Annotated in this window: 31 protein-coding genes and 3 pseudogenes; 18 read left to right on the forward strand and 16 right to left on the reverse strand. The window is 37.1% G+C overall.

Going from position 1 to position 43,855, the window contains the following annotated elements:
- Positions 1-1,121: 1,121 nt before the first annotated feature.
- The 5 genes and pseudogenes from ACFIMM_RS02940 to rpmH form a co-directional block, all read right to left on the reverse strand.
- Positions 1,122-1,814 (reverse strand): glutathione S-transferase family protein, encoded by a 693-nt coding sequence (locus ACFIMM_RS02940; RefSeq protein ID WP_375612254.1) that lies wholly within the window; start codon positions 1,812-1,814, stop codon positions 1,122-1,124.
- Positions 1,815-1,953: 139 nt separating this feature from the next.
- Positions 1,954-2,596: pseudogene (gene yihA, locus ACFIMM_RS02945) on the reverse strand (ribosome biogenesis GTP-binding protein YihA/YsxC).
- The gene (gene yidC / locus ACFIMM_RS02950; RefSeq protein WP_375613495.1) at positions 2,593-4,431 is read right to left on the reverse strand and encodes a membrane protein insertase YidC; all 1,839 of its coding nucleotides are present in this window, start codon (positions 4,429-4,431) and stop codon (positions 2,593-2,595) included. Before yidC ends, yihA begins: the two are co-directional and overlap by 4 nt.
- On the reverse strand, positions 4,421-4,813 hold the full coding sequence (rnpA, locus tag ACFIMM_RS02955; protein WP_375612257.1) for a ribonuclease P protein component: 393 nt from the start codon (positions 4,811-4,813) through the stop codon (positions 4,421-4,423). Before rnpA ends, yidC begins: the two co-directional genes overlap by 11 nt.
- A gap of 117 nt (positions 4,814-4,930) precedes the next feature.
- A complete protein-coding gene (rpmH, locus tag ACFIMM_RS02960) occupies positions 4,931-5,065 on the reverse strand; it encodes a 50S ribosomal protein L34 (protein ID WP_375612258.1) in 135 nt (44 codons plus the stop codon).
- A 584-nt stretch (positions 5,066-5,649) separates the two neighbouring features.
- Here rpmH and ACFIMM_RS02965 point away from each other — a divergent pair.
- The gene (locus ACFIMM_RS02965) at positions 5,650-6,711 is read left to right on the forward strand and encodes an Mrp/NBP35 family ATP-binding protein (RefSeq protein ID WP_375613496.1); all 1,062 of its coding nucleotides are present in this window, start codon (positions 5,650-5,652) and stop codon (positions 6,709-6,711) included.
- Between the two features lie 372 nt (positions 6,712-7,083).
- Here ACFIMM_RS02965 and ACFIMM_RS02970 read toward each other — a convergent pair whose 3' ends face one another.
- The 4 genes and pseudogenes from ACFIMM_RS02970 to rsmI form a co-directional block, all read right to left on the reverse strand.
- Positions 7,084-7,875: a pyrroline-5-carboxylate reductase gene (locus tag ACFIMM_RS02970; protein ID WP_375613497.1), complete on the reverse strand. Its 792-nt coding sequence runs from the start codon at positions 7,873-7,875 to the stop codon at positions 7,084-7,086.
- 56 nt (positions 7,876-7,931) lie between these two features.
- On the reverse strand, positions 7,932-8,177 hold the full coding sequence (locus tag ACFIMM_RS02975; protein WP_375612261.1) for a hypothetical protein: 246 nt from the start codon (positions 8,175-8,177) through the stop codon (positions 7,932-7,934).
- Between the two features lie 106 nt (positions 8,178-8,283).
- Positions 8,284-8,652: a YraN family protein gene (locus tag ACFIMM_RS02980; protein WP_375638555.1), complete on the reverse strand. Its 369-nt coding sequence runs from the start codon at positions 8,650-8,652 to the stop codon at positions 8,284-8,286.
- A 4-nt stretch (positions 8,653-8,656) separates the two neighbouring features.
- Positions 8,657-9,543 (reverse strand): annotated as a pseudogene (rsmI, locus tag ACFIMM_RS02985) (16S rRNA (cytidine(1402)-2'-O)-methyltransferase).
- Between the two features lie 1,312 nt (positions 9,544-10,855).
- Between rsmI and ACFIMM_RS02990 the strand changes: the two are divergent.
- Entirely contained in the window at positions 10,856-11,014 is a 159-nt protein-coding gene (locus ACFIMM_RS02990) for a hypothetical protein (RefSeq protein ID WP_375638534.1), read from the forward strand.
- A 580-nt stretch (positions 11,015-11,594) separates the two neighbouring features.
- Here the strand turns inward: ACFIMM_RS02990 and ACFIMM_RS02995 are convergent.
- The 3 genes from ACFIMM_RS02995 to ACFIMM_RS03005 are packed head-to-tail and all read right to left on the reverse strand — an operon-like array spanning position 11,595 to position 14,981.
- Positions 11,595-13,259: a 4Fe-4S dicluster domain-containing protein gene (locus tag ACFIMM_RS02995; protein WP_375682486.1), complete on the reverse strand. Its 1,665-nt coding sequence runs from the start codon at positions 13,257-13,259 to the stop codon at positions 11,595-11,597.
- Positions 13,260-13,262: 3 nt separating this feature from the next.
- Positions 13,263-14,183, reverse strand: coding sequence for an electron transfer flavoprotein subunit alpha/FixB family protein (locus tag ACFIMM_RS03000; protein ID WP_375608509.1), 921 nt, complete (start codon positions 14,181-14,183; stop codon positions 13,263-13,265).
- A 51-nt stretch (positions 14,184-14,234) separates the two neighbouring features.
- Positions 14,235-14,981, reverse strand: a complete 747-nt coding sequence (locus ACFIMM_RS03005; RefSeq protein ID WP_375682485.1) for an electron transfer flavoprotein subunit beta/FixA family protein — start codon at positions 14,979-14,981, stop codon at positions 14,235-14,237.
- A gap of 513 nt (positions 14,982-15,494) precedes the next feature.
- On the opposite strand from ACFIMM_RS03005, the gene ACFIMM_RS03010 reads away from it, so the two are divergent.
- The 3 genes from ACFIMM_RS03010 to ACFIMM_RS03020 all read left to right on the forward strand — a co-directional run bounded on the left by ACFIMM_RS03010 (position 15,495) and on the right by ACFIMM_RS03020 (position 18,224).
- Entirely contained in the window at positions 15,495-16,313 is an 819-nt protein-coding gene (locus ACFIMM_RS03010; RefSeq protein ID WP_375681473.1) for a hypothetical protein, read from the forward strand.
- Between the two features lie 178 nt (positions 16,314-16,491).
- Positions 16,492-17,412 carry a sulfite exporter TauE/SafE family protein gene (locus tag ACFIMM_RS03015; protein ID WP_375613503.1) on the forward strand — a complete coding sequence of 307 codons (921 nt, stop codon included), beginning with the start codon at positions 16,492-16,494 and terminating at the stop codon, positions 17,410-17,412.
- A 2-nt stretch (positions 17,413-17,414) separates the two neighbouring features.
- Complete coding sequence (locus ACFIMM_RS03020; protein WP_273790722.1) at positions 17,415-18,224, forward strand: TIGR02186 family protein; 810 nt, start codon at positions 17,415-17,417, stop codon at positions 18,222-18,224.
- 22 nt (positions 18,225-18,246) lie between these two features.
- On the opposite strand, the gene ACFIMM_RS03025 is transcribed toward ACFIMM_RS03020, so the two are convergent.
- The gene (locus ACFIMM_RS03025) at positions 18,247-18,528 is read right to left on the reverse strand and encodes a DUF6460 domain-containing protein (protein ID WP_375692604.1); all 282 of its coding nucleotides are present in this window, start codon (positions 18,526-18,528) and stop codon (positions 18,247-18,249) included.
- A 1,090-nt stretch (positions 18,529-19,618) separates the two neighbouring features.
- On the opposite strand from ACFIMM_RS03025, the gene ACFIMM_RS03030 reads away from it, so the two are divergent.
- The 12 genes from ACFIMM_RS03030 to ACFIMM_RS03085 all read left to right on the forward strand — a co-directional run bounded on the left by ACFIMM_RS03030 (position 19,619) and on the right by ACFIMM_RS03085 (position 37,759).
- A complete protein-coding gene (locus tag ACFIMM_RS03030) occupies positions 19,619-21,244 on the forward strand; it encodes an ABC transporter substrate-binding protein (protein ID WP_375682484.1) in 1,626 nt (541 codons plus the stop codon).
- A 372-nt stretch (positions 21,245-21,616) separates the two neighbouring features.
- Entirely contained in the window at positions 21,617-21,805 is a 189-nt protein-coding gene (locus ACFIMM_RS03035; RefSeq protein WP_375613875.1) for a hypothetical protein, read from the forward strand.
- A gap of 356 nt (positions 21,806-22,161) precedes the next feature.
- The gene (locus tag ACFIMM_RS03040) at positions 22,162-23,793 is read left to right on the forward strand and encodes an ABC transporter substrate-binding protein (RefSeq protein ID WP_375692605.1); all 1,632 of its coding nucleotides are present in this window, start codon (positions 22,162-22,164) and stop codon (positions 23,791-23,793) included.
- A 908-nt stretch (positions 23,794-24,701) separates the two neighbouring features.
- Positions 24,702-26,333, forward strand: a complete 1,632-nt coding sequence (locus tag ACFIMM_RS03045; protein ID WP_375638547.1) for an ABC transporter substrate-binding protein — start codon at positions 24,702-24,704, stop codon at positions 26,331-26,333.
- Positions 26,334-26,733: 400 nt separating this feature from the next.
- Positions 26,734-28,164: an exodeoxyribonuclease VII large subunit gene (gene xseA / locus ACFIMM_RS03050; protein WP_375638549.1), complete on the forward strand. Its 1,431-nt coding sequence runs from the start codon at positions 26,734-26,736 to the stop codon at positions 28,162-28,164.
- Positions 28,142-28,768, forward strand: coding sequence for a DNA-3-methyladenine glycosylase I (locus ACFIMM_RS03055; protein ID WP_375612273.1), 627 nt, complete (start codon positions 28,142-28,144; stop codon positions 28,766-28,768). The genes xseA and ACFIMM_RS03055 overlap by 23 nt, the downstream gene beginning before the upstream one ends.
- A 1,625-nt stretch (positions 28,769-30,393) precedes the next feature.
- A complete protein-coding gene (locus ACFIMM_RS03060) occupies positions 30,394-32,019 on the forward strand; it encodes an ABC transporter substrate-binding protein (protein WP_375682483.1) in 1,626 nt (541 codons plus the stop codon).
- Positions 32,020-32,380: 361 nt separating this feature from the next.
- A complete protein-coding gene (locus ACFIMM_RS03065) occupies positions 32,381-33,997 on the forward strand; it encodes an ABC transporter substrate-binding protein (protein ID WP_375692606.1) in 1,617 nt (538 codons plus the stop codon).
- A 110-nt stretch (positions 33,998-34,107) separates the two neighbouring features.
- Positions 34,108-35,181 (forward strand): ABC transporter permease, encoded by a 1,074-nt coding sequence (locus ACFIMM_RS03070; protein WP_375612276.1) that lies wholly within the window; start codon positions 34,108-34,110, stop codon positions 35,179-35,181.
- Positions 35,182-35,183: 2 nt separating this feature from the next.
- Positions 35,184-36,113: an ABC transporter permease gene (locus tag ACFIMM_RS03075; protein WP_273790732.1), complete on the forward strand. Its 930-nt coding sequence runs from the start codon at positions 35,184-35,186 to the stop codon at positions 36,111-36,113.
- Positions 36,106-36,990 carry an ABC transporter ATP-binding protein gene (locus tag ACFIMM_RS03080; RefSeq protein ID WP_273790733.1) on the forward strand — a complete coding sequence of 295 codons (885 nt, stop codon included), beginning with the start codon at positions 36,106-36,108 and terminating at the stop codon, positions 36,988-36,990. Before ACFIMM_RS03075 ends, ACFIMM_RS03080 begins: the two co-directional genes overlap by 8 nt.
- Positions 36,977-37,759 (forward strand): ABC transporter ATP-binding protein, encoded by a 783-nt coding sequence (locus ACFIMM_RS03085; RefSeq protein WP_273790734.1) that lies wholly within the window; start codon positions 36,977-36,979, stop codon positions 37,757-37,759. The genes ACFIMM_RS03080 and ACFIMM_RS03085 overlap by 14 nt, the downstream gene beginning before the upstream one ends.
- 591 nt (positions 37,760-38,350) lie before the next feature.
- Here the strand turns inward: ACFIMM_RS03085 and ACFIMM_RS03090 are convergent.
- The 3 genes from ACFIMM_RS03090 to ACFIMM_RS03100 form a co-directional block, all read right to left on the reverse strand.
- Positions 38,351-38,569, reverse strand: coding sequence for a hypothetical protein (locus tag ACFIMM_RS03090; RefSeq protein ID WP_375612277.1), 219 nt, complete (start codon positions 38,567-38,569; stop codon positions 38,351-38,353).
- Positions 38,547-39,134 (reverse strand): autotransporter outer membrane beta-barrel domain-containing protein, encoded by a 588-nt coding sequence (locus ACFIMM_RS03095; RefSeq protein WP_375628227.1) that lies wholly within the window; start codon positions 39,132-39,134, stop codon positions 38,547-38,549. The genes ACFIMM_RS03090 and ACFIMM_RS03095 overlap by 23 nt, the downstream gene beginning before the upstream one ends.
- Before the next feature lie 124 nt (positions 39,135-39,258).
- Positions 39,259-42,945 (reverse strand): right-handed parallel beta-helix repeat-containing protein, encoded by a 3,687-nt coding sequence (locus ACFIMM_RS03100; protein ID WP_375692607.1) that lies wholly within the window; start codon positions 42,943-42,945, stop codon positions 39,259-39,261.
- 701 nt (positions 42,946-43,646) lie between these two features.
- Between ACFIMM_RS03100 and ACFIMM_RS03105 the strand changes: the two are divergent.
- A pseudogene (locus tag ACFIMM_RS03105) lies at positions 43,647-43,855 on the forward strand (hypothetical protein); the annotation flags it as partial.

Raw genomic sequence — 43,855 nt, forward strand, 5'->3', positions numbered from 1 at the left:
AAGATGAGAGAATCTTACGTTATTCAGGGTTCTCATTCAATATGAATAACGCTAGATTATGATTATAAATCAATATCTTGTATCGTTAGAGTGTGTAATGAATATTCCTAAGTAAGGTTTGCTTATGACACCTAAAGGAGATTGTGTATTACTTTACGCTTTTGTTTCTTTCGTTCTTTAAGGGGAGAGCGTTCTTCATGCAAAACAAGATCTCCCAAACAAAATACACCTATGTTGTCAATTCATGCGCTTTTCTTAAAGAAATATTTATCAATTCTTCTAAACTTATTTTATGATAGTGCTCGTGAGTGGTATCACGAGAGAGTATCCATGAATAATATAACATCTATTCTGCACCACTATCTTTATGCTTCATAAATAGAGAAAATTAGCATTATCACGTTTTGTTAGCCTTTAATGTTTTAATAATTCTTGGCACTTAGGCATTTTCATTCTTTTCTTTAATATTCTTTCATTTACCAATTCTATTTGTGACGCATAAGAAAGCGATTTTGATTGTTTTAAATGTGATGAAGGTAATGAGAAAAAGGTATTTGGAATTGATGATTAAAGTAAAAAAACGATTATTTATCATTGTATATAAATATGTTATCCATAAATACAATCACGTAAAAAGGGGGTAAAACAAGGGGCTAACAAGAAGTTGGATTGTTTACACACGAGAGTTGGTCGGATTCTTCATCTTTTAGGAAAGTCAGTTAAAAAAATTGTTATGTTGTAAAAACGCATGATGAGGATTTTTTTATTATAGAGCAAATAGTATATATGTTATGCAATGCGTTTTTTCATATATTGGGGAGACTTGAGGATAACATGCGTTAAGTATTGTTATTTTATTTGCCTAGCTTCTAATGATGCTACAGCTCTTGTATTTAAAGAGAGTCGTTAAAATGCTTTCTTAAATATTTTTTATCCCTGTGCTAATCTTTTTTTGTGACACGATAAGAAAGTATTTTTTTTGATTCAATTATAATGGGTCTTATTCCCTGTTGAATACGATTATAAATCATTATATCGTTTATACGCATGCATAAAAATTCATAAACCTATAAATATCCTTTAGATAAAATATCACTTTTATTTTTGTTTGTGAGAGAAGGCTAGAAATCAAGATCTGCATAGTGAGCACTTGCAACAATTCCGCGGACGCGATCTGTTAAAAGAGAACGAAAAGAAGGGCGTGATTTAATTCTCATATACCAGTCTTTGGCAGCAGGAGATTGTTCCCAGTCAATTTCCCCTAGAAAGTCAAGTACAGAAATAGAAGCTGCTGCTGCTAGATCTGCATAGGATAAGGCAGAACCGACTAAGCTATCGCGAGAGGCACAGAGCCAATTGAGATAGTTCATATGTGGTAAAATATTGGCACGTGCATTGCGTAAAATTTGTGAATTAGGAGCACCACCGCCGATGGCAAGTGGCATTTCACGTTTATGGATTCGTTCTCGTACGATATGGCGCGTTGCTTCATTTTCGAATTTATTTAAGAACCAGTCATTGAGACGGCGTACTTCCGCACGATCTAAAGGATTTTCTGGAAAGAGCTTATTTTCTTGTCGTAAACTTCCATGTGTTTCGTCTAAATATTCGCAGATAACAAGAGGACCTGATAATGGAACCTCGTGTTCATCGAGAAAAACAGGAACATGACCAGCGGGATTGAGGGCTAGAAATTCGTGTCTTCTTGCCCATTCATATTCTTCAATCAGTTGAGTGGTTACACCATATTCCCCAAGAATGAGGCGTATGAAGCGCGAGGCAGAGGATAGGGGAGAGTGAAAAAGTGTCAGCATAATTTACACTATCAAATAGAGTTGAAGAGAATTCTTTCAAGTAATCATTTTTATAAAGATGCTTGACTAGAAGTACAAGATCATTAGTAGCTGCTAGTAATTATAATTAATAAATTGTTAATGACTAGGAATTGTTCTCTTATGCGATGGTTTGCAAAATGGCAGCACGTAATTCTTCTAAACCGATAGCTTTTTCTGAAGAGGTTACAAGAAGCTCAGGATAAGCTGCTGGGCGTTTAAGAAGCTTTGTTTGTGTGCTCATAATTAATTTTTCCAAGGCATTTGATTTGATTTTATCGCTTTTTGTCAAAACAATGTGATAAGAAACAGCTGCTTTATCAAGGAGAGCAAGAACATCTTCATCATTATTTTTGATTCCGTGCCGTGAATCAATTAAGATATATACACGTTTTAACGTTGTGCGCCCCCGTAAATAGCTAAAAATCAAATTTGTCCACGCATCAACAAGATTTTTAGGAGCAGCAGCAAAACCATAACCAGGCATATCTACTAATGCTAGAGGGGGAAGGTCTCCTAGTTGCCCACTGAATCCATCGGGGATAAAATAATTAAGCTCTTGAGTCCGTCCTGGTGTATTTGAGGTACGTGCTAAGCTTTTTTTGGACGAGTGCGTTGATTAAAGATGATTTTCCAACATTGGAACGTCCTGCAAATGCAATTTCTGGTGGTCCTTCGGGGGGGAGAAAGCGTATTGCTGGTACACCACGAATAAAAATCCAATTGCGAGAAAAAATTCCAGAAAGGGAAGAATCTCTTGTCATTCATGCACTTCTTTTTTGGGTGATCTTCTCCAGATGGCTTTCAGATTATCAAAAAGCTCAATTTTAACTCCTTGGCGCTTCATCATGATACCTTGCTGAATGATTGATAATATATTGTTCCATGCCCAATAGATGACGAGACCAACAGGGAAAGAGGCGAGCATAAAAGTAAAGACAACAGGCATCCATGTGAATATCATCGCTTGGGTTTGGTCTTGAGGAGCGGGATTCATACGCATTTGTAAAAACATCGTTATTCCCATAATCAAAGGCCATGCACCAATCATAAGAAATGTTGGCGTTGTATATGGCAAGAGACCAAACAAGTTAAAAAGAGAAGTTGGATCGGGTGCCGCTAAATCTTTAATCCAGCCAAAGAAAGGGGCATGGCGCATTTCAATGGTGATATAGAGAACTTTATAAAGAGCAAAGAATATTGGGAATTGAACCAACATCGGCCAACAGCCTGCAAGGGGATTTATTTTTTCGGTTTTATATAGTTCTATTATTGCCTTTTGTTGTTTGGTTTGGTCATCGGGATACTTTTCTTTTATTTCTAGCAACCGCGGTTGTAAAAGCTTCATACGTGCCATAGATTTATAAGATTTATTGGCTAGAGGGAAAAGAAGAGTTTTTAAGAGCACTGTGACAAGAAGGATGGCGATACCAAAATTCCCTGTTTGTTTATAAAGAATATCAATGAGGGAAAACATTGGTTTGGTGATGAAATCAAACCAGCCCCAATCAATTAAAAGAGCAAACTTTTTGATTTTTAGGTCATTTTGATAACTATTAATAATTTCAACTTGTTTTGCACCAGCAAAAAGACGATTTGTAACAGTTTTTGTTTCATTTGGGGCAATCGTTAAAAGCGACCCTAGCAAGTCAGACTGATAATGTGTTTGCAAACGATCAAAATAAATAAAACGGCTTGTATATTCTTTATTTTGCGGGGGAATAACTGCTACAGCCCAATATTTATCGGTAATACCAATCCAACCTCCTGTTACTTTGGAAAAAGTCACGCTCTTTTGCCCATTATCAGGATTTGGGTCAAGCTCTGCTAAGGTTTTATATTTTTCAGTTTTGAGCGAATCTCCAGCAATACCTATCATACCTTCATGAAGTAAATAGGTTGCATTTGTATGTTCTGGTGGTGCAGCACGTGCAACGCGGGCATAGGACGAGAGATGTATTGGTTGATCACTTTCATTGCTGATAGAATCCTCAATGGTAAACATGAAATGATCATCAACAGAAAGGGTCCGTCGGAAGATTTGTCCCTGTCCATTATTATAAATTAAAGTGATAGGTGTTGAAGGAGTCAGGATTGTATTGTTTCCCTCTACTTGCCATTTTGTATCCGATTGTGGCAAGGCTTTTGCTGGCAAAGACGCACTTGCAAAACCAAATTCAGCAAGGTAGGTCGTTTTGAAACCTTTAGGGTTTAGCAAATCGATTTCCGGTGATTTTTTATCGACTGTTAAACGATATTTTTTGAGGTGAAGATCATCAAATTGTGCACCAACAAGATTAATAGAGCCTTCCAGTTCATTGGTTTGGATCGCAATACGCTCTGTTTTGGCCAATACAGCTTTCCGGATTTCAGGTGTCATGGGCTGTTCGATGATAGATGTAGCTTGATACGTTGAGGTATCGTCAGAAAAATCTGTCGTGGTAGTAGAAAGGGCTGATTGTTGTTTTGACAATTGCTGTGCGATGACTTGTTGTTTTTGTAACTTTGCTTGTTTGGGAGCAACATGAAGAAATTGCCATGCGATGAGCACCACGAAAGATAAGCCAATAGCGATAAAGAAATTGCGATTATATTCCATCCGTACACCCTTGTTGTTGTTGCTGATGTTTTATTTTTGGTTTTATTCGCCGATTTAATTCACTAATCAAGGATGTAAAAGGTGCATGTAACACATCACGGTACGCTACAATGACATAGTCTGTTCCTGCTTCCATGTGGTTTGTTACACCAACTCTCACGGCCTCACGCAAGCGCCTTTTAATACGATTACGTTTCACAGCATTACCGTTTTTACGGGTAACAGTGAAGCCTACACGTGCAAAAAGAGAATCTTTTCTTTCTGTTGTTTGTTCACGAGATTTAACTTCGAGCAAAAATAAAGGACCACGTCGTTTTTCTCCTGTACGGACAGCCAAAAAGTCTGCTCTTTTGCGAATACGGCAGGGATGTTTTTTCTTCATAAAAGAATATTTCGCAATTTCATTAAATGCCTGCAAGCAGACATTGTAGGTTCATAATAAAAGTTTCACAACGAAGAAACGATGAGCAATCCTCAACGGTTGTGAAAATTTAAATGGTTAAGCAGAAAGCCGCTTACGTCCACGAGCACGTCTTGCAGCAATAATTTTACGTCCTCCAGCTGTGGCCATGCGTGCACGAAACCCATGGCGGCGTTTACGGACAAGTTTAGAGGGTTGGTAAGTACGTTTCATTTATTTAAATACCGCGGAGTGCGGCCCTTCTTAATCTTCGTTTTATAAGTAGTTATGCGCGAGATAAACAATTTTATCCTATCATACGGCTGTTAACCCATAAGGAAAAATATAAAAAAAGTCAATCTTAGATTGTTTTTCTCTCTCTTGAAAGAATACAAAACACCTTATAACTATCTGTAACGCTTTTTTACAATACTGTAGGAGTGTTAGAAAATAACGATTGAAGCTACAGAACATAAATAGCTAGGGCCTTAAAGAATTAAAGAAGGTGTGACTGATTACTGTATGCTCAATTTAAAATATCCTTTAAGATTAAGAGTTTTTTTCAGTTTTTGTTTTTACAAAATTTTTATCAGAATATTCATTAAAGTGGTTGTAGCACAAACGTGATTGATAGGATTTTATAGCAGATTTTATGTTTGAGCTTCTTTATTTTAAGGATGGTTTCATATTTTTAAAGAGATAAGAGATGTATACTTTATAATGCTGAGTAAAGTAGAAAATTATCAGGTGATGAACCTTGTAAGTATTTTTCGTTCTTATGCTTATATTTGCTGGTATTTTTATAGAGAGGAAAGAACATGGATCTTATCACAAGTGAGGCTGTCCGCAACGTATTACGTACAATCAAAGGACCAGATCTTGAAAGCGATATTGTGTCGTTGGGTCTTCTTTCAGAAATATTGATTGCTGATGGTAAGGTTTTCTTTTCCATTACAGTTCCTGATGGAGGTGTGCAAAAATGGGAATCATTGCGTCGTTCTGCTGAAAAGGTGGTATGTGCTTTGGAGGGAGTGAAATCTGCTGTTGTTACACTTACAGCAGAAAAAATAACAAAGACAGCACCTAGTCGAAGAGCAAATCTCTTACCGATCAAAATGCCCATAGAAGGTGTGCGGCATGTGATTGCTGTTGCTTCTGGAAAAGGAGGGGTCGGAAAATCTACGATGGCAATAAATATCGCCTTAGCTTTACAAGATTCTGGTTTCAAGACGGGGGTGATGGATGCTGATATTTATGGTCCTTCGTTGCCACGTTTGACAGGACTTGTTAATCAAAAACCACAGCTTATTGGAGAAAAAAAGATTCAACCTCTTGAAAAATTTGGACTTAAATTGATGTCGATGGGATTTTTGGTTGAGGAAGAAAAGCCGGTAGTATGGCGTGGTCCTATGGTTATGGCAGCTGTAACGCAATTGTTACGAGATGTTGTATGGGGGCCTCTGGACGTTTTAGTCGTTGATATGCCGCCCGGTACAGGGGATGCACAATTAACGCTTGCCCAACAGGTACAATTAACAGGTGCGTTGGTTGTCTCTACGCCCCAAGATCTTGCTTTAGTGGATGCACGTAAAGCAATAGAAATGTTCATGAAAGTTAATGTTCCTATTTTAGGACTCATTGAGAATATGAGTTATTTTATCGCTCCTGATACGGGAAAACGCTATGATATTTTTGGCTATGGTGGTGCACGGGCAGAAGCGGAACGTCGAGAAGTCCCTTTCTTAGCGGAAATACCGCTTGATGCAGCTTTACGATTTTCTTCAGATGAAGGAATCCCTATTTTTGTTGCTAAGCCTAGTGAAGAGCATGCTAAACTATATCGTAAAATTGTTGATCAAATAAAAAATCAACTCTTTTGAATGGGGGGGATGTTATAAGAGAGTTTATTAAAACACAATCATGAAAGACATAAAAATAGTCGCTTCTTTGTAAGAGGAAGTTTTAATGTGTGAATGGAGTATATAGGTTAAATAAACAAAAAATTATTCATGCGTTTGGATAACCTGAAGGGGAACAAAATTGAAGAGCTAGAGCTGTGAGGTAGAAAAAATATTGGACTTGAGGCAAAAAGAAGAAGACCGAAAATAAAAATAATTTAGAAAAATTGTAAAAGGTTGTAAAAAATATTTTAATAATCAATTTTTTCATAAAAAAGCATTTTTTGATGTGAGTTTTCTTGATATACATCTTCAACATTTAGTTTTTTCTTATTGAGATGATAAAAATATTGGTCAAGTCTTTTTAGAAGCATTCATTTTTTGCAAAGTAGCTTCAAGAGCCATTGTTAAAGCATTCTTTCCCCCTTGTTGAGAAAAGTAATTTGACAAAAATTCATTTGTTCCACCCTTTGTTGAAAACTCTTTTTCAAGCAGTGCAAAATCGAGAGATACAGAACGATCCGTTGCTATAGTTTTACGCATTTCATCTGTAAGATTTCCAAACATCATGGTAAGGAATTCTGCTGATTGTTGTTTTTTTAACCCTTGTGTTATAAACCATTGATGGGCAGTTTTTATAAAATTAAAATATACTCCCATAAGTGAACCAGCTGTCATAAAAAGATTAAACTGCTCTTCCTTATCCAGCACCAATGTGCCCCCCAATGCATCAAATAAAGTGCGCAAAAAGGGATGATTGGGATAGATTGGTGTCAAATTTTTGCATTCTGCAACAAAAGGTAATGGAACAGCACGATAAACTTTATGATTAATCCACTCTTCTATTTCTGCTGCTTTTGCCATAGCAAGTACGGAAATAACCAGCTGTTCTGGACGAAAACAAAGAGAGCGCAAAACGTCTTCTGCAATTTGATTGGGCAAGCAAAGAAAAACACAATCACTAACATCGAGCAACGCTTGGTTATTTTCAGCAATCATAACTTTATCATAAGTGCGTGAAAGGCGCTTTGCTGTTTGTGCATTGCGAGGCGAAACAATAATGGAAGAAACATCAAAGTTGCTTGTCATTAAGCCATTCACCATTGAAGCACTGATTGTACCCGTTCCCAAAAAGCCAAGTCTCATTATCTATTTCTCAGTTTCATATTTTAAAAGGAATTTCAATCAACATCTCAGGTGTTTTAACTAACATAAACGCTAATTGAAGAAGCAACACATAACATAGCAAGAATAATCAAAACCAAATAGATTTTGGGCTTGTCAAAGAGAACGGCAAAAGCAGAAAACCAACCAACAACAGCTGCGGCTAATGCAAATAAAAAACCTGGTTTATTCATAAGCACAATATGCATTGCCATTAAACCACCAATAATTAGCGCTCCAAAAATGATGAGCAAACCTGTTGCAAACTTTTCATAATCATCCATATTTCGCTCCTTATAGCGCTCAATTATTACACACTTTTTAACGCATATGCACATAAAAACGAAATGTTTTTTATTGAATATGGTTAAAACGGGGGGGGGGGGCCGTTTATTGATCAGATGTAAAAAATGCAGGGATATGCTGTGGCCAACGCCAAGGTAAAATTGCAATTAAATCAAAGCGTACAGACAAAAGGGCATAATCTTTTTGCCGTGCGAGCCAAATATCGGCAGCTGCCTCAATTCGCTTTTCATTCATTCGGGAAACCGCTTCCATTGCTTCAGCCAACGTTGAACGTGCTTTAACTTCAACGATTAACACAAGATTTCCGCGTCGTGCAATTAAATCAATTTCTCCACATTTTGTTTTAAAACGCCTTTCGGCAATGTGAAACCCTTTGCAACGTAGCCACAAAGCTGCCAATTTTTCTGCACGAATCCCTCGATAAAAAGACTTTTGTCTGCGTTTTTTTTGTATTATTTTACGCATTTTTTAAAAAGATTAATCGCTGAAAAAGTTCCTGCTTTTTAAAACCGGTTTTTTTGCAACAAAAGCTGCCGCTTGAGCAGCAGAATGTGTCCGTGCGCGTTCTAATAGCATTTCATCAATTTCTTGATCACTTATCACATTTAAAGAAGAAGATGATTCTCCAACAAGGACAACAATTTCCCCACGAATATGTGCTTGTTTTCTGTAATTTTCTAACAAATTTCCCAAATTGGAAACATCTACTGTTTCAAACTTTTTTGTTAATTCACGACAAATGGCAGCAGGTCGATCAGCCGAAAAAAGAGTGACCATATCCTGTAAAGTTTCAACAAGACGATGCGGTGATTCATAAAAAATCAAAGTTGCTGGAATCTCTTTTAATTGTTCCAACCGTTTTCGGCGCTGTAGCTTTCGTGCACTCAAAAAACCTGCAAAAAAGAAGCTATCAGTAGGAAGCCCTGTCGGTATAAGAGCGGCTAAAAGAGCGGATGCTCCAGGAATAGGAATAATTTTATGACCAGCTTTACGGGCCTCTTCCACCAATCGAAATCCAGGATCAGAAATAAGTGGTGTTCCGGCATCTGAAACAAGTGCTACTGTTTTGTTTTCTGCTAAAGCCGCTAAGAGCTTCGGACCCGCTTTTTGCGCATTATATTCATGATAGAGAAAAGGTTTTTTTTGAATACCGTAACGTTCCAACAAAACACGTGTTACTCGCGTATCCTCACACGCTAAAATATCAATTCCTGCAAGTACTTGCAAAGCACGAAGCGTAATATCTGCAAGATTTCCGATAGGTGTTGCCACAAGATAAAGCCCTGATTCTATAACGGGTGCAGAATAAGCATGCGCACCTATAAAATATGCTTTTTCACACATGCTCTTTTCTTTTCATTAAATTCTCCTCACCACAAGATTTTTATCCATACTCATAAGCCATTTTAGCTCATTTTTTACCAGCACATTTTTTATCATTACAAAGGCTTACCTTATTCGAATAATCGATTACACTACAATAAGATAATTTCATATTTAATATCTTAATTTAACATTATTATCTATTTTGATCCGCGTTATTTTTTCCAGTAAAACAAATTCCAAATGTAACCAATATTCTATCTACCCCATGATTTTCTATAAAGTTTTTCCTTCGAGAACCAAAAAACAATTTTACCCAATGTTATAATCTCATGCTTGTTTGTGCTCTTTTAAAAGCTAAGCTTTTTAGATTATTTCCATAACGCCGATTTTTCAAATATTCTATTGATATCCAAACTGTTTTTCTGAGCAAATGTAAACAGCCCCTTTTGAAACACATACAGTTAACTGGTAGCTGACTTGATCAAATATAAGCTCTTATCAGCAAAATACTTTATTTTTTCATATTCTCTACAGCTTTAACAGTATACAGTATAATGAGTACCTTAGAAAAGTTTAAGGCTAAATTTTATCTTAAACATTTGATTTATAATAGAAAATTTATTATTTTGCCTATTAATTAGGAGCTTTAAATATCGTAACATTATCTCAGCTCTTCTTATAGTCAATTAATCAAAATCATTTTTGTGCATCTTGAAACCTCCTTAAAACAAAGATTATCGCCTCATTGGAGATCGCAGAGAAAATAATGCTGTTAGCTTGTACTTTTTATTTCATAAATATGGAACTGTTCGTTCACAGGATTGCGTTATACCTTTTTCGGATAGTGTCGCAAAATTATTGTTTGATATGAGAGCTATCTCTTAAAAACAAGCCCATGACTGAACAACACAAGTCTGCTTTAATTTTGGATACCTTATTTTTTCTGAAGGATATGCTCCCATAAAAAAACGTAAGTAATAAAAGCGGGGACAATACGTTATCTCTTCTTTTTAGAGGATATTGTGATGCTTTTGAAAGTTTTAAAACCGAATGGACAGATGATAGTAAAGAGGAAAACAGTTTTTTCCTTTCAGATTTGATGTTCTTGCTAAATGAAGCTGTATTTTCGTTTCAGAGATTACTCAAATAGAATATGCAATATTTTTGCTCTAGCTACAAAAGCTGGAACGGCGTGCAGAGCTTTCATTCACCTTAATCTTTCTTTTAAATATACCACTTGTGTTCAATTTGGATGTTGATTTACAAGCAATAGCGAAAGCACAAGCTTTATAAAAAAAAACAACTCTATAAAACGCGTCATAGAGTGGTCATGAAAGCTATTTTGTTTTTTATCAGGTGTTTTGCTAATAGCGATAGTCTCCATGGCTTGGCATCTGCTTATTCTTACGGTATTTGTACACATTCATTGCAGTATATTGGTAAGGTTAGATGCAAGGCGATTATCCTTGATGCAAAAATAAAAGGTTAATGTGAGATTAAAGATTTTTTCGTGTCATTATCAGTAGAAACATTATAAAGGGCTTGAACAAGCATGCTCTTTATCTCTTTATCTCACAATGTTTTTTCTACATTCATTCGTGGTTTTTCTTGAGTGAGCATTACTTGGCAAGTGTAGGAGAAAAAATAAACTTGAATTGTACCTCCGTAGGTTTTGCTCTTGGCTAGTTAAAACGACTGATGTTTCTTATGAGAGGGCTAAAAGCATTTTGGATCATATGGGAGAGGGGGTAAAGTAGAACGGGCTTATTTTCCTTCAGGTTTTCGAGAACCGCGGCTGTTCCTTTATCGCAGAATTGTCAAGAATATATTTATTATTGTTTTGTCATTTAAATAAAAAAATTTTGATAAAAATATGTTATGTTTTTCTATTGAAAAAATTCATGCGGTGAAGAGAGTATTTTATATGAGAATAGAGTTCTTTTTACATTGTGAAAGAACGTATGCAGGAAGGTGATTGATAGATTTCTGATCTGAGGGAAATATTTTTATCCATTGCGTTTTGTATATTTCAATTTTAGGAAAATGAACAATGATTATACATTGGGGAATTACATATTGGGATAGAAGGGGCCCTCATTGCCTTGCGGACAGATCCAAGTGATATTTTGGTTTGGATCTTTGATATCGCATGTTTTACAATGTATGCAATTTGAAGCGTTTATCATATAAGTCAGATGATCATTATCCTCTAGCCACTCGTAGACAGCGGCGGGACAATAGCGTGTAGAGGGTCCTCCATAGATTGCATATTCAGAGTCCTTTTGCTTTTTTAATGAGGCTATTTTTAAATGACAAGGTTGATTTTCTTCATGATGCGTATTGGAAAGGGCAACACTTGAAAGGCGATCAAAGGTTACAACGCCATCTGGTTTTGGGTAAGAAATGGGTTGAAATTTTTCTGCTGGTTCAAGGCATGCATAATCTTCCTTTCCGTGGGAGAGTGTTTTAAATAAGGAAAATCCGAACAGTTGTTGCCACCACATATCAAAACCAGCAAGTTTAATTCCATATTTTGTCCCATATTTTGCCCAGAGCGGTTTGGCATTTCGCACTTTATAAAGATCTTTGCCAATGAGCCCTTTTCGCCACTGTTCTTCGATTTCTTTAACCTCATCATGGGCACGCCCTTGTGCAAGAGCGGTAGCCATTTTATCGGCAGCTAATATGCCAGATAAGATGGCATTGTGTGATCCTTTGATACGAGGAACATTGACAAATCCAGCAGAGCAGCCAATAAGCGCCCCACCAGGAAAGGTGAGTTTTGGTACAGATTGCCAACCTCCTTCGCTGATAACACGTGCACCATAGGAAAGACGTTTTGCGCCTTTAAAGATTTTATAGAGTTTTGGATGTGTTTTAAAACGTTGAAATTCTTCAAAGGGAGAAAGATAAGGATTTTTGTAATCTAAGTGCACAACAAAACCGACAGAAATGATATTGTTTTCTTGGTGATAAATAAAGCCACCGCCACCGGTATTATTGTCTAGGGGCCAACCAGTGAAATGTTGTACTAAACCGCGTTGGTGTTTGTTGGGGGCAATTTCCCAGAGCTCCTTGAGACCAAGACCAAATTTTTGTGGTTCTCGATTTTTGCTAAGATTAAAATGTTGTATCAGTTGTTTTGCAATTGAGCCGCGTGCTCCTTCCGCAATCAGAGTATATTTTGCTAATAAAGCCATCCCAGGCATATAATTTTTTCCAGGGGTTCCATCTTTGTTAAGCCCCATATCACCGGTGAGAACACCAATGATAGCTCCGTTATCTTTTTGGATGATGGGTTCTGTTGCTGCAAAACCAGGATAGATTTCAACACCCAACGCTTCAGCTTTTTTGCTTAACCAGCGGCAAACGTTTCCAAGCGAAACGATATAACATCCGTTATTTGATAAGATTTTGGGATGCAGAATATTGGGAAATATTGTAGCTTTTTGAGGCTTTAGAAAAAAAAACTGGTCACGGGCAACAGGGGTTGTGAAGGGATGATCATTGTCATTTCGCCATTCTGGTAAGAGTGTATCGATACCAATGGGGTCAATAACTGCGCCAGAGAGAATATGGGCACCAACTTCGGTCCCTTTTTCAACAATTGTGACAGAAAGCTCAGGATTAATTTGTTTCAAACGAATTGCGGCAGAAAGCCCTGCAGGTCCTGCTCCGACAATGACTATGTCAAACTCCATACTTTCACGTTGGTCATGTAGAGGTGTTTTCATGGCTTATAAAGCTTTCTCCAATTCTGGAATAATTTGGTGGAGATCACCTACAAGGGTGTAATCGGCAATTTGCATGATGGGAGCTTCTTCATCGTTATTAATGGCAACAATAATTTGTGCATCCATTATACCGGCTAAATGCTGGATTGCACCGGAAATGCCAACGGCGATATAGAGTTCAGGGGCAACGACCTTTCCTGTTTGTCCAATTTGCCAATCATTGGGAGCATAGCCTGCGTCCACTGCTGCGCGGCTGGCACCTAAAGCAGCATTTAATTTGTTTGCAAGAGGAAGAAGCAGGGCCATAAATTTCTCTTGAGAACCAAGACCACGCCCGCCTGATATAATAACACGGGCTGAGGTGAGATCAGGACGATCACTTTTGTTTGTCTCTGCTTTTACGAAAGAAGAAAGATTTGGATTGGGAGCTGGTGTTATTGTTTTAATGGGAGCAGAATTATTTTGGGAAGGCGTTGGGGTGAAAGAAGCGGTGCGAACTGTTATAATTTTTTTATAATCATTGGTGCGTACAGTTTCAAATGCATTGCCTGCATAAATTGGTCGTTTGAAGGTATCGGGTGAAAGAATGGCGGTAATATCTGAAATTTGCATAAGATCAAGAAGAGCTGCTACGCGCGGCATCACATTTTTCCCAGTACTGTTGGATGCTGCCATGATCACATCATAATCATTTGCTAACGTGAGAATTGTATCTGCCATAGGCTCGGCAAGTTGATGGGCTAAATAGTCTGCTTTTGCAATAAGAACTTGCCGCACACCATCAAGTTTAGCACTGTTTTCCGCTATCGTTTGAATTTTTTCTCCGCAAACCAGAATATCGATATCATTACTGAGTACGCGTGCAGCGGTGAGTACTTTTGCTGTTTCTTCTGTATTATGATCGGCCAGTAAAAGAATTGCCATAAGTTTTTACCCTTTTATGTAAGTGTTGCTTTTACTCTAGTGGAGAGAATATTAAATGCAGTTCTTTTGTTTTAGCGCACTGACAAGCTCTCCTACATTTGCCACTTTAATACCGGATTGACGGGGTTTGGGTTCTTCAACGCTTAAAATTGTTAAGCGTGCTTTCGTATCGATGCCAAGATCAGTCAGCGCTTTTTGTTCAATGGTTTTCTTTTTTGCTTTCATAATATTAGGGAGAGAGGTGTAGCGCGGTTCATTGAGCCGTAGATCGGCGGTCATAACCATGGGAAGGGGAAGAGAAAGGGTTTGTGTTCCATTATCAACTTCACGAATAACTGTAGCATGCCCATTTTCTATGTTAAAATGTGAGGCAAAAGTTGCCTGTCCCCACCCAAGAAGAGCGGCGAGCATTTGTCCTGTTTGGTTGCTATCGTCATCAATTGCTTGTTTTCCTAAAAAGACCATGTCGGGTTTTTCTTCATCAACAATGGTTTTGAGAATCTTAGCAATTGCTAAGGGTTCAAGTGTTTGATCCGTTGTGACAAGAAGTGCGCGATCAGCTCCCATTGCAAGTCCTGTTCGTAGAGTTTCTTGAGCTGCTTCTGGGCCAATTGAAACAAGAAGAACTTCTGAAATTTTACCGGATTCTTTTTGGCGAATGGCCTCCTCCACGGCTATCTCATCAAAAGGATTCATAGACATTTTTACGTGAGACAGATCAACGCCTGTACTATCCGGTTTGACGCGTATCTTGATGTTATAATCAACAACACGTTTGACAGCGACAATTATCTTCATAATGATCCTCTTTGTTTGTATGTTACAAGTTTATAGCAATACTCATAAGAAACCAAATTGTTTAGAATGAAGTCTCAATTTATAACTTGTATTCTCTTTCGTATAAGCTTTTTTATGTTTACTTGTACTTTCTCGTCGTCATTTTCAATCTTCATATTTTTGCATTGCCATAATTGCCTTATTTGCTTGAATAAAAAGTAAAAAAATCAAACTGTCTTGTGAGAATATTCTTTTTTAGTTTCTTATGCTTTGTTTATGATGGTGCAATAGGTCCTTTATGCAATGAAAAATTAAGTGAAAAAGATAAAAATGGGGGAATGATTTTGCTCTTCAAATCTTGAAGATAGAAAAATTAAAGATCTTTCTTTCAAATATTTTAGATAAAGATTAGGGAAAATATTTCTAACAAAAAAGTTTTTGGAAGTTCTTAAAGCTCTATTTACTAAAATAGAGCACACTTTCTCATCATTTGTTGCGATTCTTTTCAAAAAGGTTAATGAGGGGTAGGCGTTTGTGAATACGAAGGGTCATACGATCGACCAGGCGACCAAACAGGTTAGGAACGATAAAGTCTCTTCTTTTATTGAACAGAAAGAGAGAATGGATACTTCTGTAGAAGTAACGATGTCGGATATTGCTCAAAAATTACGCACCGTTTATGCGCAAATGCAAATGAAGCATTCGCCTCGTTCTTTAATGCAGCAGAATTCGGTAGAAGAGCATTTTAAATCTTACTTAGATGATATTAGTCGGGCCATTTTGGCTGAACATTATATACGTCGTCAAAGAGAAAAAAAGCTTTTCCAGTCTTTAGAGCAGATTAAAACAATTGTTCAAAGTTTGCAGAGTGAAAAAAAAAGCTTAGAAGAAGCAGCGGTAACACGACGGGTGTCTCGTTCAAAATCACCTGATTCTGTTGTACAAAAACTTGCTCACATGGAATGTGAGGGAAATCAAGAACGCTTATTACTTCAAAAGGTGCAAAATTTTTCGAAAGAAAACAGCATAATTTCACTCCAAACAAATGTTGAAAATACGGTGCAGCAAGAAGATAGAAGCCCTTTGCCCAGTGATGCTCTGAAATCTTCTTTTAAAAAGGTTGAGGGGGTAGTGGAGCATGCTGTGATAGAAGAAAAAGGTATGATGGGTGCTCAGGCATCTAATCATTGTATTGAGAATGATTTTTCTTCTTTAAGGACGCAGTCTCGGGAACATGTGTCGTTTTTATCTTATTTGCTAAAAAAAGGTGTTCTTTGTTTTTTAACCGTTGCATTTGTGGTAGCGATAACGTTATGTTTTTATAGCTTTTTAAAAGGAGCTCGTTTTTTTTAATTTTTATGATGTTGATGTTAATAGATGTGAAATGTATTGCGCATTCGTATTTGTGCGGAAGCTATAGCAACTAAAATTATCCTTTTAAACACGCAACAGAGATTATTGGAAAAGAGGATAATTGGAGAAGGATTCTCTAATTGTAAAAAAACCTCAAATTATCTTGAAGGTTCTGTAAGTGAGTATTTATTTACCAATTGCTGAAATGTCACTCAATATGCTGATCTTGATTGGTATGGGAGTCGTTGCTGGTTTTTTTTCAGGACTTTTTGGAATAGGGGGCGGTTTTCTTATCACTCCTTTATTGATTTTTTATAATATCCCTCCTGCTATTGCTGTTGGAACAGGTGCTAACCAGATGATTGCTTCATCTGTAACAGGAGCAATTACACATTTTAGAAGACGTACGCTCGATATTAAACTTGGTATTCTTTTGGCGATTGGAGGAGGGATTGGTTCTTTAATCGGGATTCAGGTTTTCTCTGTTTTGAAAAAGTTAGGTCAATTAGATTTAATGATTTCGCTTCTTTATGTGATTCTTCTTGGAAGTGTAGGAAGCTTGATGATCGTTGAAAGTTGGTATGATATGATGCGCAAGCGTAAGGCAGGAAAAGCCAATATTCGTCTTGCTGGTCGACATAACTGGATTCATCGCTTACCCTTAAAAATGCGTTTTCGGACATCTATGATATATGTTAGCATTATTCCAGTTTTAGGGATTGGTCTCATCGTGGGGTTGTTGTCTTCTATTATGGGAATTGGTGGGGGGTTCTTTATGATCCCAGCATTGATTTATCTTCTGCGTGTTCCAACCAGTGTGGTGATTGGGACTTCACTTTTTCAGATTACATTTGTGTCTTCTTTCACGACAGTTTTGCAAAGTATGACTAATCAGTCCGTTGATATTGTCTTGGCTTTTTTGTTAATGCTTGGAGGAAGTATTGGTGCGCAATATGGAACACGGGTTGGACGGAAGTTAAAGGCTGAACAATTGCGTATGGCACTTGCATTTTTAGTGTTGATTGTGTGTATGCGTCTTGCTTTTCAATTATTTATACGCCCTGATAATCTTTTCTCTCTGGATATTCTTATGAGATAAAAATGGGTAGATTATTTTCTTTATACATCATTACAGGTTGCTTTTGTTTTATTTCTTTTTCTACATGGTCACATGTTGGGACGCCAGCTACATTCATTGATCAAGTTGACCACGAAACTGTCCAAATTATTGTAACAACGAATACGATTACTGTGGATGCAAATTTTGCTGGTCGTGATCTTTATATTGCTGGTGTTTTAGAAAATATTGATCCGTTATATTCTCGACAGAACCGTTATGATATTGTTGTAAGCTTGGAGGGACAAGATCGGACAATGGTGATGCGAGAAAAAAAACGCAATGCCGGTGTATGGGTCAATACAGATTCTCTTATTTTTAAAAAGGTTCCTCTTTTTTACTCTATGGTCACAACACGTGAAATTGACGATATTACGAGCATTGAAGATTATAAACGCTTAGGGTTAGGATTACTCTATTTGCCATTGCAGACGGATGAACAAGATCAGAAAAAAATACAAATCTTTCGCGATGAACTTATAAAATTGCAAAAAGCTAAAAGCCTTTATTATGAGGAAGTGGGTGGGGTTCGTTTTGGTTCTGACACACTTTTCACAGCGCATTTTCGTTTGCCAGCAAATATCCCAGTTGGACATTATAAAGTTCGTGCTTATCTTTTTCGTGATGGACAGTTTATTGATAGTGCAACAACGACTCTTGAAATTGTTAAAGCACATATCACCTATACAATTTTTTATGCAGCGCACAAGTATCGTTTTTTATACGGTATTGTTGCAGTGATTATTGCTATTACTACAGGATTTTTATGTCGTTTGATTTTTCGAAAAGATTAACGCAAGGAAAATGTTAAGGCTTTTATTTTTTATGAAAAATTCGTAAGATAAGAAAAATAGGCACAACAACAATAGCTCCTGTCATAGTTATATGGAAGAAATTTGTAAGCGTTATAAATCCTGCTTCCCATAGTGATTGAAAAAAATCTACTATTTTTTGTATGAGGTTTCGAGGTGTCCATCCCAAAAAATTCATTACGATGCCAATGAAGAATGAAAGAATAAGCAATTTTAGACTAACGCGGCTTAATTTTTCTCCAAGAAACGCATGAAAAGAATTTAATAATTTTTGTTTTCGCTTCATTCTAAGATACTTTCGAAGATCGTGTTTTTTATTGTATTATCATGGTACAGCGATGTTATTATCATAAAGGAAAAACATTTTTTTATTTTTTCTTACTTTTTGAGTTTATCACCTTAGTCTGGTTAACGGTGCTGGTTTTTGAAATATACACATGTTTTATTGCATTTTTTGCGATATTTTCATGGCGCTTCTTTTATTAAATGAAGGGATATCCTTTCGTCTCGAGAATTTGTAGAGAAATTTTATAACGTTTCAGCATTTCTGATCAGAGTGAGAGTTCTAGTATATTGAAGATTTTGTAACGAACTTATTATTGTCGTGTATAGAAATAATATTTCAAGACAGTTTACTTAAAAAAAGACTATCTATTCTAATAAGGGTATGCTTATATAGGTATTATATTTAGATATTTCAACCTTAGTGCATTGAAAAGATCTTTTTTTCTGAAAAAATGTAAGCAATGAATTGAGTGTTGTTAAAGGAGCAAAGATATTAAAAATACGATGTGGAAAAAAGTTTTGTTATGTGTGGGTGCGTAAAGGAATATCAGGGGGAGCCTATGCTCCTTTTATTTAGAAATAAAATATAATTTAAAAGCTGTTATTTGGCAGAGGATTATGGAAAAATTCAAAATTCCTCTTGTAGGGGGAGGAGATCATGTCGGTTGATGGGTGAATTTTCCTGTTTTGTTAAAATGTCAAATTGTTAGTAGAGCTCTTTGTTATTAAGGCGCTTAAGCTAACAAAGAAGAGTCTTTTGATGGCATAAAAAGGCGAGAGGAAAGAAGAGACAAGCTTACCCGACAAAAGAGAGAAAATAGTGGTTTTATAGTCTTCAATCGTAGGCGTTATGACATCATGAATAGGCTCTGTTATGGGGAGCATTCATTGTATGTCAGAGTGTTTGTTGTTGCATGTTTTGGTTTGTCTTGGCTTATAGCCATGGGTAGAAGTCCGTGGTTGGTAAGTGGTGTTGTTTGAAGGTTTTAATAATACTTTGTTTGAGGCGCTTATGGATCATCTAACCTTATTATTAAGCATGTGCTTGTTGTGTGGGAAATTTATATAGTAAACTTTAAAAGGAAAAGTCTATGAACTTGAAGAAAAAAATATTACAAAATAGCAGCTCTCTTGTTTCTGCTTTTATAGCTTTGGCGATGGTTGCACAACAAGTTTCAGCAAAAACACCCGCTGATACCCTTGTGATGGCTTGGAATCTTGATGCAATTAGTACATTTGATCCGGCACAACTTAATGATGTTTATGGAAGTGAAATTGTTCGCAATGTTTGTGATAATTTGGTCAGTACTGCGACAGATGATCCTGCTAAAATGGTTCCCGCTTTAGCAACACATTGGGATGTTTCAGGTGATGATCACAGTACGGTGATTACTTTTCATTTACGTGATGGTTTGAAGTTTAATGATGGTCGATCAGCCAATGCCAATGATCTTCTTTGGAGTATGAAGCGGATTGTCAAATTGAAGATGGGTAATGCGGCAATTTTTAATGAATATGGAATTGCAGAGCAAAATGTTGATGATGCTTTGCAAGCCCCAGATAAGAAAACAGTGGTGATGAAATTTGATAAGCCTTATCCAGCAGAGCTCATTCTTAATAATATTGTTGCAAGTCCGGCAACAGCTTTGCTTGATCGTCAGACAATTATGAAGCATGAAAAAGATGGCGATTTTGGAAATCAGTATTTGAAAAGTCATGCTGCTTGTGTTGGTCCTTATCAGTTAAAAAGTTGGCGCTCTGGAGAAGCTCTTTTGTTGCGTGCAAGCTCTCACTATTGGGGACAAGCGCCTAAACTGAAGCAGATTTTAATTCGCCATGTTGCAGAGCCCGGAACACAACGTTTGTTGTTGCAAAAGCACGATATTGATGTTGCTCGTGATTTGACACCTGAAGATCTTGCAGATCTGCAAAAAACAACAGATGTTAAAATCGAAGAAGTGTTAGAACCATCTATGATGTACTGGGGATTTAACATGACAAATCCTATTTTTGCTAAGGAAAAAGTGCGTTTGGCGATGCGTTATCTCATAGATTATGAAGGTCTTGGCAAGAAGCTTCTCAAAGGTGTTGGTGTTCCACGGGCCAGTTTTATTCCTCTTGGCAACTTTGGGGCTTTAGATGAAAAAGAAGGGCAACCCTTTAAACTTGATATTGCAAAAGCCAAGCAGCTTTTAGCAGAAGCTGGTTATCCGAATGGGTTTGAGGCAAATTTTCTCGTATCAAATGCTCCTTATAGGGTGTTGCTTGCTCAGTCACTCCAAGATAGTGCCGCAAAGGCCGGGGTACGTCTTAAAATTGAACGGATGGCCGGTACACAGTTGTTTTCTAAACTTTATGCACGGGCTTTTGATACGATTTTTGTCGGATGGAATAATGATTCTGCGGATCCTCATACTATGGCTTCACGTCTTGTTTATAATCCAGATAATCGGCTTGAGGCAAAAAATACCGCCTATCCTAGTTGGCAATATGGGTATTTGGATGAAACGATGAATCAAAAGGTTCAGGATGCATTGTTTCAAAAAGATCCGCAAAAACGGGCACAACTCTATGCTGATTTACAACGTGAATTGATGCAAAAAGGACCTTATGCGTTTATCTTTCAGAAATATACTGTTATCGCGATGACGCCTGATATCAAAAAGTGGGTTTGGAATAGTGCGCCACATATTTTTTATAGTAAAATTGAAAAATAAGAGTGTCTTCAATGCTGTTCAATAGATAAAGGGCATCGTCATGATATATTCGGCGTATTGTATAAATTTTAAGCTTTGCAATGCGCCGAAGATCATAGGTAATGTGTGATATATTGTTGAATGTCTTTTCAAGACATTCGTTTAAAGATATTTTTCATTCTCATTAGAGGTGTATTTAAGTGGATGTTAAGATCGATATTTCAATTTTTCTGAATTAGAAAGTGGTCAATTTATTTGTTAAAAAACTGAGTATAACATAAAGAAACGAAGTGTAACAAATATCGCCGAATTTAGTGGTGCTAAAGGTGCAAAGGTTTTGCGATGTTGAAGGAAAGTTTTGTTATGGGGGTACACAAGGGATATCAGTTTTTTATGGTGTTTATATTTTCTTTTGCTTTGAAAGATGATGAGATGTCATTTGGAGGGTGTTATTTTACGGGGAGTGATGAAAAAATTAAATTTTCTTTTGAAGAAGGAATAAAAGTCGTTGCATTTGGCAAACTAACGAATTTTTCTGTTTTATCAAATCGTCAAATTGTTATGAAGGCTCGTTGTTATTAAGGTACTTGAGCTAAAAGGGGTAGTGCTTTGATGGTATAGAAAACGCCGGAAGAAATACGAGACAAGCTTGCTTAACAAGATAGAAAAAATACAGGTTTTATAGTCTTCAATAGTAGGCGTTATGATATCGTGATTAAGCTCTGTTGTTGGTGAGCATTCATTGTATATTAGAGTGTTTTCCTTTGTATGTTTTAGTTTGGCTTATAAGTGTAGACAAGAGGAGTCATTGGCAAGAGGTGCTTGTTCTTGAAGATTTTAAAGTTTGGTCTTTAGGAGCCTATCGTTCGTCTAAACTTAAATTAAGCACGTTTTGCTGCATGGAGAATTTATACAATAAACGTTAAAAGGAAAATTCTATGAACGTGAAAAGAAAAATATTGAAAAAGGGCAGTTCTTTTGTTTCTGCTGTTCTTGCAATGGGGATGTTTGTGCAACAAGTTTCAGCTAAAACACCCGCCGATACGCTTGTGATGGCTTGGAATCTCGATCCAATAAATACATTTGACCCTGCACAACTCAATGACCGTTATGGAATTGAAGTGGTTAACAATATTTGTGATAATTTAGTCGTTTCTGCTACAGATGATGCGGCTAAAATGGTTCCCTCGTTAGCGAAGAGCTGGGATGTTTCAAGTGATGATCAGAGTACGGTGATTACTTTTCACTTGCGTGATGGTTTAAAGTTTTATGATGGTCGTCCTGCGAATGCCAATGATCTTGTTTGGGGTATGAAGCGGGTTGTCAAATTGAAATTGTCTAATGCAGCAACATTTAATGAATATGGGATTACAGAACAAAACGTTGATGAGGCTTTTCAAGCACCGGATGACAAAACGGTGGTGATGAAATTTGATAAACCTTATCCAGCAGAGCTCATTCTTAGCAATATTTCCACTAATCGCACTGCTGCCTTGCTGGATCGTGAGACACTCATGAAAAACGAACAAGATGGTGATATGGGAAACCGATATTTGGCCAGTCATTCTGCTTGTGTTGGTCCTTATCAGCTAGAGAGTTGGCGCCCTGGAGAAGGAATTTTGTTGCGTGCAAGCTCCAATTATTGGGGGGAGGTTCCTAAATTGAAGAAGATTTTAATGCGCCATGTCGCGGAGCCTGGAACGCAACGTTTATTATTGGAAGAACACGATATCGATGTTGCACGTAATCTGATGCCAGAGGATTTGGCAGATCTCCAAGCAACAACGGATATTAAAGTTGAAAAAGTTTTGGCGCCCTCCATGATCATATGGGGATTTAATGCGACAAATCCAATTTTTGCCAATGAAAAAGTGCGTTTGGCGATGCGCTATCTTATTGACTATGAAGGACTCGGTAAGACTCTTCTCAAAGATGTTGGTATTCCACGTGCAAGTTTTATTCCTCTTGGTAACCTTGGAGCTTTGGATGAAAAAGAGGGACAACCCTTTAAACTTGATCTCCAAAAAGCAAAGCAACTTTTAACAGAGGCAGGTTATCCGGATGGTTTTGAGGCCAGTATTTTTGCCGGTGCCTCTCCTTATCCTTTTGCTTTGCCTATTGCTCAGTCTCTCCAAGACAATGCAAAAAAAGTTGGAGTACGTTTTAAAATTGAACGTTTTGTAGGTACGCAGTTGTTTTCAAAATTTTATGCGCGTGGTTTTGATACGATTTTTTTCGGATGGAATAATGGCTCTGGGGACCCCCATACAATGGCTTCACGTCTTATTTATAATCCAGATAATCGGCTTGAGGCTAAAAATACAGGCTATGCGAGTTGGTGCCATGGGTATTTGGATGAAACTATGAATCAAAAGGTTCAAGATGCATTGTTTCAAAAAGATCCCAAAAAACGGGCGCAAATGTATGCTGATTTACAACGTGATTTTATGCAGAAAGGGCCTTATGCTTTTATCTATCAGACATATGTTTCTGTAGCGATGACACCTGATGTCAAAAAATGGGTTTGGAATAGTGCACCACGTATTTTTTATAGTGCAATTGAAAAATAAAAAGGTATCAGGTTTATAAAATATAAAAAAACATGGTCATGATATATTTGATGTATTGCAAAGCTCTTTAATACTTTGCAATACGTTGAATTCTATCGGGAATGGATTACCATGTTGTGTAGAGAATTTTGTTTCAAAACATTCTATTGGGAAGAGAGGTTATTTATTTCGATAAATTCTATGTATATAGATATTAATATTTGATATTTCAATTTATATGTATAAAAAGTAATAAATTTGTTTGTTGCAAAAGACAGGTGTAACGAATAAAGCAAAATTTAGTGTTTCTGAAAAAATGGGGACTTTATAAAATGTTTTGGTGAGAAAAACTGTTGTATGCGGGTACGTGGGGAAACATCAAGCTACTCTTCTCATACCTCAGGTTACATTCCTTATGACTTAAAATATGATAATCTATAGGTTCGAAGCTGTTATTTGATACGGAGTTATAATAAAGTTCGAATTTTCTTCTGAAGAAGGGTGAAAATGGTTACGAAAAAATTTATTCAGGATCATCAAAATATCAAATTGTTTTGAGGCTTTTGAAGCAATTAGAGTAGCGCTTTGATGATACTTTTTAGAAAATCGTAAGAAGAAACTTGAAAAAGAAATCTTTTTAATGAAGCAAGGAAGGATTTTGGTCTGATATGCTCTGAATTATAAGTGCCGTGATGTCGTGTGCTATCGTGCGTGATAGCTTCATTTTAATCAGATCGTTTTGCGTTGCATATGTTCGTTTGTTCTATACGTATTTGGGAGGGAAGGAGCTTTTGAAAAGTGGCTGCTGCTTTTAGAGATTTTGATATTTTACCTCTAGGAGGCGTGTTTTCTAAGCATGATCTTATCATTTTTGCATGTTGTCACATGAGAAGTTATACAATAACCTTAAATCTTAAAAGGAAAATTCTATGAACGGGAAAAGAAAAATATTGAAAAAGGGCAGTTCTTTTGTTTCTGCTGTTCTTGCAATGGGGATGTTTGTGCAACAAGTTTCAGCGAAAACACCTGCCGATACGCTTGTGATGGCTTGGAATCTTGATACAATAAGTACATTTGATCCCGCACAAATCAATGACCGTTATGGTAATGAAGTTCTTGTTAATGTTTGTGATAATTTAGTCGTTTCTGCTACAGATGATGCTGCTAAAATGGTTCCTTCTTTAGCGAAGAGTTGGGATGTTTCAAGTGATGATCAGAGTACGGTGATTACTTTTCACTTGCGTGATGGTTTAAAGTTCAATGATGGTCGTCCTGCGAATGCTAATGATCTTATTTGGAGCATGAAGCGGGTTGTTCAATTGAAGATGGCTACTGCGGCGACATTTAATGAATATGGGATTACAGAACAAAACGTTGATGAGGCTTTTCAAGCACCGGACGACAAAACGGTTGTGATGAAATTTGATAAACCTTATCCAGCAGAGCTCATTCTTAGCCATTTTGCCACTAGTCGTACTCTTGCTTTGCTTGATCGTGAGACACTCATGAAACACGAAAAAAATGGTGATATGGGAAACCGGTATTTGGCAAGCCATTCTGCTTGCGTTGGTCCTTATCAGCTAGAGAGTTGGCGCCCTGGAGAAGGAATTTTGTTGCGTGCAAGCTCCAATTATTGGGGGGAGGCGCCTAAATTGAAGAAGATTTTAATTCGCCATGTTGCGGAACCTGGAACACAACGTTTATTGTTGCAAAAACACGATATCGATGTTGCACGTAATCTGATGCCAGAGGATTTGGCAGATCTCCAAGCAACAACGGATATTAAAGTTGAAAGAGTGTTAGAGCCATCCGTGATCATATGGGGGTTCAATGTGACAAACCCTATTTTTGCCAATGAAAAAGTGCGTTTAGCGATGCGCTATCTTATTGACTATGAAGGACTTGGTAAGACTCTTCTCAAAGATGTTGGTATTCCACGTGCAAGTTTTATTCCTCTTGGTAACCTTGGAGCTTTGGATGAAAAAGAGGGACAACCCTTTAAACTTGATCTCCAAAAAGCAAAGCAACTTTTAACAGAGGCAGGTTATCCGGATGGTTTTGAGGCCAGTATTTTTGCCGGTGCCTCTCCTTATCCTTTTGCTTTGCCTATTGCTCAGTCTCTCCAAGACAATGCAAAAAAGGTGGGGGTACGTTTTAAAATTGAACGCTTCGTAGGCACGCAGTTATTTTCAAAACTATCTGCACGTACTTTTGATACAATTTTTTTCGGATGGAATAATGATTCTGCGGATCCTCATACAATGGCTTCACGTCTTATTTATAATCCAGATAATCGGCTTGAGGCTAAAAATACAGGCTATGCGAGTTGGTGCCATGGGTATTTGGATGAAACTATGAATCAAAAGGTTCAAGATGCATTGTTTCAAAAAGATCCCAAAAAACGGGCGCAAATGTATGCTGATTTACAACGTGATTTTATGCAGAAAGGGCCTTATGCTTTTATCTATCAGACGTATCACACGATAGCGATGACACCTGATGTTAAAAAATGGGTTTGGAATAGTGCACCACGTATTTTTTATAGTGCAATTGAAAAATAAGAAGGTATCAAGTTTATAAAATATAAAAAACATGGTCATGATATATTTGATGTATTGCAAAGCTCTTTAATACTTTGCAATACATTGAATTCTATCGGGAATGGATTACTATGTTGTGTAGAGAATTTTATTTCAGGAATTCTTATAGAAGATGTGTTTGTTTGGATGTTAGGATTGAATATTTTAACTTCTATTGATACAATTTTCGGATGAAATAATGACTCTAGACATCCCCGTACAACGGCTTCAAGTTTTTTTACAACCCTGATAATCGATTTGAAATTAAAAATATAAGCTGTTCTAGCCGGTGTTATGGGTATTTTGATGAAGCTATAAATCAAAAGTTTAAAGATGTGTTGTTTCAAAAAGATTCACAGAAACGGGCGTAAAGAATTGAAAAATGGTAAGTTTGTTTAGTGAAAAAACAGGTGTAACAAATGTGGCAGAATTCACTGTTTCCGAAATAGCAGGGGCTCTAAAGCGTGTTGTTGAAGAAAAGTTTGGTTATGTACGGGTGCGTGGGGAGATATCAGGGTACCGTGGTACTCATGCTTCGGGACATGCTTATTTTGCTTTAAAAGATGATAAGGCACGGTTGGAAGCTGTTATTTGGCGTGGAGTTATGGAAAAGCTCAAATTCCCTCCTGAAGAAGGGATGGAAGTAGTTGCTGTTGGTAAACTTACGACGTATCCAGGGTCATCGAAATATCAAATTGTCATTGAGGCTCTTGAACCAACGGGGGTTGGTGCTTTGATGACACTTCTTGAAAATCGTAAGAAAAAGTTTTTAGAAGAAGGCTTGTTTGATGAAGAAAAGAAAAAACCTTTGCCTTATATGCCTCGAATTTTAGGCGTTGTAACATCACCAACAGGTGCTGTTATTCGTGATATTATTCATCGTATATCCGATCGTTTTCCGTTGCATATTTTGGTTTGGCCTGTACGTGTTCAGGGGGAAACAAGTGGGAGGGAAGTGGCTGTTGCTGTTGAAGGTTTTAATGCTCTTGGTCTAGGTGGACTTATTCCAAAACCTGATCTTATTATTGTTGCACGGGGAGGAGGAAGTTTAGAAGATTTGTGGGGGTTTAATGACGAAGCTGTTGTTCGTGCTGTTTATGAATCTTCTCTTCCTGTTATTTCTGCTGTTGGGCATGAAACGGACTGGACCTTGATTGATTATGTGGCTGATTGGCGCGCTCCAACTCCTACCGCCGCAGCAGAACGGGCTGTTCCTGTTAAGCTTGATCTCGAGGTGCTGGTGGCATCGCTTGATGCACGTTTGCGCAAGGGACTCGCGCGTTATTTGGATTTTTATCGACAAAAATTGCGTGCTACTCTACGAGCTCTTCCGACTGCCGATCAACTTTTTGCTTTACCACGGCGTGGTTTGGATGAAACTTCAAGTCGATTGCAGCGTGCTCTTTGTGTAAGCTACGATAAAAAACGTTTTTCTTTTCATGCACTTGGTGTGCGTTTTTCACCGCGTTTGTTAAATAGTGAAAAAGCACAACGCAATACAAAGGAATATACGGCACGTCTTCAGCGTGCTTTTGTGCGTAGTGTGGAAAAACAACGTGCTGGGTTAGAGGTAGTATCTAGGCTTTTAAGAAGCACTTCATATCAGAATATTTTGGAGCGCGGTTTTGTTTTGGCTTTGGGGAAAGATCATAAGCCCATTAAACGATTGGTTCAGTTTCCTGAAACAGGGCAAATAAATTTACGCTTTTTTGATGGAGATATCAGTGTTGCAACACAAGAACCTGTTTTTTCTAAACGGTCAAAACACAAGCAGATAAAGTCGCCAAGCGATGATCAAGGAACTCTCTTTTAATACGGTTAATGCCATGCTTGCGGAAGGTCTTCTTAAGGGAGTGGATGAAAAAGTTCGTTGCGCATGGGCTGGAACGGATCCACTTTATTGTGCTTATCATGATACCGAATGGGGAAAGCCTATTTTTGAGGATATTCGTTTGTTTGAGAAAATTTGTCTTGAAGGTTTCCAAGCGGGGCTTTCTTGGTTTACAATTTTAAAAAAACGCTCTTTTTTTCGCGTTGCATTTGATCACTTTGACTTTGAAAAGATTGCTCATTATGATGAGCTGAAGGTGCAAATGTTAATGCAGAATAAAGACATTGTTCGCCATCAAGGAAAAATTCAATCAGTGCTTAATAATGCATTGAGAGCACAAGAAATTATAACAGAGTGGGGGAGTTTGTCCCACTATTTTTGGTCTTTTCAACCACCACAATTGGAGCGTTATGAAAAAATAGATTTTCAAACACTGTTAGCTAACCCTATGACACCTGCTTCTCTTCGTCTTTCTCAAGACTTGAAGAAACGTGGTTGGACATTCGTTGGCCCCACAATTTGTTATGCTTTTATGCAGTCCGTAGGAATTGTTAATGATCATCTTGAAGGATGTTTTTGTCGATAAATTGGCAAACTTTCTTTTGTAAGAGTAATGATTAATAGGATAATAATTGAATTATTTAACAAATATATAAGTTATACAATTCCGCTGTATAAGATAATTGAAATATACAAACTATACAATAGTAATGATTTTCTATTGTTGTTGGCACTAAAAACGATAAAGGTATAATTTTGAGGATGAAAAAACAGACGCAAAAAGGAGTGATATCTTAACTGTTATGTATCTGAAGTTAGATCATGGTGATGTCTTGTATGTTTTAAAGAAACATCTAGTTACACCAAGGCCCATTTTGCGACGCAGCTCATGAATACTATGACAGTAAATCCATCGTGCACTCCATCTTTACGCTTATGAAGGAGAAGATCGGCACCATCACACATTTACTAGCTCTCAGTGTTATGAAACAGTCTTTGGTATTTGTAATGGTTCAGAAGAGTTTTTTTATTTCCGTTAATAACATGACTGTTATAATTAATGAATATTTTATTCATGTTTGTTGACGAATGCAAAGTGGTTGTTAGATGGGGTGCTGTTGTTGCATTGTTTTTCTTTGCTTGTATGACTGTTGATTTATTTATATGTAGGTTGATTGCCCAATGCTTACCTAGGCAATATAAAATGAAATGCAGCGATGAAAAATTGAAGTTAAATGACTCAAGCTGCTTGTGTTGGGTTTTATTATCTGATAGCTTTCCTCTATTAGTAGAGTGATCTTGCCGCGTGTGCGCTCCAATTTTTTGGAAGATGATTAAGCTCATGCAGGCTTGTATCCACTACATTGCTTCGTTGAATCTCTGTATGTTTCCGCTGGAAACGAGAGTTCTGTTGCGGTATGTTGTTTTCTATTCTATTTTTATAGTGGTAAAGCAATGATGCACGCCAAAGTTTAGAAGGGTTTATATTCGTTATGTCTTTAGGGGGGAAACGTCTAATGAATTTTATTTTTATCAATGAGAGAATGCATTTTAGTGTATATTCTTTTATTGTAAGCTTTATTTCTCAAAAGATAAAGCGTGGAAGGAATGCTTCTTCTCATTTTTCCTTTATTTTTGTTAACGCGTTTGGTTTTGTTGGTAAAAACGTAAAACTTTTGACACTTAGTTTTCAAAAGATTAAGCAGATTTTTGTGGGGGGTAGCGTTTTAGAAAAGATATTTTCTTATGTCTTTCTGCTGTTTCAGTGTCGTTTTGGTCATGTAGTAAAGATGCGCCGTATCTTGAAACAGTGTTTGAGGGGGATGACTATTTTTAAAGTTTGCATATTTTATTTTAAATGTCGCCTAAAGGAATAGAATAATGAATTCATAAATTTTTGCGTAATGATTTTTTTAAAGCTCACTATTTTTGGGGCGACAAGGCTTATTGATGATTAATAGAGAACTGATATAGTGCATTATCATATGCAAAGAGGTTATGAAAAGAATGTAATACTGGTTAGCAAAACATATATTGCATGTTCGTTATGGTTTATTGAGACGTAAGTCAATGAATTTATCAAGTAGATGACTCTGTGTAGGTGTTTAAAAATATAGGCGATTAGAACGTATTTATTCAATGTTATAATTATAAATTTGCTATATTATTTCAGCGTCATTAATTGATAAAAATAAATAAAGGGAAAAGTTTATGAACTTGAAGAAAACAATATTGAAAAGTAGCAGCTCTCTTGTTTCTGCTCTTATGGCATTGGCAATGGTTGCACAACAAGTTTCAGCAAAAACACCGGCTAATACCCTTGTGATGGCTTGGAATCTTGATGCAATCAGTACGTTTGATCCCGCACAACTTAATGATGTTTATGGAAGTGAAATTATTTACAATATTTGTGATAATTTGGTCAGTACTGCGACAGATGATCCTGCTAAAATGGTTCCCGCTTTAGCAACACATTGGGATGTTTCAGGTGATGATCACAGTACGGTGATTACTTTTCATTTACGTGATGGTTTGAAGTTTAATGATGGTCGATCAGCCAATGCCAATGATCTTGTTTGGGGTATGAAGCGGATTGTCAAATTGAAGATGGGTAATGCGGCAATTTTTAATGAATATGGAATTACAGAGCAAAATGTTGATGATGCTTTGCAAGCTCCCGATGAGAAAACGGTTGTGATGAAATTTGATAAACCTTATCCAGCAGAGCTCATTCTTAATAATATTGTTGCGAGTCGTGCAACAGCTTTGCTTGATCGTAAGACGATTATGAAACACGAAAAAGATGGCGATTTTGGAAATCAGTATTTGAAAAGCCATGCTGCTTGTGTTGGTCCTTATCAGTTAAAAAGTTGGCGTCCTGGAGAAGCTCTTTTGTTGCGTGCAAGCTCTCACTATTGGGGACAAGCGCCTAAACTGAAGCAGATTTTAATTCGCCATGTTGCAGAGCCCGGAACACAACGTTTGTTGTTGCAAAAACATGATATTGATGTTGCTCGTAATTTGACACCTGAAGATCTTGCAGATCTGCAAAAAACAACAGATGTTAAAGTTGAAAGAGTGTTAGTGCCAACTATGATGTACTGGGGATTCAACATGACAAATCCTATTTTTGCTAAGGAAAAAGTACGTTTGGCGATGCGTTATCTCATAGATTATGAAGGTCTTGGCAAGAAGCTTCTCAAAGGGATTGGTATCCCACGGGCCAGTTTTATTCCTCTTGGCAACTTTGGGGCTTTGGATGAAAAAGAGGGGCAACCCTTTAAACTTGATATTGCAAAAGCCAAGCAGCTTTTAGCAGAAGCTGGTTATCCGAATGGGTTTGAGGCAAATTTTCTCGTGTCAAACACTCCTTATACTTTGTTACTTGCTCAGTCACTCCAGGATAGTGCTGCACAGGCGGGCGTGCGTCTTAAAATTGAACGTGTAGCAGGTACACAGTTATTTTCAAAAGTGGATGCTCGAGCTTTTGATACGGCTTTTATCGGATGGAATAATGATTCTGCGGATCCTCATACCATGGCTTCACGTCTTATTTTCAATCCAGATAATCGTTTTGAGGCTAGAAATACAGCCTATCCTAGTTGGAAGCATGGGTATTTTGATGCTAAGATGAATCAAAAAGTTGAAGAAGCGTTGTTTCAAAAAAATCCGCAAAAACGAGCGCAACTCTATGCTGATTTACAACGTGAATTAATGCAAAAAGGACCTTATGCGTTTATCTTTCAACAATATAGCGTTGTCGCGATGACGCCTGATGTCAAAAAATGGGTTTGGAATAGTGCACCGCGTATTTTTTATAGTAAAATTGAAAAATAAGTGTGTCTTTTTAGTGTTATCAAAGCTAAAAAGAGCTTAATCATAATTGCATGATGAAAATATTCTCCCATATAAAGCTCTTCAGTTTTTTTAGGATGAAACTGTGAGGGATGTTTATGTAGTAGCAGTATATAATTAAGATCGTTTATAGGGAGCGATGAATATAGAAAGTTATATTGGGGAGGATCTTTGTTTATGGTTATAGATTCTCTGCATCCCGAATATAGACTGATGTATAAGAAAATTATTTTGTAGATGCTTAGTTTGATTAAATGAAATTGATGTCTAATGCTATGCTATTTAAGCAAAATCACAATCACTTTGTGTGAAAAGGTAGAAGAATACAAAAGGAAGAGATAAAATGGGAAAACAAAGAATATTGAAAAAAATTTCTATTTTATTAAGCTCAATCATTTTTTTTAATGGGGCTGTAACAACGGCATTCAGTGCCTCATCTAAAGATATATTGGTAATGGCATGGAATATTGATTCAATTAGTAGTTTTGATCCAGCGCAAACTGTTGAGGTTGTGACGAGTGAGTTATTAACGAATATTTGCAGCGCGTTAGTGCAATATGATGAGCATGATCCTACAAAAATTCGCCCTGCTATGGCAAAATCTTGGGACGTTTTAGACAATGGCAAAAGAATAGTCTTTCATCTTCGTGATGATTTAAAGTTTAATGATGGAAGGATGGCTACAGCGCAAGATTTGGTATGGTCGATGCGACGGATTATTAAATTAGGATTAAGCTATGCTCAATCTTTAATGGATTATGGGTTTACCAAAAACAATATTGAAACAAATATTCAGGCTCTTGATGATAAGACTTTACAATTAAAATTAGATAAACCCTATCCTATTCAGCTCATATTGACTGTTATTGGACAATCTTATGCTTCTGCTTTGCTTGATCGGAAAACAATTGAAGCACAGAGTATTAACGGTGATATGGGGAATAAATATTTAGCAACACATACAGCTTGTGTTGGACCTTATAAATTGGTGAGCTGGTCTCCAGGAGATAAAGTTGTGTTAGAGGCGACACAACATTATTGGGGCGATGTGCCTAAAATTAAGCAGATTGTTGTGCAGCATGTAGCGGATTCATCAAGTCAAAGACTTCTTTTGGAAAAAGGTGATGTGGATATAGTGCGTGATCTTTCTTCAGAGGATATTTTAGATCTTGCAAAAAAAGGAGGCCCAGTCAAAATTAGTCGTGTTTTGCGTCCGCAGATTATTTACTTATCGTTAAATAATAAGAATGCAATTTTTGCGAATGAAAAGGTCAGATTGGCACTTCGTTATTTGGTTGATTATGAAGGTCTTGGAAAAACTGTTTTGAAAGGGATTGCTATTCCTCGGGCAACTTATATGTCTTTAGGTGTTCCAGGTGCTTTAGATGAAAAAGAAGGTTTGCCTTTTCAGTTGGATTTGAAAAAAGCAAAACAACTGATTACTGAAGCTGGTTATCCTAATGGGTTTAAAGCTAATCTTTTAGTTGGAAGCCTTAGTTATATGTCGTCTGTTGCACAGTCTATTCAAGCCAATGCACGCAAAATTGGTGTTGAGCTTACAATTGAAAAAATGGCACAAAATCAATTGTTGAGCCGTGTACGTGGTGGAAATTATGATACTGCTATTATGGGGTGGGGGAGTGCCGATCCTGATGGACATCCTGCTTCATTAAATCACGTGTTTAACCCTGATCCAACATTTACAAAAAAGCACAATATGTATTTAGCTTGGCGCGCTGGGTATTATGATGAAAATATTAATAACATGGTGATGGATGCTTTGTTTGAGAAAGACCCCAATAAGCGTATCATGCAATATCGTACTTTACAGCATTATGTGCTAGAGCATGGTCCTATGGTTTATTTATTTCAGACATATTATACCGTTGGTATGGGGCCTGATGTCAAAAAATGGATTTGGAACAGTTATAGACTTTATTACAATGAAGCAGAAAAATAAAAAGAAGCATGTTATAGAAAAGGATTGTAGAACATGCTTAATAAGAGATTGTTTTGTTATATAAAAAAGTATTTGCTTTATGTTTTGTCGCTACAGAGGGGATTTTTATAATGGTTTTGCCACTTTCAGAGACTGAAAGAGCTGTATCAGAAAAGCAGAAAAAATTATTTTTATGGGATTTTTTATGCAAAGGATTGAAACTTCTTATTTCAGTTTTTATCACATTGCTTGGGTTGGTGACGATCACTTTTTTTCTTGGTCATCTTCTTCCTCTAGATCCGGTTCTGTCTATTCTTGGTGATAATATCAGTCAGGAAGCTTATGATGCAATGTATTATAAGCTGGGTCTTGATAAGCCGTTGATTGTCCAATATTGGAAGTATCTTCATAATGTATTTTTGTTTGACTTTGGAGATGCTTTAACTTCTGGGCGACCTGTTCTAGCCGATATTATGCGTGTGTTTCCTGCAACATTAGAGCTTGCAACCGTTGCTATTGTTATTGGCACAAGTCTTGGAATTCCATTTGGTGTTTTTGCAGCAATGTATCGCGATTCATTTATTGATTATGTTGTCCGTGTTTTTACACTTGTAAGTTATTCTACTCCAACATTTTGGCTCGGATTAATGGCGTTGTTAATATTTTACGCCAAGCTTGGCTGGGTTGGTGGCCCAGGACGACTTGATTTTCTTTATGAATATTCTTTTGAACCAAAAACAGGATTTTTCCTTTGGGATACTGCAAGCCAAGGACAATGGCAGGCTTTTGGTAATGTTTTTAGTCACGTTATTATGCCTGCTTTGATCTTGGCTTTCGGTGCTATGGCTTATATTAGCCGTATGACTCGTGGGTTTATGATTGAGCAGCTTAATCAGGAATATATCATTACTGCACGTGTAAAGGGATTATCGTGGGCGCGAACCGTTTGGGGGCATGCCTTTCGAAATGCTGCTGTTCAAATTATTACCGTTGTTGCACTTTCTTATGCTTTTTTATTAGAAGGGGCTGTTTTAACGGAGACAGTTTTTGCTTGGCCTGGTTTTGGACATTACTTGACAAATGCTCTTTTAGCCGGAGATATGAATGCAGTTGTAGGATGTACTTTACTTGTAGGATTTATCTTTGTCGCCATTAATTTATTTTCTGATTTGCTTTATCGCATTTTTGATCCAAGGACACGTTGAATATGACAGTAAGTAATCATCATAAATCGCAATCATCATCTTCTTTGGGTAGTTGGTTAAACGATCCTGTTCCAAACTCCATAATTCAAGCGAACATACAAAGAATTTATCACGCACTGGCTAAGTTTTTTCATAACTTTTCGGCTGTATTCGGTCTGCTTATTATTTGTATTATTATCATATGTGCATTTTTTGCTCCTTGGATTGCTACGCATGATTTTCTTAGCAATGATCTGGGGCATCGGTTGCAGCCACCCTCTATGGCGCATTATTTTGGAACAGATGAATTGGGACGTGATATTTTTAGTCGCCTTGTTTTTGGTTCCCGTATTACTCTTTATGTTGTTTTTCTTACAACAGTTATTGTAGGTCCAATAGGGCTTATTGTTGGAACTGTATCTGGTTATATGGGCGGATGGGTTGATACTGTGCTCATGCGCATTGTCGATATTTTTCTTGCTTTTCCAGGTTTGATTTTAGCTCTTGCATTTTCAGCCGCATTGGGACCAGGGATTGAAAATGCTTCTATTGCAATTTCAATTGCAGCATGGCCACCAATTGCACGTTTAGCACGTGCTGAGACTTTGACAATACGTTCTTCTGATTATGTTTCTGTAGTTCGCCTGCAAGGGGCCTCTGCTTGGCGAATTATTTTGTTTCATGTTGCGCCCATGTGTATTCCTTCAGTGATTGTACGATTAACTTTGGATATGTCTGGAATTATTTTAACGGCTGCTGGTCTTGGTTTTTTAGGGTTGGGAGCTCAACTTCCAAGTCCTGAATGGGGTGCGATGCTTTCTTCAGGGCGGGAATTTATGATGACAAATTGGTGGTTGGCGGCAATACCAGGCTGTGCAATATTATTTGCAAGTCTTGCTTTCAACCTTTTAGGTGATGGTCTTCGTGATGTATTGGATCCACGCAATGGGTAATAAATTATTAGAAGTAGAAGATTTACGTATTTCTTTTCCTACAACGCGCGGCATTTCAGAAGTTGTGCGTGGCGTTAGTTTTTCTGTTGGAAAAGAAAAAATTGGAATTGTTGGTGAATCCGGATCTGGAAAATCGATGACTGGGCGCGCAATACTAAGATTGAGTCCAAAAGCAGCCATTGTTAAAGCTAAAAAAATGCGCTTTGAGGATGTTGATTTATTGGCCGCAAGTGAACCTCAGATGCGAAAAATCCGTGGGAAACGTATTTCAATGATTTTACAGGATCCCAAATATTCACTTAATCCATTAATACGGATCGGGGAACAGATTATGGAGGCTTACCGTATTCATTACCGTGTTTCAAAAGCTGAAGCGAGGGAGCGCACCATATCTATGTTAGAATCTGTTCATATTCGTGATCCTGAACATGTGATGCGTCTCTTTCCTCATGAAATATCTGGGGGGATGGGGCAGCGCGTGATGATTGCAATGATGCTCATTCCAAAACCTGATTTAATTATTGCTGATGAGCCAACATCTGCACTTGATATTACGGTCAGACGACAAGTTTTATCTGTATTAGATGAACTTGTGACAAAATCTGGAACGGGACTTATTTTCATTAGTCATGATTTAAATATGATTGCTGATTTTTGTGATCGTATTTTGGTGATGTATGCGGGCCGTGTCTTAGAAGAGTTGCCTGCTTCTGATTTGTCTCACGCTTGTCATCCTTATACAAAGGCGTTGCTCGCGAGTTTGCCACGGCTTGATAATCCAGTTGATATTTTGGCTGTTCCTGAGCGTGATCCTGATTGGTTGTATAATCCTACGATTGTTAATGGCGTTGAGGAGGTTCCTCATGACAAATTGTGAGAATATTATTGATGTTTCTAATTTATCTGTAACTTTTGGGCACAGGCATAAGGCAGTAACAGTTGTTAAAAATGTTAATTTTCATATTAAGCGTGGTGAAGCTTATGGTTTGATTGGTGAATCCGGATGTGGAAAGTCAACTATTTTGAATACATTGGTGGGGCTTATTCCAGATTATAGTGGAAAATTCCTTTTTGCTGGACAAGAAGTTGAAAAGAAAAGAAGTAAGGATTTTTTACGCTGTATTCAAATGGTTTTTCAAGATCCTTATGCTTCGCTGCATCCAAGAAAAATGGTCCATACGGTTCTTTCTGAATCGCTCAAAATCCATGGAATGGATAATCAAAGAGAGCGGGTGGAGGATGCTTTAGATTCCGTTGGTTTAGATTCTTCATTTCTTTATCGTTATCCTCATGAGTTGTCTGGAGGGCAGCGTCAGCGTATTGCTCTTGCACGTGCTTTAATTATTGAGCCAGAGGTGTTGTTGCTTGATGAGCCAACATCTGCATTGGATGTGTCGGTACAGGCTGAAATTTTAAACTTGTTGAAATCACTGCGCGTGAGAAAAAAGCTTACTTATTTAATGGTATCCCATGATCTTGCTGTTGTTGCACATATTTGTGAACGTGTTGGAATTATGCATAAAGGGATTATTCTTGAAGAGCTTAGCAATGATGAATTGCGTAATCTACATGCGCAACACGATTATACAAAGGAGTTTTTTGAAGCAAGTATAGAGCCTATTGTCCATAGAGAGCAAAGAGCATGATCAATTTTACAGAAGAGAAAATGCAATTTTATTTGTTTTGAAGTTTCTGGAGATGTTTGGCGGCATTGTTAAGAGGGAAGGGGATAATAGGATTTTTTCAGTATGAATTTTCTGGGCAGTGTTTGAGCTGTAATATTTTAAATCCTATTAGAACTTCCATTTTGAAATATATGAGTGACTTATAACATACATCCCTTTGTTTGATATTATTGCATTATTTTTTACTTATCATTTTATGTTCAAAAGTTTTATTTTGGAATTTTAAGCATTAAATTCGTGAGAAATAACAAACGATAGTAATGTTGTATTTTCTAGAAAAGCTTCTCATTATTTTACAATATCATTTTGTTTTTGGTTGTTCTCTTTTTTACAGTTTTATTCTTTATAAAAAGAATTTTTTGTAAAAAACATCCAATGGTCAATGACTGTCTTCAAATATTTCGCTGTTCTCTATTTAAAAAAGCGCTTAAAAACAGCTTATAATAAACCAAAAAGGCAGCAATATGCTGCCTTTTTGTTAAATTGAATAGGCTATTTTTACAGTCTTGATTTAAAACTGATAGAGTATTCCTCCTGAAAAGCTTGCACCACTTATACCAGTTTTTGAAGCTTTTGTTGATAGCTGACATCACCATGAAGGGAGAGGTTAGCGGACAATTGTGGGCCACCTTCAACGAAACTTCCCGAGGGGTCACATTTATAATACTTATCAATATGGAATGTCTGATCATCACCAAAGGTTTTGATTAAGTTTACTTTTCCATAGAAAGACATAGGACGGCTGTTTTCAGTGGCAATGGTTTTTGTCAAACGTCCACCAACACGGGATTATCCATTGAGAAGGATTTTGCATCTTAATGGTCAGATTATCAGCATCTTTAATGGTATCAAACATCAAATGTTGATAGGCAAGCTGTGCCTGCGGTTCGAATGTTACGCCTTGGATACCCGTTGCAAATTGTTTGCTAACAGTTGTGGAGATCGCCAACATTTTTGCATTTTTCAATTTTGTGGTTGTACTAATGAGGGCATTGGTGATCTTTCTCTTTAGGAATCCATAGGATAAACAGCGTATCAAGATAGAAACCACTGTCACGCTGTTTACTGCCATAGGCGGTGAGTGAAATGACCATTTATTCAATATGCTCTTACTTGCTGTCTTGCATATTCTTTGGAGTGCAAAGAGAGTTGTCCATAGGTTTCTATAAGACCAAAATGTGTTGTAGATATTTTTCCCTTCTAGCGCGACAAAGTTAACACCTCCTTGTAGAGAAGCATAACGAAGATGAGCACTGCTATAACCATATCTACTAGAAGTACTACTTATCAAAAAATAAGCTTCCTGTTTTTCCATAGGTATATAAGAAAAAGCCATTCCGTTTGTCTTATTCTTTCCTTAAGACAAATGTCGCATATTGGTTAACAGTTGCATTTTGCTTAGCCATATTGGTCAATCCAGCGTACAAGAGAGCATTGGGGCTTGATCAAATAGTTTGTATTTATGGCACGATGGTTTTTACTTTTGAGTCGCTATCAAGCAGTACTGGTTGTAAGCGAAAATCCCAGAAATTTTTATTTTCTCCTAAAAGGTTTTGTTCAGCATTTGTTTTACTGTGGTTTGATTTTGGTCCATAAGCTTTCAGTATATATTTATAAGGTGAACCACTTATTGTGATATAGTCCTGTGCAAGTTTGAAAGAGTTTTGATTTACTTTCCCAAAAACTTGAATGAGTGAAAGACCACGTGCACTGGTAAGAGCAGAAGCGTCTGCTTTAATATTGTTCTTTTCTAAATGTCCAGTGATATAAACCAGTGTAGTACCTGAAACATCACCGTGAATCAGAAGATGGTCAGCTTTTTGTTTGTTTATGGCAGCACTATCACTCCATTCGACGTTGAAATGAATTTCTGCTTTTCCTGTAGCATTGTAGACTTTTTTAGTATTTGGTCTGCCAGATCCTATGTGCAACGTGTGATAATGATTTTCAGTTGGCTCTTCAAAAACAATAGAGCTGTTATTGATGTTAAGGACAGAAATATCAGAACGTGCTCTTTGAGCAATATCAAGCAGTTTTTTGTTCTGGCTTTTTTTATTTGTGCTTGTTTTCAATGTCCATTTCGTATTGTTTTGCAAATCAAAGACTGTTTTGAATTTTTTTTCAGTGCTCACTTTGCCGTCTAAGATGGAGCGATCGGCGTTTAGTGTAAAAGTGAAATCATTTTTTATCGTTGAAGCTTCGGTTACTAATAAAACATTGGCACGGATTTCTGAATTTTTGAGATTGGCTTTACCAATTGATTCATTTGCATTAATTCCAGTACCGTTTTTAATATGAAGTTTTGTATTGGTTAAATTGATTTCTGATGTTCTATTGTTCTTAGACTTTTCAAATGCGATACCTCTATCTTCTGCTGTGGCAGAAACATTTGTTACATCAATATGTCCATTATTATTTACAACAAATGCACTATTTTCGGCAATTATTGTCCCTCCACTCATTTTGATTGTGCTGCCATTTTCTGAATAAAGTCCGATCTCAGCATTTTTAATCGTTGTATGGCCATATAATTCAACTAAACTGCCAACATCTTGGCTTTCCGCACCGAATCCGTTATTATCTGCTGTTATTAGAGTAACATTCGTGGCTTTAATATGTCCGCCGTTTCCGGCAAATAATGCAGTAGTTTTACCTTGTACTGTTCCTCCCGTTATGGTGATGGTGGATTTTGAATCTTTTACATAGAGCCCACTGTCATCAGATGATGTAATTTGAGCATTGTCAGTTAAAGTAATAGTACTGCCGTTTATAGCAGATACTGCTGCACCTTTTGCGTTAAATGATCCTCCAGAAACTGTTATTTGAGAACCATTATCTGAAATTATGCTATTGATTGCTTGCGGAACGGTTACATTTTCTAAAGTAATGGCACTTCTTCTTGCAATTATTGCATTGATTAGTAGTGCATTATCCTTACGATTTAATATCGTTACATCTTTCAGTTTGTTATTGCTCTTGTTTTTTAACAAGTGAACGCCTGCTTCGGAAGCAGTAATGGTTCCTCCGATCATTTTGATTGTGCTATCGTTTTGCGCATCAATTCCGATTTTAACGTCACTGATCGTTGTATTGCCAAGCAATTCAATCACACTGTTAGAGCCAGAGGCAGCTGCACCAGCAGCTACACCACTGCCATTATTAGTTGCTTTTAAAGCAACATTTGTAACCGTAATATGGCCACCTATGTCTGCTTCTAAGGCTGTATATTTTCCTGTCACGTTTCCTGTTGTCATTGTAATTGTGGATTTTGAGTCTCGTGCATAGAGGCCTGCTTCATCATGTGACGTAATTTGAGCATTGTCCGTTAAGGTGATACTGCTACCGTTTTGAGCACATATTGTTGCATAGCTTGAATCAAATGATCCTCCAGAGATTGTTATGTTAGAACGATTATTTGCAATTACGCTGTTGCCTGTTTGAGTCACTTTTACATTTTTTAAAGTGAGACCACTTTCTTTCTCTAGAAGAATTCCTTTGCCTGAATTTTTATCTTTACCGGTTGATATTATTACATTTTCTAGTTTACTTTCGGCGCTCTTACTGTTCACGAAGCCAACACCAGTTTTAGAAGTTGTAATAGTCCCCCCAATCATTTTAATTACGCCACCGTTACTTGCCACAAGCCCAACACCAGCATTCTTAATCGTTGTATTGCCATATAATTCAATCATACTATTAGCGCTATTGACTCCTGCGCCTATTATAGGAACATCAGTGACCTTGCCCCCATGTTCATTTGTTGTTAGAGCAACATCCGTGACCTTAATATGTCCACCGTTTTCTGCGACCAACGCTAATTCTCCGGTTACTGTTCCTCCCGTCATTGTGATGGTAGAATGTAAACCATTTGTGTAGAGTCCTTTGCTATTCGATGATGTTGATGTAACTTGAACGTTACCTTTTTTATTGCTGGTTAAAGTAATGTTGCTGCCGTTTCCAGCGTATACCCCTACGTTTTTGCCCTCAAATAATCCTCCAGAAACCGTTACTTTAGAATGATTATTTGCAACTATGCCACTTTTTGCCTGCGTAACTGTTACATTTTCTAAAGTGACGTTGCTTTCCTTGTCGGCACCTATTCCTGTGATTTTAGGCTCTTTATGGTTACTGCCCGATATTTTCACATTTTTTAGCTTGTTTCCATTGCTCTTACTATTATAGAAACCAGCGCCGGTTGCAGAAGCTGTAATGGTCCCTCCGATCATTTTAATCATTCCACTGTTTTGTGCATGAAGACCGATTACAGCATTCTTAATTGTTGTATTCCCATGCAATTCAATCACGCTGTTCGGACCGCCGGCGACAACTGTTCCGATTTTATCATTCGTCGCAGTTAACGCAACATCCGTGACCTTGATATGTCCACCGTTTTCTGCAACCAACGCCATTTTTTCTGTGATTACGCTTCCTCCCGTCATTTCGATTGTGGTTTCTGAATCTGTTGCATGGAGTCCAGTGCCATGAGATGATGTAGTTTGAACATTGTTAGTTAGAGTTACGCGACTGCCATTGTAAGCAGATATTGCTGCCTTTGTGGCATCAAATGATCCTCCCAATATCGTGATTTCAGATTTATTATTTGCTGTAACGCTATTCGTTGCCTTAGTCACTTTTACATTTTCTAAAGTGACTTCACTGTCTTTGTCTGCAAATATTGCAAAAGTTAGTGGAGCTTTGCCTTTGCCACTTGATATTATTATATCTTTTAGCTTGTTTTCAGCATTCTTACTGTTCAAGAATTTAGTGCCAGTGTTGGAAACTGTGATAGTTCCCCCAGTCATTTTCAGTGTAGCACCATCCTTTGCTTCAAGACCGAAGAAAATGCTAGAACCAGTTCCTTTAATGGTTGTACCATCCAGTAATTCAATCGCAGTGTTAGAACCTTCAGCTGTTATAGCGTGCGCATTTGTGCCTATGTTGGTGTTTGTTTTTTTGTTTCCGATTATCGTCAAATGCTTGCCGATAATTTGACCACCTTCTTTTGCGTGAATAATTTCGTAGGTTTCGTTGGAAACTTCTTTTTTATTTTCTGAAATTTCAAGATTTTTAGCTTGTGCATTAAGATTGATACCAGAAAGTACAACTGCCACAATTGCTGTGCAGGATAGAAGAAATTTTTTAGGCATCAGTCTACTCCTTTTAAAGCCCCCAACATTCATTTTCCTGCTAACTTCATAAGCAGAAGTGGAAATAGATATTGCTTTTATTTTAATAACACAGCACTTTGATATTTTGTTTTGCTTTTTTTGTCAAATTTAAAGTTGTATTTATGTTTAATTATGTAATATTAAATTTATTTCATAATGTATTTTTATATAATTATATTTTAAAAATAAGTTTTTTATTAATGGTACATATTATTTTATATCAATATTCATTTATTTTAATATTTCTTGATGTATAATTAAAGAAATACAGTTATATAAAATAAAGTAAAAAATATAATATAAATAAGAATAGTAGTGTTTTTAATATTTTATATTTAGTGGAAAAAGGTGAAATTAGAGTGGATATGTGATAATTGATTGTTCTTACCTACATTATGTATCGAATGAGTTTTTGACAGCAAAAATGAGAGAAGGCTTTAATAGAGCGTTGAGGGTTCTTTGAGTGCTCAGTGTCTTCTTTGAACGAATGAAATATAAAAATATACAGAATCCGCTGATAAGCCACAATTTCCGAAAGGCTACATACTATACAAAACTCCGTTGGATGTAGTTTGACATTAGGTTTTGTACTAAGTGGGAAGAGGTGAGATTAGTTAGAAATACGTGATAATTTATTGTTTTTATGGTTATTTTTTACCATTAAATGCGCGTTTTGTAAAATGGCATGGGGCAAGGACCATCCCGTTTTAACAAGCGCCATTATCAAAACCATTGCCGCCCTGATGGCTTTTAACATTGCTCTACGTGTGTTGCGCTTTACCATGACTGGCGCACACGTCTTGGTTTATTTTGGTGCTGATACCACCACCATCACCAAATGGAAAAATATCATTGCTGCTGCTTTTGATTTCTCTCAAACTTGGCAAAA

This window comes from Bartonella sp. AP258QHHD, from assembly GCF_042196145.1.
Classification (GTDB): domain Bacteria; phylum Pseudomonadota; class Alphaproteobacteria; order Rhizobiales; family Rhizobiaceae; genus Bartonella.

Coding starts and splice junctions, on each gene's coding strand:
- ACFIMM_RS02995 (WP_375682486.1), bottom strand. CDS start 13,259: ATGAAAACACCTCTACATGACCAACGTGAAAGTATGGAGTTTGACATA.
- ACFIMM_RS02990 (WP_375638534.1), top strand. CDS start 10,856: ATGAAAGCTATTTTGTTTTTTATCAGGTGTTTTGCTAATAGCGATAGT.
- ACFIMM_RS03080 (WP_273790733.1), top strand. CDS start 36,106: ATGGGTAATAAATTATTAGAAGTAGAAGATTTACGTATTTCTTTTCCT.
- ACFIMM_RS02970 (WP_375613497.1), bottom strand. CDS start 7,875: ATGAGACTTGGCTTTTTGGGAACGGGTACAATCAGTGCTTCAATGGTG.
- rnpA (WP_375612257.1), bottom strand. CDS start 4,813: ATGAAGAAAAAACATCCCTGCCGTATTCGCAAAAGAGCAGACTTTTTG.
- rpmH (WP_375612258.1), bottom strand. CDS start 5,065: ATGAAACGTACTTACCAACCCTCTAAACTTGTCCGTAAACGCCGCCAT.
- ACFIMM_RS03045 (WP_375638547.1), top strand. CDS start 24,702: ATGAACGGGAAAAGAAAAATATTGAAAAAGGGCAGTTCTTTTGTTTCT.
- ACFIMM_RS02965 (WP_375613496.1), top strand. CDS start 5,650: ATGGATCTTATCACAAGTGAGGCTGTCCGCAACGTATTACGTACAATC.
- ACFIMM_RS03025 (WP_375692604.1), bottom strand. CDS start 18,528: ATGAAGCGAAAACAAAAATTATTAAATTCTTTTCATGCGTTTCTTGGA.
- ACFIMM_RS03035 (WP_375613875.1), top strand. CDS start 21,617: ATGGTGTTTATATTTTCTTTTGCTTTGAAAGATGATGAGATGTCATTT.
- ACFIMM_RS03070 (WP_375612276.1), top strand. CDS start 34,108: ATGGTTTTGCCACTTTCAGAGACTGAAAGAGCTGTATCAGAAAAGCAG.
- ACFIMM_RS03040 (WP_375692605.1), top strand. CDS start 22,162: ATGAACGTGAAAAGAAAAATATTGAAAAAGGGCAGTTCTTTTGTTTCT.
- ACFIMM_RS03055 (WP_375612273.1), top strand. CDS start 28,142: ATGATCAAGGAACTCTCTTTTAATACGGTTAATGCCATGCTTGCGGAA.
- ACFIMM_RS03065 (WP_375692606.1), top strand. CDS start 32,381: ATGGGAAAACAAAGAATATTGAAAAAAATTTCTATTTTATTAAGCTCA.
- ACFIMM_RS03000 (WP_375608509.1), bottom strand. CDS start 14,183: ATGGCAATTCTTTTACTGGCCGATCATAATACAGAAGAAACAGCAAAA.
- ACFIMM_RS03075 (WP_273790732.1), top strand. CDS start 35,184: ATGACAGTAAGTAATCATCATAAATCGCAATCATCATCTTCTTTGGGT.
- ACFIMM_RS03030 (WP_375682484.1), top strand. CDS start 19,619: ATGAACTTGAAGAAAAAAATATTACAAAATAGCAGCTCTCTTGTTTCT.
- ACFIMM_RS03020 (WP_273790722.1), top strand. CDS start 17,415: ATGGGTAGATTATTTTCTTTATACATCATTACAGGTTGCTTTTGTTTT.
- ACFIMM_RS03100 (WP_375692607.1), bottom strand. CDS start 42,945: ATGCCTAAAAAATTTCTTCTATCCTGCACAGCAATTGTGGCAGTTGTA.
- ACFIMM_RS03005 (WP_375682485.1), bottom strand. CDS start 14,981: ATGAAGATAATTGTCGCTGTCAAACGTGTTGTTGATTATAACATCAAG.
- ACFIMM_RS03060 (WP_375682483.1), top strand. CDS start 30,394: ATGAACTTGAAGAAAACAATATTGAAAAGTAGCAGCTCTCTTGTTTCT.
- yidC (WP_375613495.1), bottom strand. CDS start 4,431: ATGGAATATAATCGCAATTTCTTTATCGCTATTGGCTTATCTTTCGTG.
- ACFIMM_RS03095 (WP_375628227.1), bottom strand. CDS start 39,134: ATGGCTTTTTCTTATATACCTATGGAAAAACAGGAAGCTTATTTTTTG.
- xseA (WP_375638549.1), top strand. CDS start 26,734: ATGGTAAGTTTGTTTAGTGAAAAAACAGGTGTAACAAATGTGGCAGAA.
- ACFIMM_RS02975 (WP_375612261.1), bottom strand. CDS start 8,177: ATGGATGATTATGAAAAGTTTGCAACAGGTTTGCTCATCATTTTTGGA.
- ACFIMM_RS03085 (WP_273790734.1), top strand. CDS start 36,977: ATGACAAATTGTGAGAATATTATTGATGTTTCTAATTTATCTGTAACT.
- ACFIMM_RS02940 (WP_375612254.1), bottom strand. CDS start 1,814: ATGCTGACACTTTTTCACTCTCCCCTATCCTCTGCCTCGCGCTTCATA.